This window comes from Candidatus Neomarinimicrobiota bacterium, assembly GCA_034716895.1.
Taxonomy (GTDB): domain Bacteria; phylum Fidelibacterota; class UBA8477; order UBA8477; family JABMPR01; genus JABMPR01.
The window spans coordinates 1-55,749 of the sequence record JAYEKW010000256.1; the positions used below are offsets into that span (position 1 = coordinate 1).

At 44.8% G+C, this 55,749-nt stretch carries 44 protein-coding genes and 2 tRNA genes; 11 read left to right on the top strand and 35 right to left on the bottom strand.

Translation table 11 applies throughout. The features are described 5' to 3' along the window. Nucleotides 1–244: 244 nt before the first annotated feature. Nucleotides 245–547, bottom strand: coding sequence for a ribosome assembly RNA-binding protein YhbY (yhbY, locus tag U9Q77_14015; GenBank protein ID MEA3288471.1), 303 nt, complete (start codon nt 545–547; stop codon nt 245–247). Between the two features lie 280 nt (nt 548–827). Continuing rightward, nucleotides 828–1,325, bottom strand: a complete 498-nt coding sequence (locus tag U9Q77_14020) for a hypothetical protein (GenBank protein MEA3288472.1) — start codon at nt 1,323–1,325, stop codon at nt 828–830. Between the two features lie 170 nt (nt 1,326–1,495). Here U9Q77_14020 and U9Q77_14025 point away from each other — a divergent pair, with 170 nt between their 5' ends. Then, the gene (locus U9Q77_14025; GenBank protein ID MEA3288473.1) at nt 1,496–2,215 is read left to right on the top strand and encodes a hypothetical protein; all 720 of its coding nucleotides are present in this window, start codon (nt 1,496–1,498) and stop codon (nt 2,213–2,215) included. 41 nt (nt 2,216–2,256) lie between these two features. Here U9Q77_14025 and U9Q77_14030 read toward each other — a convergent pair whose 3' ends face one another. Continuing rightward, the gene (locus U9Q77_14030) at nt 2,257–4,866 is read right to left on the bottom strand and encodes a PAS domain S-box protein (GenBank protein MEA3288474.1); all 2,610 of its coding nucleotides are present in this window, start codon (nt 4,864–4,866) and stop codon (nt 2,257–2,259) included. A gap of 173 nt (nt 4,867–5,039) precedes the next feature. Here U9Q77_14030 and U9Q77_14035 point away from each other — a divergent pair, with 173 nt between their 5' ends. Next, nucleotides 5,040–6,485, top strand: coding sequence for an NFACT RNA binding domain-containing protein (locus U9Q77_14035; GenBank protein MEA3288475.1), 1,446 nt, complete (start codon nt 5,040–5,042; stop codon nt 6,483–6,485). A 202-nt stretch (nt 6,486–6,687) separates the two neighbouring features. Here U9Q77_14035 and hemW read toward each other — a convergent pair whose 3' ends face one another. Beyond that, nucleotides 6,688–7,851, bottom strand: a complete 1,164-nt coding sequence (gene hemW, locus U9Q77_14040) for a radical SAM family heme chaperone HemW (GenBank protein ID MEA3288476.1) — start codon at nt 7,849–7,851, stop codon at nt 6,688–6,690. A 407-nt stretch (nt 7,852–8,258) separates the two neighbouring features. Here hemW and guaB point away from each other — a divergent pair, with 407 nt between their 5' ends. The 3 genes from guaB to U9Q77_14055 are packed head-to-tail and all read left to right on the top strand — an operon-like array spanning nt 8,259 to nt 12,367. After that, nucleotides 8,259–9,716 (top strand): IMP dehydrogenase, encoded by a 1,458-nt coding sequence (gene guaB / locus U9Q77_14045; protein ID MEA3288477.1) that lies wholly within the window; start codon nt 8,259–8,261, stop codon nt 9,714–9,716. 46 nt (nt 9,717–9,762) lie between these two features. After that, the gene (locus tag U9Q77_14050) at nt 9,763–11,040 is read left to right on the top strand and encodes an adenylosuccinate synthase (protein MEA3288478.1); all 1,278 of its coding nucleotides are present in this window, start codon (nt 9,763–9,765) and stop codon (nt 11,038–11,040) included. Next, nucleotides 11,030–12,367, top strand: a complete 1,338-nt coding sequence (locus U9Q77_14055; protein ID MEA3288479.1) for a lyase family protein — start codon at nt 11,030–11,032, stop codon at nt 12,365–12,367. Before U9Q77_14050 ends, U9Q77_14055 begins: the two co-directional genes overlap by 11 nt. Nucleotides 12,368–12,534: 167 nt before the next feature. Here U9Q77_14055 and U9Q77_14060 read toward each other — a convergent pair whose 3' ends face one another. The 18 genes from U9Q77_14060 to U9Q77_14145 form a co-directional block, all read right to left on the bottom strand. Beyond that, the gene (locus U9Q77_14060; protein MEA3288480.1) at nt 12,535–13,011 is read right to left on the bottom strand and encodes a DUF302 domain-containing protein; all 477 of its coding nucleotides are present in this window, start codon (nt 13,009–13,011) and stop codon (nt 12,535–12,537) included. A gap of 192 nt (nt 13,012–13,203) precedes the next feature. Continuing rightward, a complete protein-coding gene (gene purD / locus U9Q77_14065; GenBank protein ID MEA3288481.1) occupies nt 13,204–14,454 on the bottom strand; it encodes a phosphoribosylamine--glycine ligase in 1,251 nt (416 codons plus the stop codon). Nucleotides 14,455–14,829: 375 nt separating this feature from the next. Next, the gene (locus U9Q77_14070) at nt 14,830–15,240 is read right to left on the bottom strand and encodes a hypothetical protein (GenBank protein ID MEA3288482.1); all 411 of its coding nucleotides are present in this window, start codon (nt 15,238–15,240) and stop codon (nt 14,830–14,832) included. A 128-nt stretch (nt 15,241–15,368) separates the two neighbouring features. Further along, entirely contained in the window at nt 15,369–16,907 is a 1,539-nt protein-coding gene (purH, locus tag U9Q77_14075) for a bifunctional phosphoribosylaminoimidazolecarboxamide formyltransferase/IMP cyclohydrolase (protein MEA3288483.1), read from the bottom strand. A gap of 249 nt (nt 16,908–17,156) precedes the next feature. Then, nucleotides 17,157–17,792, bottom strand: coding sequence for a phosphoribosylglycinamide formyltransferase (purN, locus tag U9Q77_14080; protein MEA3288484.1), 636 nt, complete (start codon nt 17,790–17,792; stop codon nt 17,157–17,159). Continuing rightward, on the bottom strand, nt 17,780–18,802 hold the full coding sequence (gene purM / locus U9Q77_14085) for a phosphoribosylformylglycinamidine cyclo-ligase (GenBank protein MEA3288485.1): 1,023 nt from the start codon (nt 18,800–18,802) through the stop codon (nt 17,780–17,782). The genes purN and purM overlap by 13 nt, the downstream gene beginning before the upstream one ends. Continuing rightward, nucleotides 18,799–20,178, bottom strand: a complete 1,380-nt coding sequence (gene purF / locus U9Q77_14090; protein MEA3288486.1) for an amidophosphoribosyltransferase — start codon at nt 20,176–20,178, stop codon at nt 18,799–18,801. The genes purM and purF overlap by 4 nt, the downstream gene beginning before the upstream one ends. A 156-nt stretch (nt 20,179–20,334) precedes the next feature. After that, nucleotides 20,335–22,587, bottom strand: coding sequence for a phosphoribosylformylglycinamidine synthase subunit PurL (gene purL, locus U9Q77_14095; GenBank protein MEA3288487.1), 2,253 nt, complete (start codon nt 22,585–22,587; stop codon nt 20,335–20,337). Next, the gene (gene purQ / locus U9Q77_14100) at nt 22,571–23,281 is read right to left on the bottom strand and encodes a phosphoribosylformylglycinamidine synthase subunit PurQ (GenBank protein MEA3288488.1); all 711 of its coding nucleotides are present in this window, start codon (nt 23,279–23,281) and stop codon (nt 22,571–22,573) included. Before purQ ends, purL begins: the two co-directional genes overlap by 17 nt. After that, nucleotides 23,281–23,529, bottom strand: coding sequence for a phosphoribosylformylglycinamidine synthase subunit PurS (purS, locus tag U9Q77_14105; GenBank protein MEA3288489.1), 249 nt, complete (start codon nt 23,527–23,529; stop codon nt 23,281–23,283). The genes purQ and purS overlap by 1 nt, the downstream gene beginning before the upstream one ends. 223 nt (nt 23,530–23,752) lie before the next feature. Beyond that, nucleotides 23,753–25,054: a hypothetical protein gene (locus U9Q77_14110; GenBank protein MEA3288490.1), complete on the bottom strand. Its 1,302-nt coding sequence runs from the start codon at nt 25,052–25,054 to the stop codon at nt 23,753–23,755. A 44-nt stretch (nt 25,055–25,098) separates the two neighbouring features. After that, a complete protein-coding gene (purE, locus tag U9Q77_14115) occupies nt 25,099–25,590 on the bottom strand; it encodes a 5-(carboxyamino)imidazole ribonucleotide mutase (protein ID MEA3288491.1) in 492 nt (163 codons plus the stop codon). A 134-nt stretch (nt 25,591–25,724) separates the two neighbouring features. Beyond that, entirely contained in the window at nt 25,725–26,171 is a 447-nt protein-coding gene (pyrI, locus tag U9Q77_14120; protein ID MEA3288492.1) for an aspartate carbamoyltransferase regulatory subunit, read from the bottom strand. Then, nucleotides 26,171–27,076 carry an aspartate carbamoyltransferase gene (gene pyrB, locus U9Q77_14125; GenBank protein MEA3288493.1) on the bottom strand — a complete coding sequence of 302 codons (906 nt, stop codon included), beginning with the start codon at nt 27,074–27,076 and terminating at the stop codon, nt 26,171–26,173. Before pyrB ends, pyrI begins: the two co-directional genes overlap by 1 nt. A 149-nt stretch (nt 27,077–27,225) precedes the next feature. Continuing rightward, entirely contained in the window at nt 27,226–28,623 is a 1,398-nt protein-coding gene (pyrF, locus tag U9Q77_14130) for an orotidine-5'-phosphate decarboxylase (protein ID MEA3288494.1), read from the bottom strand. Between the two features lie 273 nt (nt 28,624–28,896). After that, nucleotides 28,897–29,691: a dihydroorotate dehydrogenase electron transfer subunit gene (locus tag U9Q77_14135; protein ID MEA3288495.1), complete on the bottom strand. Its 795-nt coding sequence runs from the start codon at nt 29,689–29,691 to the stop codon at nt 28,897–28,899. 136 nt (nt 29,692–29,827) lie between these two features. Beyond that, a complete protein-coding gene (locus tag U9Q77_14140) occupies nt 29,828–30,733 on the bottom strand; it encodes a dihydroorotate dehydrogenase (GenBank protein ID MEA3288496.1) in 906 nt (301 codons plus the stop codon). A gap of 396 nt (nt 30,734–31,129) precedes the next feature. After that, nucleotides 31,130–31,202 (bottom strand) — tRNA-Ala (locus tag U9Q77_14145). 269 nt (nt 31,203–31,471) lie between these two features. Here U9Q77_14145 and U9Q77_14150 point away from each other — a divergent pair. The 3 genes from U9Q77_14150 to trxB all read left to right on the top strand — a co-directional run bounded on the left by U9Q77_14150 (nt 31,472) and on the right by trxB (nt 35,200). Further along, nucleotides 31,472–32,782, top strand: coding sequence for an ATP-binding protein (locus U9Q77_14150; GenBank protein ID MEA3288497.1), 1,311 nt, complete (start codon nt 31,472–31,474; stop codon nt 32,780–32,782). A gap of 2 nt (nt 32,783–32,784) precedes the next feature. Beyond that, a complete protein-coding gene (locus tag U9Q77_14155) occupies nt 32,785–34,140 on the top strand; it encodes a sigma-54 dependent transcriptional regulator (GenBank protein MEA3288498.1) in 1,356 nt (451 codons plus the stop codon). 115 nt (nt 34,141–34,255) lie between these two features. Beyond that, nucleotides 34,256–35,200 carry a thioredoxin-disulfide reductase gene (trxB, locus tag U9Q77_14160; GenBank protein MEA3288499.1) on the top strand — a complete coding sequence of 315 codons (945 nt, stop codon included), beginning with the start codon at nt 34,256–34,258 and terminating at the stop codon, nt 35,198–35,200. An 86-nt stretch (nt 35,201–35,286) separates the two neighbouring features. Here trxB and U9Q77_14165 read toward each other — a convergent pair whose 3' ends face one another. The 13 genes from U9Q77_14165 to U9Q77_14225 all read right to left on the bottom strand — a co-directional run bounded on the left by U9Q77_14165 (nt 35,287) and on the right by U9Q77_14225 (nt 50,985). Beyond that, complete coding sequence (locus tag U9Q77_14165; GenBank protein MEA3288500.1) at nt 35,287–37,638, bottom strand: hypothetical protein; 2,352 nt, start codon at nt 37,636–37,638, stop codon at nt 35,287–35,289. 90 nt (nt 37,639–37,728) lie between these two features. Beyond that, a complete protein-coding gene (locus U9Q77_14170) occupies nt 37,729–40,017 on the bottom strand; it encodes a right-handed parallel beta-helix repeat-containing protein (protein ID MEA3288501.1) in 2,289 nt (762 codons plus the stop codon). A 52-nt stretch (nt 40,018–40,069) separates the two neighbouring features. Continuing rightward, nucleotides 40,070–40,161, bottom strand: a tRNA-Sec gene (locus U9Q77_14175). Nucleotides 40,162–40,265: 104 nt separating this feature from the next. Next, the gene (locus tag U9Q77_14180) at nt 40,266–41,135 is read right to left on the bottom strand and encodes an SPOR domain-containing protein (protein ID MEA3288502.1); all 870 of its coding nucleotides are present in this window, start codon (nt 41,133–41,135) and stop codon (nt 40,266–40,268) included. Continuing rightward, nucleotides 41,117–42,247, bottom strand: coding sequence for a tetratricopeptide repeat protein (locus tag U9Q77_14185; GenBank protein ID MEA3288503.1), 1,131 nt, complete (start codon nt 42,245–42,247; stop codon nt 41,117–41,119). The genes U9Q77_14180 and U9Q77_14185 overlap by 19 nt, the downstream gene beginning before the upstream one ends. 7 nt (nt 42,248–42,254) lie before the next feature. Beyond that, entirely contained in the window at nt 42,255–42,575 is a 321-nt protein-coding gene (locus tag U9Q77_14190) for a LapA family protein (protein ID MEA3288504.1), read from the bottom strand. Between the two features lie 8 nt (nt 42,576–42,583). After that, complete coding sequence (gene miaB, locus U9Q77_14195; protein ID MEA3288505.1) at nt 42,584–43,903, bottom strand: tRNA (N6-isopentenyl adenosine(37)-C2)-methylthiotransferase MiaB; 1,320 nt, start codon at nt 43,901–43,903, stop codon at nt 42,584–42,586. 102 nt (nt 43,904–44,005) lie between these two features. Further along, nucleotides 44,006–45,043: a CapA family protein gene (locus U9Q77_14200; protein MEA3288506.1), complete on the bottom strand. Its 1,038-nt coding sequence runs from the start codon at nt 45,041–45,043 to the stop codon at nt 44,006–44,008. A 440-nt stretch (nt 45,044–45,483) separates the two neighbouring features. Next, nucleotides 45,484–46,440, bottom strand: a complete 957-nt coding sequence (locus U9Q77_14205) for a M23 family metallopeptidase (protein MEA3288507.1) — start codon at nt 46,438–46,440, stop codon at nt 45,484–45,486. A gap of 131 nt (nt 46,441–46,571) precedes the next feature. Beyond that, the gene (locus U9Q77_14210; GenBank protein ID MEA3288508.1) at nt 46,572–46,979 is read right to left on the bottom strand and encodes a hypothetical protein; all 408 of its coding nucleotides are present in this window, start codon (nt 46,977–46,979) and stop codon (nt 46,572–46,574) included. A gap of 77 nt (nt 46,980–47,056) precedes the next feature. Next, on the bottom strand, nt 47,057–48,625 hold the full coding sequence (gene serA, locus U9Q77_14215; GenBank protein ID MEA3288509.1) for a phosphoglycerate dehydrogenase: 1,569 nt from the start codon (nt 48,623–48,625) through the stop codon (nt 47,057–47,059). Further along, complete coding sequence (locus U9Q77_14220; protein MEA3288510.1) at nt 48,622–49,698, bottom strand: alanine--glyoxylate aminotransferase family protein; 1,077 nt, start codon at nt 49,696–49,698, stop codon at nt 48,622–48,624. The genes serA and U9Q77_14220 overlap by 4 nt, the downstream gene beginning before the upstream one ends. Before the next feature lie 3 nt (nt 49,699–49,701). Then, nucleotides 49,702–50,985: a DUF1015 domain-containing protein gene (locus tag U9Q77_14225; protein MEA3288511.1), complete on the bottom strand. Its 1,284-nt coding sequence runs from the start codon at nt 50,983–50,985 to the stop codon at nt 49,702–49,704. A gap of 69 nt (nt 50,986–51,054) precedes the next feature. Here U9Q77_14225 and U9Q77_14230 point away from each other — a divergent pair, with 69 nt between their 5' ends. The 3 genes from U9Q77_14230 to U9Q77_14240 all read left to right on the top strand — a co-directional run bounded on the left by U9Q77_14230 (nt 51,055) and on the right by U9Q77_14240 (nt 55,612). Next, nucleotides 51,055–52,425 carry a DUF512 domain-containing protein gene (locus tag U9Q77_14230; protein MEA3288512.1) on the top strand — a complete coding sequence of 457 codons (1,371 nt, stop codon included), beginning with the start codon at nt 51,055–51,057 and terminating at the stop codon, nt 52,423–52,425. Between the two features lie 72 nt (nt 52,426–52,497). Further along, complete coding sequence (gene der, locus U9Q77_14235) at nt 52,498–53,847, top strand: ribosome biogenesis GTPase Der (GenBank protein ID MEA3288513.1); 1,350 nt, start codon at nt 52,498–52,500, stop codon at nt 53,845–53,847. 139 nt (nt 53,848–53,986) lie between these two features. After that, nucleotides 53,987–55,612 (top strand): T9SS type A sorting domain-containing protein, encoded by a 1,626-nt coding sequence (locus U9Q77_14240; protein MEA3288514.1) that lies wholly within the window; start codon nt 53,987–53,989, stop codon nt 55,610–55,612. The last annotated feature ends 137 nt before the right edge of the window (nt 55,613–55,749 follow it).

Sequence of the window (55,749 nt, forward strand, 5' to 3'; positions counted from 1 at the left end):
TCTGACTTCTGAATTCTGAATTCTGAATTCAGAAGTCAGAAGTCAGAAGTCAGAAGTCAGAAGTCAGAAGTCAGAAGTCAGAATTCAGAAGTCAGAAGTCAGAAGTCAGAATTCAGAAGTCAAAGGTCAAAGGTCAAAACCACATATTAAAACTATATCTACAGGCATAAATGTTTACGCTTTGCGATCTCTGCACTCTCGTGGTTAGCATTTTTTTTTGGATACACCAAGCTCCAACAAAAATCTACTCGGGTAGCTTGTAATTCCTTTTTTCCTGCTCCTCATGTTCACGGTACAGGGTGAGTACGTGTCCGATCAAGCTCACAAACTGCGCATTGGCACCCTCTATGATGGAATCCAAAAATTGCTCTTTTTCAGTTTTAAAGGCAATGAATTTTACTTTTATCAGCTCATGTTGACCCAAAGCTACATCAATGCTTTGAATGCTTTGCTGATTGACACCACCCTTGCCAATCTGAACCAACGGTTTCAGTGAATTCGCCTGTGATTTTAAGTATTTTTTTTGCTTTGATGAAAGGGGTTCCATTGTGTCTCCTTAGCCCCGATCCACAGTACGCAATCGAACGTCCAGGAAAATTGTCGGGTTGTTTGGTTCAGGCTCTCGCCGTAAGTAATCATTTATCAATAAGTGGTAGAAAATAATGCCCACTGCATATAAAACAGCTGTGATCAGAAATATCTTGAAGTATTCCAGTTCCATTTTCCTAAAAAGCTGAAATATTTTGGCGCCGATAAACCAGGAGGCACTCCAGATACTGGAGCTCAATGCCGAGAGCAATTTTGGATCGATCCAGGATATGGGTGAGCTATCTGGAATGTTTGGGGCGTATCCGAAGACCCTCAAAGTCACAACTTTTACATGTGTAGCGACGGATCTTCAGGAAAAAGACCTTGGATGTGATCCGTTGTAACAAACTTCGATGGACGTGCAGTAGGTCACCCCCACAGTCCGGGCATTCTGATAAGTCGCTATAACGTATAATGGCCTTTTGTCGGGCTCTGATTGATAAAAGAATAAAAGCAAAAAGAATGAAAAATCCACCCACAATATCTGAGCCCTCAATAGCATTTATAATCCCAATTATACTGTTGCTCATTCCACTGATGAGATTGCCAAAACCCTCACGCAAAGCCAGGATTCCCTGGAAAACTGAAGATTTTATTTCCATATCTTCGTATAATAGAAAAACACCAAACAGGAAAAATATTCCAATGATGATCTCAACACCAAAATCCTGGATAAGCGTATTTTGATGACGTTTACTTTTTCTTTTTCGGCGGTATTTTTTTTCTGGTTCACTCATGCATCAATCCTTTATCGCCCCTTATCATGACCGGTGAAGCTAAAATAAACTGAGTTCAATTCACTATATCTTTTATCACAGAAGTTTTCAGACCATACTTGCCTTAAATTACATTGAAATGGAGCACTTCTGTTGTATCTTGCTCTATGTTGGCTGAAAATCCTCACCAAATGGCTTTCAAATACACATTCAGATTGCCAGAGTCTAAAACGCATGAATTCGTTATTCTGCTGAATCGTGAGAGACTTACTTACCAGACCTTCACCAAAGCTGAACCAGCCAACTGGACCGCTTTATCCTATCATACCTGTGCAAATTGTCCCCTGGTAGAGCAGGGAGTTGAACACTGCCCGGTAGCCTTCAATCTGCAGGATATCGTCGGCGCTTTTACTCATGCCATATCCTATGATAAGGTGGATGTTTCTATTGAAACCGAGGAACGCACTTATCGTAAAAATGGGGTCACTATGCAAAGCGGCTTAAGTTCGATCCTGGGAATCATTATGGTTACCAGCGGCTGCCCATCACTTGACTATCTGCGCCCCATGGTGATGACACATCTCCCTTTTGCCACCATAAGTGAATCGATTTACCGATCCATCTCCATGTATCTCCTGGCCCAGTTTACCCGAGCAAAAAGTGGTTTAGAGCCTGACTGGACCTTAGAGGGCTTAACGCAGATCTATGCCCGAATTGACAAGATCAACATCAGCATGGTGAAACGTTTACAAGCGGCAACCAAACAGGATGCCAGCCTTAATGCTGTGGTGATTCTGGATTCATTCGCCAAGATGATACCCATGACCATTGATGGTTCCCTGAAAGAATTGGAACAATTATTCTGGCCTTACCTGGAATCCTCTTTTCACATCCCTGATCAAGATTCTTGAGCGAAAATAAGGATCTTCATTGATCAAACTGCGAGCGGTTTCTAATCCTCATTCTGCAGATTGAACCGCAATTTAAAACTGGTTCCATTGGTTCTATCAATTTCCATTTTGCCCTCGAGTTGTTCAGTAAGAATTCGAGTGATCCTTAGACCCATGGTTTGGGTTGTCTCAAAATCCAGAGATGGATTCAAACCAACTCCATTATCCCGAACAATAATCTCCGCGGCAGAATGACCAATAGCTTTTACTGACACCCATATATCACCTTCCCCATTATCCGGGAATGCGTATTTTAGCACATTTGTGATCAACTCATTCACGATCAACCCGCATGGGATGGCTTTATTAATATTCAGCTTTATCTGGTCGATATCCTGATGGAAACGGATACGTTGTTGATCAATGGTGTAGAAATTGATCAATTCATAGATCAGAGATTCGATATACTGATCAAAGTCAACTGCATCCATGCTTTTTGATTTAAAGAGTCTTTCATGGATCAGAGCCATGGTGCGTATCCGGTTTTGAGTTTCACCAAAGATCTCAAATAGATGCTCATCCTGCGTATATTCAGCCTGAAGGTTTAGCAGGCTATTGATCACCTGCATATTATTTTTGACCCGATGATGTACTTCTCGCAACAGTAGATCCTTTTCTTGGAGCGATTTTTCCAATTTAGTCAAAATCTCTTTCCGACCTGAGATATTACGGACATTTGCCAGCATTCTGTCCTTGCCATGAATAACCGCCGGCCGTAGCGTAACCTCCACCCAGAATTTCTTACCGGATTTATGTATAGCTTCCCATTCAAAGGTTTTATGTCCCTCAGAAATTGCCAACTTAAAGAGATCGCCAATTCCAGATGTCACAACAGAAGCAGCACTAAATTTCTGAACATCTGTACCGATGACCTCATCACGTTTATACCCATACATCCTTAGCATGGTTTCATTGACATCCAGTATCTCGGATGTATCAGGGTCATGAATGAAGACTGCTTCAGATATGGCATTAAACAATTCCTGGTAGGTCTGCTCAGTCAGCTTGATCCGCTCTTCGGCCTGGATGATGTGACTGATATCGTACACAACTCCTGAAATATTCTTGGGTTCACCATTTTCATCGCGGATGATCGTGGAATGATCGTTTACCCAAATATAATGCCCGTCTTTACAGCGAATCCGATAAGCTGCAGTTTCAAATGATTCCAGCCCCTGATCCAGTGCCTGTTGGGCAGTTTTTCTGCATCGCTCGGCATCCTCAGGATGCATAATATCAACGAAAAGGACTGCTCCGCTAAGCATCTCGTCAACTGTATAGCCAAGGATATTCTCAACATTATCACTTATGTGATGGAGTGCTTTATCTGCAATCATATCCCATTTAATGATCATGATCGGACCAGCCAGAAAGATATTGCGTTCCTCCAACTGGGTTCGCTCAAGCGCACGGGTTGCCAATTCAGCTTGATAGGTACCGGAGATATCCTCCATGTTGGCCTGGGCACCAATTATTTGTTGCTCAGCATTGTAGATCGGATGGATCACTACCTGAAAGTAGATCGTCTTTTCCCAGGCTGAAGTGTACTCACTGGTGAATTTTACAGCCTTATTCTCCCGGATACATTCCTGAAATTTTTGAGCTATACCAGCATCCTGTAAGGGTTTGAAGGTAAAAATATTAAAAGCCATGGTTGCCTCTCTAGAGGGTGACCCCAGAGAATTGACCATGACTGTGTTTACTTCAAGAATATTCCCTTCCACATCGATCCGTATAATCCCAGTGGGAGAATTTTCCACCAGGCCACGATAGCGTAATTCACTTTCGGCAATTTTTCGATGAGATTCCTGGAGTTCCGTGACATCATAGATATATCCCATGATCATCGTGGCTTTTCCAGATTCATCTTTTTGGATGTATCCATAGTCCTGAACCCATATATATCCACCGTTTTTATGCTTCAGACGATAAGGGGGCACAGATATCACATCTGAACCTTCGTTGACTTGAGTACGAATTTTCTCCTGTAGCTCGGCCAGATCTTCTCGGTGTGTTATACTGGGGTAAAGAATCCTGCCATCAGTAAAATCGCTTACTTCATACCCCAAGATATCCTTAACATTTTCAGAAATGTAGATCAATGGTTCCGATTCATCCATTGGCCAATGGATCTGAATAACAGGTCCACTGAAAAAGATCCGGCGTTCTTCTATTAATTCCAGTTGACGCTGTTTTAATCCGACTTCAGCAACATGCAGAGCCTCAAACTGTTGTTTTTGCATAGTGATATCATCGACTACACCATCTATGTAAATTGCCTGTCCTGTATCATCTTTCACCAGTACGGAGGAGACCCTCCCCGGAAATATCTTTCCATTGCTGCGTTTGAATAAAAACTCCCGCTCCCGGAAATGCCCTTTTGACTTCAATTCCTTGCGGATACTGTCTCGATCTCCTGGTTCAACATAGAGATCAACAACCGAAATTGCTGCTAATTGAGTTTTATCTTCATATCCAAATATCTTTAGAAAAGCCGGATTAACATCGATAAAACTTCCAGAGTTATCCGGACTTGTGCGAAATACAGCCGTATTCAGATTATCCAGAATAAATAAAGTATCGCTTGCTTGGAATGTGTGTTTCTTTTTCATAAACCTGCCCGTTAGTGAAAGTGGACCATTTTTGGCCATTCAAATTCTTTGGCTGACAATTTATGCAAAAAATCTGGGCAAGCGACCCCGATTTGCATACAATAATAGAGTTCTTTCTGCCAGAAATTCGAATTGGTGTGATATTTTCTAAGATATTGACTTATGTTGAGAGCATGAAGGCAGCAAATTTCATTAAATCCTGGCCTGCATTGTGGCTGTGGATGCACTACTGGGATGAGCATCTAAAAGGCGCCCAATTGGATATTGCATATACTTTTCGAAAAGCGCGCCTGGATATCCACTTTTCCAACGCTCCTCAGGTCACCAAACTGGGTTGGGAAAAACAGGGCAATCAAGCCATCATCTCCGCATCGAATCAAGTCACTCTACCAAAACGGCGGGTTGAGGTCTTGAAGCGAATTCCTCAGGGGTCGGAAGTGGCCGGCGTAAAGATCCACGCACAGGATCGCTTGTTACGGTTTGACCTCACTAATGATTTCCAGTTGATACTGGGATGTTTTCCGGCGGTTCTAAATGTTTATTTGTATCACAAACATTCCTGCGTGGACCGTTTTCTGAAACAAATAGAACCAGCGCACTTTTCCGATAACTGGTTAAGTGTCAATGACTCCTTACCAGCTTCAATACCTGGTGGACATCTTAGCAGGCATGACCTGGAGATTGCCAGGCACGGGATTACCCTGGATCAGACAACCGGCGAACTTGCCTTTGATTCGACTGCTGGCAGAAATGGTCTGCCAATAGACGAGTTGGTCCTGGCCGTATTTAGATCAGGTCAAAAACCAAAACAGGCACCTGTTGTCTCCATCAAGAAAACGGCTGGAACTGTTCTAAAACGCTGGCAGGTCAAGCTCACTAAAGTTCGAACAGAGCTACAGGAAGCTCTGTTGTGGCCGGATCTGGAAATTCGCTTACAGGCGTTTCAAATCGGTCTTGGGATGGGTAAGCTCACCTCATCAAACGAATTGCATTTACCTGCTGAGCTCTCCCCCACCGGTTCTGCTTTAACCCTTTACCTGGAGGATCACTCAAGCCTGCAGCAGGCCATCGAATCTACTGCGAAAAAGATTCGTAAGTTCAAGCTAAAGATCGGACAATTGGAAGCGATCATTCCTCAAATCCAGACTGATATACACGATCTGGAACAACTTCTGGAACAGGATGACAACACGGCTCTACGCACCTACTTGTTAACCAAGGGTGAAGCACTGGATCGATCGGGGCGACGGCAAACCGAACGTAAACCCTACAAAAAGTATCAATCCCCAGGGGGCTATGATATCCTGGTAGGTCGTGGTTCATCAGACAATGATGTCCTGACCTTCAAGGTAGCCGGCAAAAATGACTGGTGGTTCCATGCCAGACAGATCAGAGGATCACATGTTATCCTGAGAACGGGAAATCAGCAACCCCAACAACCAGATATTGTTTCAGCTGCGAAACATGCTGCCCGGAATTCCAAAGCAAAGCATTCCGGGATCGTAGTGGTTCAATACTGTCAACGCAAACATCTGAGCAAGCCCAAAGGCTCACCACCAGGAACCGTGCTGGTTCATCATGAGAAATCGATTACCATAGATCTGGATCAAGTGAAGTAATACCACGGACTTCACTCTGCACGTTCCAGATGCTTTTTAAATATCGTTATTGTCTGTCTTTGCGAACCCAGCAGGGGTGTGGCAATCCATCTGCGCATCTGCTACGATGGATAAATCTCCAAGTCTAGTGACAATTTTGAGATCGCCACGCTCTGCTCGCGAAGACGCAAGGCGTGTATTCTGAAGTTAATATGGTATACGATCACTTCGTACCATTTATAAACATAAGATCTGAACTGATCTCATCGATCATGGACCAACCGGAACGAGTGACACTCAGATGACCATGGTGCAGATCTATTTGTTCGTTCCATTTTGCCAGAATTTCACGTTTCTGATCGAGCAGGTCTGCTCCAAATCGCCGGGTATATTCTGAAAGATTCAAGCCCTGTGTCAACCTGAGACGAGTCAGGATCATTTCATTCCGGGCTGTATCATCATTGATGATCTCAGAAGCTTCTTCCGCAATTCCAGACTCAGCCACCATACTCAGGTATTGATCAAGGTTGCGCACATTCCAATGCCGACGATCTTTGAAAAATGAATGGGCGGCTGGCCCAAATCCTAGATATTCAACGCCAGTCCAATAATTCAGGTTATGCCGACATTCAAAACCAGGCCTGGCATGATTTGAGATCTCATAATTTGGATATCCCTGTGAATTGAGGTAATCCCGTCCCATGGCGTACATGCCAGTATCCAGGGTCTCTTCCAGCATGTGAACATGACCGGCAACCACCCAACGGTGCAACGCAGTGCCTTCCTCCACAGTAAGTGAATAGGTCGAGATATGTTCAGGTGCCAGTTCCACCAGACGACTCAGATCAGCTTCCCAAAGCTGGTTGGTCTGGCCGGGTATGGCAAAGATCAGATCGGCACTTACATTATTAAAGCCAGCTCGGCGGACATCTTCATAAGTGGAAATACTCTTCTGGGCTGAATGAATCCGGCTCATGAATTTTAACAATTGAGGCTGGAAACTTTGCATACCGATACTGATTCGATTGATACCCAGGCTGTTATAGGCCTGAAAGTCTTCAAGAGCAGCTTCTCCGGGATTGATCTCCATACCAACCTCCATATCTGGCCTGGGACTGGCTAATTCCAAAAGAGCATTTATGATCTGCTCCAGGTGCGGTGGTGCCAACAGATTTGGTGTCCCTCCTCCAAAAAAGATAGTATCGATAGAGTAGTTGGACAGATCCAGGGTGGCTTTCTTGTGTTCGATTTCACTCAGGATCACTTTTAAAAAGTCAGGAATAGCGTTTTCACGCCCCACCACAGAATAGAAGTCACAATAGGTGCACTTTGATTTGCAGAAGGGTACGTGGATGTACAGGGCCAGTGGTTTGAGAGCTGAACTCATGGCAGAATGTAGCTGTAAATCGGGTTAATCCAATTTTCCTGGCAAGATTTCGGTTGTGGCAACCGATTTTGGCGTATAGTACTATGTTTTACCTTGAAACCAGGCTGAAGATCAGCGTTTGGCCATAAACATATTTCAGCTCAAGATGCGCGACAAAACAGAATTTTCGCATTCATCCCTGGGTAAACTCAGGGGTTTCTCCAAAGGCAGATTAATCTTCATTCAACTGCTGAATCCTTTTGGATGAGGCACCCGCGGCATTACTTTGCGTGGCAAGATGAATGCTCACCATCCAACCTGCCAGATTCCAAAAAAACATTCTCGATCTTCATTTCTGGACCAAACGATGGTCACTATTTTTCGAAATATTCATTTTCTGATCCAAGCCAAGAAATAAGAGGTTCACCATGCAGAAATTCAAGACCTGGGAAGCGATCACTTTTGATGATGTGCTTCTGGTGCCGGCGCAGTCAGACGTACTGCCCCACGATGTTGATGTATCCACCCATTTAACCAAATCGATCAAACTGAATATACCCCTCATGTCCGCTTCAATGGATACCGTCACTGAATCCCGCATGGCCATCGCCATGGCAAGGGTAGGTGGTATTGGTATTATCCACAAAAATTTGACACCGGAACAACAAGCTATGGAAGTAGACAAGGTCAAGCGCTCCCAGCACGGTGTCATTACCGACCCTTTCTCACTCACTCCCAAGCATACTGTAGGTGATGCTGCTGAGCTCATGGCTCGCTACCGGATCTCAGGTGTACCTGTCGTTGTTGATGGAAAGCTCCTGGGTATTATCACCAATCGTGATATTCGATTTGAAGACCATTTTGAACGCCTCATTGAGGATGCAATGACCAAAGAGAACCTCATCACCGGCAACCAATCCACCACCCTGCAAGAAGCCACGGCTTTGATGAAGCAGTACAAGATAGAAAAGTTGCCCCTGATCGATAAACATAATAATCTCAAAGGATTAATTACAATTAAGGATATTGAAAAGGCCGTTGAATATCCCAATTCCGCAACAGATTCCAACGGACGTTTGCTCGTCGGAGCTGCTGTTGGAGCCCGGATGGAATCGCTGGATCGTGTGAAGCGCCTCATGGCCACCGGCGTGGATGTCATCGTAGTCGATACCGCTCATGGACATTCCCGGAACGTGATGAATATTGTCAGTACGATCAAATCAAAATATCCTGGAGTGCAGGTCATCGCTGGTAATGTTGCCACAGGTGCTGCCACAAAGGACCTGATCGCGGCTGGTGTAGATGCTGTTAAGGTGGGTATTGGTCCTGGATCGATCTGCACTACCCGCATTGTTGCAGGAGTAGGCATGCCCCAGATCAGTGCTATTTCAGATTGTGCAGAAGAAGCGGATAAACACGGTATCCCCATCATAGCAGATGGTGGTGTAAAATTCTCCGGAGATATCCCCAAAGCCATTGCTGCAGGGGCTTCAGTGATCATGGTTGGTGGACTGCTGGCCGGAACAGATGAAAGTCCAGGTGAAAAAGAATATTATCAGGGTCGGGCATACAAAGTTTACCGGGGGATGGGATCAATTTCTGCCATGAATGCCGGCAGCGCTGACCGATATTTTCAGGAATCCACTCAAAAGTTGGTTCCAGAGGGCATCGAAGGTCGCGTACCCTATCGAGGCGCCACCAAGGATGTGGTTTTTCAACTTATTGGCGGACTTCGTTCCGGGATGGGCTATTGTGGTACTCCTACAATAGATGATATGCGGGGCAAATCAGAATTTGTGAAAATCAGTGGAGCCGGCTTGAAAGAAAGCCACCCCCATGATGTGCAGGTAACCAAGGAAGCACCAAATTATAGTGCCGACTTTTAATACAAATTATTTTTAATCTCAACCGTTTGATTCTACAGGAGAAGTGATGAAAAACACCATCGTTGTGGGTGCTCAGTGGGGTGATGAAGGTAAAGGAAAACTGGTCGATGTTCTGGCAGAGAAAAGTGATCTCGTGGTACGTTTCAATGGTGGTGGCAATGCCGGCCATACGGTAATGCACGCTGGTGAGACCTATAAATTCCATTATATGCCTTCTGGTATGCTCCACAATAAGTTGTGTATTTTGGGTACAGGTGTGGTCATCAATCCCAAAGATCTTCTTGAAGAAATTGAGTCTTTTACGCAAAGTGGACACACTCCACGTCTTAAGATCAGCGCTCGAGCCCATGTGATCTTCCCGCATCACCAACTGATCGATGCCAAAGAAGGCGGCAAAATCGGAACAACGGGTCGCGGTATTGGTCCCGCCTATTCACAGAAAGCCTCCCGCATCAATCTCAGGATCCTTGATATCATTGCCGATGATGCTCAGGTGCGAATCAAAGATGCCCTGAAGGACGTAAAGGATGTTCTTATTTACGAGGATATCTTCAGCGAAAGGGAGTACCAGGAATACTGTAATTCTGTAGCGGTGGACTATGCTACCTACGGTACCAAATTTAAACCTTTTGTCACGGATACTGAAGCATTGGTACGCGTGGCTAATCAAGACGAACTCACCGTTCTTTTTGAGGGAGCTCAAGGCACTTTACTGGATCTGAATTACGGAACCTACCCCTTTGTAACCTCCAGTTCAACCCTGGCTGCAGCTGCTTTTATTGGTGGTGGAGCAATTCCTGGAGTACCCGTTCGGATATTGGGAATTACCAAAGCTTATACAACCCGGGTTGGTGAAGGTCCCTTCCCCACTGAGTTGGCGGGTGAAGCGGCTACAAACCTGAGAGAAGCCGGACACGAATACGGAGCCACAACAGGTCGTCCCCGGCGAGTTGGCCATTTAGATCTCTATGCCTTACGCTATGCTATTCGGATCTCCGGGATTCAGGAACTGGCCATGACCAAAATCGATACCTTAGCTCTGGTAAAGGGGATCAAAGTATGTACGGGCTATAAAATTGACGGCCAGGAAATCGATTACTTCCCTGCTGATGCCCCCACGCTGGAACAGGTCGAACCAATTTATGCAGATATCCTGCCTATTGCTGACCTGACCAAAGCAGAATGGGTCGAACTAAATCATGGATCGAAAGCGGATCTCCCTGAGAGTATCCGTAATTATATTCAATTTATCGAGGATTTTGTGGAAATCCCCATCACCATCCTCTCCCACGGTCCGGAAAGGAAAGAAACCATTGTCTTCTGATACCCTATTCAATTTGTCCCCTCTGGATGGTCGCTATGCCGGCGATCTACTCGATATGCAGGAGATGTTTTCTGAAAGTCGCCTGATCCGGGAACGTATTCATGTGGAAATGATCTACCTCAAGGCATTCCTGAAAGCGACTGATCGCAAGGACTGGTGGCAGGATGAATTCATGGCCATTTATTCTGATCTTAGCAAAAAGGATCTGGTTTATGTGAAGGAGATCGAGAGTCATACCAAACATGATGTGGCCGCCGTAATTGAATTCATCAAGGTTCAGTTACCGGAGAAGATTCGTCCCTGCGTGCATTTTGGATTGACTTCAGAAGATGTCAATAATCTGGCTCACGGTCTCATGATCAAAGGATCCAGGGATATCCTAATCGGTCGCTTAAAAATTCTGATCGATGAATTAACTGTCTTGGCGAAAGAAAATCGTGATCGCCGCATGATCGGCCGAACTCATGGCGAGGTAGCCACGCCTACCACCATGGGCAAAGAATTCGCTCTCTACGCCTTACGCTTCGCTAGAATGTATGCTGAGTTAAAAGCCATGAATATCCAGGGCAAGATATTGGGTGCTACTGGTAACCTGAATGCCTGGATGGGAATCTATCCTGATGTTGACTGGTTTCAGATCACTGGGGATGTTGTTGAAGAGCTGGGCTTGGAACACACCCTGTTCAGCTTACAGATCATGCCTGGGGACACCTATGCCATCATGCTGGATGCTGTGAAACGGCTCAGTGGTCTTCTCATCGATTATGATCAGAATATCTGGACCTATTTCATGTTGGGCTATTTGTATCAGAAAGCGGATGCTTCATCCATCGGGTCTTCCACCATGCCTCACAAGATCAATCCCATAAAATTTGAGAATTCTGAAGGGAATGCTCAGATCGCTGAGAGTTCATTGACCTTCTTCAGCCAGAAGTTCATGAAAACCCGACTCCAAAGAGACCTGACGGATTCCACTGTCAAGCGGAACATTGGGACAGCCTTTGGGCATATGATCCTTTCACTGATCTACGCTACCCGTGGAACCAGGGACATCCTGATCCATGATGCAAAAATGGATGAAGACATGGCCAATAACGGACAATTCTTCTCTGAGCTGGTTCAACTAGTGGAGCGGGACAGAGGTGCCTCTGATGGGTATGATCACTTGAAGAAGCAAACCAGGGGCAAACGTCTGTCTTATGCAGAAATGGTTGATATGATGACCGAAGCCGGGATCGAAGCAGCGACGATTGAAACGTACGTCAAAGGCCTGACAGGCGAGATTTGTGATAAAGCCGTGGAAGAAGTAGTGAAACTAACTTCCTAATCATGCCTGGACATTGCGTGCATCAAAATGTCCAGACCCAATCAATAATTCCGATCACGGTTTCGGTGAGTTCAATGTCCCTTTCTCCAAGAACGCTGAGTTTATCGAAGCCCCTGTCCCGCAATCAAGAACAGGTCATTTCGACAAACTCAATGTCCGGAGTATTACTACAAAATTGATTTTAGGATTTCTTCGCTGTCGGCTGAGGCATCAGCCATAACTTCTGGTACGATTCCGTCCATCATTTTACCCAATAAGCCTGAATTCATCCGGCTGGCATACACCGTACCATCGGAATGCTCATAAATGGCTACACGGCAAGGCATGAGTGAAGTAACAATTCGCTCATCATCTTTCGCTAATATTTTGCCTGCGTGTTCTGGATGACAAAGTTCAAATACTTTAACTGATTTAACATCCTTGTCAAATTTTTTCATGGTTTTCTGCAAATCGTGAACGGCGGGCATCTTCCAACCCTGATCTTTAACAGCCTGAGTAAACCGATCAACAGATTCTTCAAAACCATACCTGGTCTCATCTTCCATCATCATCATTCCAGGTGCTGCATTCCAGGCAAATACGCCTGTCAAAAGTATTCCCAGAATAAAGCCGACCAAACCACTACCAATTATTTTCGTGTCCATTTCTCTTCCTTTTTCAATAAATTTGTTTGATAACCCTAACTGTTTATTCTGAGCTATCCATCAATTCAATATAGTTGCAATTTGGCAATATACATCATTTAACGAGCTACTGCTTTTTGCATGTATTTGTAAATACTGAAATGGTGGAATGGCTTCTGTATTTAAGTGCCCTCTTGAACTAAAATTTATCAGTTAACTTCCAATATCAGTCCTAAGGGTTTTACCCTCAAACTCAATCTTACGGGCATTGTCGTAAGATAGTGTTAGTGCTTCAGCAACAGTTCGAGCTATTGAGGTTATGGTTAACACCCGACCTCCACTGGTGATGACTACATCGCCATCATTTTTGGTACCGGCATGAAAAGTCGTTGAGCCGGTTACCTGTTCCAATCCTGTGATTGTGAGCCCCTTGGGATATGATTCCGGATAACCTCCCGATGCCAGAACAACCGTGGCAGCAGTTTGATCATCCCAAATGACATCAACTTCATTTAGCCGATCATCAATGATGGCTTCAAAGATATGGACAAGATCCGTTTTAAGACGTGGTAGAATAACCTGGGTCTCTGGATCACCAAAACGGACATTATACTCCAACACCTTGGGTCCCGACTCTGTCAGCATGATGCCACAGTACAAAATCCCTTTAAAAGGACGACCTTCCGCTCGCATTCCAGCAAGACTGGGTTCAATAATATTGGTGAGACAATAGTCTTCCAACTCCTGGTCATACAGCGGATTTGGAGAGATCGCGCCCATCCCACCGGTATTCAAGCCAGTATCACCTTCACCAATTCTTTTATAATCTTTGGCAGAACCCATGGGAACCACTGTCTTGTTATCAACAAAACACAACATGGAGAGTTCCGGACCTGTGAGAAATTCCTCAATGATGATCTCATTTCCAGCATCCCCAAAAACCCGGTCTTCCATGATCTCTTCAATCCCTTTTTCAGCTTCTTCCAAGCTGTGGATAATGAGTACACCCTTACCAGCAGCTAATCCATCAGCCTTGATGACAATGGGGAAAACCGTATTGGATCTTAGAAATGCTTTTGCTGTGTCAGCTTCAGTAAACCGATGGAATTCAGCGGTGGGAATCTTGTATTTGACCAATAACTCCTTAGTGAAAACCTTACTGCCTTCCAGAATGGATGCTCTCGCATTTGGACCAAAAATTCGCAGGCCAACTCCTTCAAACACATCCACAATTCCATTGACCAGGGGAACCTCAGGTCCTACAACAGTCAATCCAACCGAATTGTCCAGGGCAAACTCCAGAAGTCCGGGAATATCATTGTCTGATAAGGGGATATTAGCAGCTATCTGAGCTGTCCCGGCGTTTCCGGGTGCGCAATAGATTTGATCAACTCCAGGGCTCTGTGACAATTTCCATACCAGCGCGTGTTCACGACCACCCCCACCTACGACCAAAACTTTCATATTTCCCCCTCCTGTATTATTTATCCAATTGTTTTATACCTGAATGTTCGGGTAAATCCGCTGTAATATATTCCATTCTGTTCCAGATGTGGATACACAAAATAGTTTAGCAGCCCACTCTGATGGCCGGCCCCCAGGTTAAGATCGCGACCCAAAGTATTAATCTTTTCATCATCTGTCTCCTTTAGGTAAACTATTACCCCAGCGGATGTTCGTCGCAATATTCTGTTTTTGAATATTTTCCTCCAGAGGCTTATGTCCCTCGACTTAGTTTATCCTGAGCATAGTCGAGGGACTCGGGATGACGGACGTTGGCTTCATACGACTATCTGCTTCCAGTTTAATATCTATAAGAATGCCTGATCGTTTTCATATTTAACTCTTACAAGCATCAGTACAGGGTCCCTCATGATCGCAAGTTGCTTTATCTGCACATACATCTGCAGTTTTACAGGCATCAGTATAAGATTCTGCATGATCACAAGCCGTATTATCTGTTGTTGCATTTTGCACTGTACCATGTGTTTTACATGCGTCAGTACATGGACCTTCATGATCACAGGTTGCCTTATCTACACTTACATCTGCAGTTTTACAGGCATCAGTACTAGATTCTGCATGATCACAGGTTGCCCCCAGAGCTTTTGAATCGTGTATCTTACCTACGTCAGGTGCCGCACCATCAACGGCGCAAGCTGTATGTTCCGCTTTAAATCCAGGTGCTTTGCAAGCACATCCCATTAATCCCAGACTGGCTACTATCACTACTACTAATGTTACTTTCAATTTGGTTTCTCCAATTTCTACAAGGTTATGTTTCAATATTTTGCTTCGTGACAATATTAGTCACCTTATAGTCGAGTCCAAAACAAAAGTTCCGGAGAAGTGTCGCCTGGCATACATTTCAGTTGAAATCAATGTTTGAAGTGGCGTACTCCCGTGAATACCATGGAAATCCCAAATTGATTACAGGCATCAATTGAATCCTGATCTCTTACCGACCCACCTGGTTGTATGATAGCCTTCACACCAGCGACATGAGCCTTTTCAACTGAATCAGAAAAGGGGAAAAAAGCATCCGAAGCCAGAACTGATCCTTCCGTAGATGTGGTGCTGCGGTCCAGTGCATTGTCCACAGCCCAGATCCGGCTGGTCTGCCCGGCTCCCACTCCCTGGGTGGCACCATCTTTTACAACCACAATGGCATTCGATTTGGCATGTTTTACAACAGTCCAGGCTAATTTTAGATCCGTCCATTCCTTTTCTGACGGTTGATTATCTGTTACCACTTTGAATTGCTCATCATCCAGACGATGCAGGTCAGCCTCCTGGATCAACAGTCCGCCATCCACTTTTTTGTGGAAGTAACGCTCAGTCGAGAGCGGCTGCATGATATCAGCCAGTTGCAGTAGGCGGAGATTCTTTTTCTTCTTGAGTATGGTCAGAGCCTCTTCACTATAGGATGGAGCAATAACGATCTCAAGGAAGATCTTGCGCATTTCTTCGGCTGTGACAAGATCCACTGGCCTGTTAAGAACCACAATACCACCGAAAATGGAGACGGGATCTGCTTTATAAGCTCGTTCATAGGCATTAAATATAGTGTCTGCAGTACCGACACCACACGGATTGGCATGCTTTAGCGCCACGACACTGGGGGCAGAAAATTCACGGATCATTTCGATGGCAGCTGAGGCATCACCGATATTGTTGTATGACAATTCCTTCCCATGCAATTGTTCAGCTCCGCTGAGATGACCATCCAGCACGGATATCTCGCGATAAAAGGCAGCCTTCTGGTGAGGATTTTCGCCATATCTCAGGCTCTGTTGCTTTTCATATGTGAATGATAACTGTTCTGGTAACTCAGTGTCACCCAACTCTTTAGCAAGATAAGTACTAATTAATGTATCATATTGGGCTGTATGCCGAAAGCCTTTGAGAGCCATTTTTTTTCTGAAACTATCATCAAGTTTACTTCCATTCAATAATTCAATGAATTCAACATAATCTTCTGGATCTGTTAGCAGCGTCACAGAATCGGAATTTTTACCTGCTGCCCGGATGAGGGTCACCCCACCAATATCAATATTTTCGATTGCATCCGACATGGTCACACCCGGTTTAAGAATAGTTGCTTTGAATGGATAGAGATTCACCACCACCAGATCGATCATAGGAATACCCAGTTCCGCAGCCTCCACCAAATGTCCTGGAATCTGTCTATTAGCTAAGATACCACCGTGGATCTTGGGTTGGAGGGTCTTGACCCGTCCCCCCAAACATTCGGGAAAACCGGTGATGTCGCTGATTCCAATAACTGGAACACCATTGTCAGCCAGCAGCTTGGCAGTGCCCCCTGTAGAAATGATCTCAACTCCCTTTTCGTGGAGGGTTCTAGCCAGATCAAGGACCCCACTTTTATCCGACACGCTGATCAATGCTCTTTTCATTCCCTGCTCCCTTAATTGTTAATTCAAATATTTTTCTTTTTGCCACCAAGACTCAAAGACTCTAAGCCCCACGAAGGATTTGTTTAGGAAACCCACGACTTATATTTCGATTTCACTCAATAACCGAGTTGTGGGCTATTGATACGTTTTTGAGACTGTCAACCACTTCAACGGTTTTATTGTTTGGGCACACACAATCTAGAGGTGCTTTGTGTCTTTGTGACTTTGTGGCGCTAGTTGTCAAGTTTGCTATCCCCTAGATCCAACTATACTCACGTGCCTATCAACAATATGCAGTCGCCCCTGAGCGAAGAGACGTATTGCTTCTGGATATATCTGCCACTCCGCCTCTTCCATGATCCGTTTTTGGAGAATTTCTGGAGTATCACCTGGTTTAACAGCAACTGCTTTTTGGATAATGAGGGGACCGGCATCCACCTCTGGTGTGACAAAGTGCACGGAGGCACCGGAAAGCTTGCAACCATAATCCAGCACAGCCTGATGAACCCGGAGACCATAGTAGCCGGAACCAGAAAAAGCCGGGATCAAGGCTGGATGGATATTCATTACCTTGTTTTCAAAATGAGTGAAGAATTTCGATCCCAAAATCGCCATAAACCCGGCCAGCAGCACCAGATCGATCTTGTGATCCAGTAATTCATTGGCAAGACCTTCATCAAACGCCTGGGCAGAGTCAAAGCCCTTCCGACTGATTATTGCAGTGGCGACCCCAGCTTTATTTGCACGTTCCAGTGCAAAAGCACCCTTTTTATTGGAGATCACAAGTTCCATTTTTGCATTGGGGATGAATCCACTTTTGATGGCATCCATAATGGCTTGAAGATTAGTGCCCCCACCTGAAACAAGAGCCCCTATTCGAAGCATAGACTATGGTCCCCGTCCTGATGTGCTTCGATTTGACCAATCTGATGAGCATCCTCGCCCAGCTCTTTTAATGCGGCCAATGCGCCATTCACCTGATCTGCGGCAACAATTAGCACCATTCCGATGCCCATATTAAAGGTATTGAACATGGCGTTATCATCAAGACCAGCCGTGGATTGGATCAGAGAGAAGATCTCCTGACCGGGCCAGCTGCCTTTTTTAATGACTGCTTTATAATTGTCTGGAAAAGCCCGAGGTATGTTTTCGATGAATCCACCACCAGTGATATGGGCAATCCCATTTATCTTATAATTCTTAAGGATGTCCAGAACAGGCTTTACATAAATTCTAGTCGGTGTCAGTAAAGTTTCTCCCAGGGTGGAAGTGCCAAATGAATCTCCCCATTGGTTCTCAGGAAAGAGCTTTCTGATCAGGGAAAATCCATTGGAATGGACACCACTGGACGCCAAGCCAATGATGGCATCCCCGACACCAACAGCCTTGCCATCAATCATTTCAGGACGATCGACCAAGCCCACTGTAAAACCGGCAATGTCGTATTCTCCCCTGGCGTAGAATCCAGGCATCTCAGCAGTTTCACCACCCACCAAGGCAGTACCACTCTGGCGACAGCCCTCTGCAATTCCGGCAACTACGCCTTCAACCTGTTGGGGCTCCAAAGCACCGGTCGCGATATAGTCCAGGAAAAATAAGGGACGGGCACCAACACAAATAACATCATTCACACACATCGCCACACAATCAATGCCGATGGAGTCGTGTTTGTTCAGGGCAAAAGCCAATTTCAGCTTGGTACCTACGCCATCAGTTCCGGAAACCAGAACCGGCTGGGTCATCCCGGAAAGATCAGGAACGAAAAGACCTCCAAATCCACCTATACCCCCTAAAACCTCCGATCCATGGGTGGATTCCACATCCTTTTTAATACGTTGGACGGTTTCATAGCCTTTTTCAATATTTACACCAGCATCTTTGTAATCAATGCTCATTTGCCCTCCTCAACCGGTACTGGATATTTTCCATCAAAACAGGCCATGCAGGTTCCCAGTCCAGCCTTTGAAAGACTGCTGCTCAATCCGGCGTGTGTGAGATAGGAAAGGCTATCAGCACCAATTTCAATGGCAATATCACCAACTGGCTTATTGGAGGCGATGAGTTGTTTGCTGTCAGGTGTGTCAATACCGTAATAACAGCTGTACTTAACCGGAGGACTGGTGATCATCACGTGAACTTCCCTGGCTCCGGCTCGTCTTAGCGACTTGACAATACGGGTAATAGTGGTTCCACGCACGATGGAGTCATCGATCATGATCACACTTTTACCTTCCACATTACGGCGAATGGGCGATAATTTGAAATTTACACCGATCTCACGCATATCCTGCTTGGGACTGATGAAGGTCCTGCCGATATAGGCATTGCGGTAAAAACCTTTACTGAAGGGCACACCGGAAGCCTGTGAATAACCCAGGGCTGCAGAAGTCCCGGAATCGGGAATATCGATGACAATATCCGCCAGGCGTCCTGTTTCCTTGAACAGGCGATGCCCCATATTTACCCGGGCTTCATAGACATTCAGGCCATCAATTACTGAGTCGGTACGGGCGAAATAGACATATTCAAAAGAGCAAATATGGGTCGAACCAATCTCCACCTGCTCAGAGTGAATGCCATTTTCATCAACTGAGATGATCTCACCGGGACGGACATCCCTGATGATATCTCCCTTAATGGAATCAATGGCACAACTCTCTGAAGCGAAAACGTAAGCGTCATCTCGCTTACCCATGATCAGCGGTCGCAAACCCATTGGATCACGAAATGCATATAGTTTATCAGGAGTCAGCAGAAGAATGGAGTAACCACCCCGAATGACGGACATGGTCTGCTTGATAGCGGCAGCAACATCACTTGTTTCGATTGTATTCTTGGCAATGAGCTTCAGAATTGTTTCTGAATCTGTACCGGATTGAAAAGTGGCTCCCTGACTCTCTAGACCGGTCATCAATTCTTTGGTGTTGACCAGGTTGCCATTATGAGCCAGAGCCATCTGTCCCTTGGAACTAACGATGACCACAGGCTGGGCATTCTCGTAGGTGGTGCCACCTGTAGTACTGTAACGAACATGGCCAATACCGTGGATACCGCTCAGGAAATTCAACAGTTTTGGATCGAAAACCTCCTGAACCAGACCTTCATCCTTGTAGTAGTTGACCTGATGGCCATCACTAACTGCGATTCCGGCACTTTCCTGTCCCCGGTGCTGGAGGGCAAAAAGTCCATAATAGATCAGTTGGGATGTTTCTTCTGTTTTGGTGTTAAAAATACCAAAAACACCACATTCTTCGTTGAGTTTATCAGACATAAAGAAGATTTACTTTCTTAAAGGCCCTCTCGCCCGCCTGCGTATAACTTCGTGCGGGCAGGCAGAGTTCGCTAAGACGCAGAGTTTTCTTATTCATGTGGCTCTTTTCCTCTCGCAAGATGCAGAGTTTTGAAAAACCGAGGCAATATTTTTGCATCATACATCAGTTTTCATCATTTTGTCAAAACCGGTTTTGAAGGCATGGGAGCAGTCGCTAACACTAACATCAACTAAATTTTTATCCATATTGTTGATGACCAACTGGTTACCGGAATTTACCCTGCCAATATTGGCTGCTTCAAGACCCTGATCAGCAGCCAGATCAATGATCTTCTCTGCTGCTTCAGCGCTGGCAGACAACATGAAGCGGGTTTGACTTTCTCCAAAAAGGAGGGAGTCCGAACGCAGGTCAAGATCAAAGGATACTTCGGCCCCCAGCTCACCCATGATACAAGACTCGGCCAGGGCAACAGCAAAACCGCCATCACCTAGATCATGGGCGCTTTGCACCAGACCCTGACGAATAATATCCAGGATAAAATTCTGAGTCCTGCGTTCCAACTCCAGATCCAGTTCAGGTACATCACCTGTGATCAATCCATGGATTTGATCCAGATACTCTGAGGCACCCAATTCTTCTCTGGTTTCACCGATGAGAAGAATAAAATCACCCTCATTCTTAAATTCCATGGTGGTAACATGACTCAAGGATTTCACCAGACCGACCATACCAATGATAGGTGTGGGATAAATTGCTCCGAATTCAGGCGTTTGATTATAGAGACTGGCATTGCCACCAATCACAGGGGTATCCAATGCCCGACATGCTTCACTGAGACCAATGATGGACTGTTCCAACTGATAATAGACTTCAGGGTGTTCCGGATTACCAAAGTTCAGACCATCTGTGATGGCAATCGGTTCAGCCCCTGAAGCAATCTGATTCCGAGCTGATTCTGCCACGATACTTTGTGCTCCTCTCCGAGGATTCAGATAGCAGTAGCGTCCATTCGAATCCATGGTCATTCCAACCGCTTTATCACGGCCTTTGATCCGGATAATGGCAGCATCTGACCCCGGTTTTATGACCGTATTCATCTGAACCCGATGATCATACTGGCGATAAACCCATTCTTTGGAGCAAATATCAGGAGCAGCCAAAAGAGTTGTCAAGGTCTCATTCAGATTTTGAGGAATGGCAACATCTTCATTTTTGAAACTTTTGGTCTGTTTCAGATGAGCTGGTTCTTGCCCCTCAAGAATATAGGTTGGCGCATCCATGAGTGACCAAACTGGAACCTCCCCCACTGTTTTGCCATCTTCCAGTACACGATACAAGCCGTCATCAGTAACATGACCAATAACAACTGCGTGCAGATCCCATTTATGGAAGATCTTGTTAACCTTGTCTTCCTTGCCTTTTTTCACGATAAGCAGCATGCGTTCCTGTGATTCAGAGATCATGACCTCTTCCGGGCGCATGGCTTCTTCGCGTTTGGGAACCAGGGCTACATCGATCTCTACTCCATTACCAGCCTTACTGGCAGTTTCAACCGATGAAGACAGGATGCCTGCAGCGCCCATATCCTGCACACCGACAACGTAATCTTCTTCAAAAACTTCCAGACAGGCCTCGATGAGCAATTTTTCCATAAAGGGGTCACCCACCTGAATGGCTCCGCGATCTTCTTCGTTCTCTTCGTCCAGATCCTTGGAGGCAAAGCTGGCACCGCCCATACCATCACGACCCGTCAGGTTACCGACAATCATCAGGCTGTTGCCCACACCGGTGGCAATGGCTTTTTTGATCTGAGATTTCTTCATGTAACCCACGCACATGGCATTGACCAGGGGATTACCCTTGTAAGCATTAGCAAAACGCAACTCCCCACCCACAGTGGGCACACCCAGACAATTGCCATATTCACCGATACCCCGGACGACTTCCGATATCAAGTAGCGAGTGTGACCGGCATCGCCGGGATGTCCAAAATGGAGCGAATTCAATGAGGCAATGGGATAGGCACCCATGGCTAAGATGTCGCGCACAATTCCGCCTACACCGGTAGCTGCCCCCTGGAAGGGTGCAATAGCTGAGGGATGATTGTGACTTTCCAGCTTAAAGGTAAGCACCTCGTCATCATCGATATCTACAATTCCAGCGTTCTCTCCCGGTCCCTGAACAATGCGGGGACCCGTGGTAAGGAAGTGTTTGAATAGAGGTCGTGTATGCGTGTAGCCACAGTGTTCTGACCACATCTGAGCATACAGGGCCAGCTCAACCGTATTGGGCTCACGCTTCATGTGGCTGGTTAACAATTCATATTCCGAGTCAGTCAACCCGGCTTTGATCCATAATTTTTCTGTCATGCCAGTCTTCTTCTCAGTCATCTTAATGATCCAATCCATGTTTTTCTTCCAGGTATTTCAACATGGAAATAAAGACACCCTTGCCATCGCTCAATCCTAATACAGCATCAGAACTACGTTCGGGATGAGGCATCATGCCAACCACATTGCCCGTGCGATTGATGATTCCTGCAATACTATTGATGGAACCATTGGGGTTGGTGGCATCGCTGACTTCACCTTCAGCATTGCAATAGCGGAACAGGATCTGACCATTCTTTTCCATTTCAGCAATGGTCTTGGGCTTGGCGTAGTAATTACCCTCATTATGGGCAATTGGGAAACCAACTACAGCCCCCGTTTCATATTCACTGGTAAAGGCTGTTTCAGCATTCTCTACTCTCAAAGTTTGGTCCTGGCAGAGAAATTTTATACCTTTATTCTGTAAAAGACTTCCTGGCAGCATCCGAGCTTCGGTCAGAATCTGAAATCCATTGCAGATACCAATAACCAGGCCACCCTTGTCAGCAAATTCTTTAACCGCAGTCATGGCGGGTGAAAGATGGGCAATAGCCCCTGGTCTCAAGTGGTCTCCATAGGAAAATCCACCAGGAATAATAATGGCATTTACATCACCCAGATCGGTGTCTTTGTGCCACAGATAAGTGACTGGTTTTCCCAAAACCTTATCGATGACATGAAAACAATCCTCGGCACAGTTAGAACCGGGGAATAGAAGTACACCCCAATTCATCAGGCCTCCACAATCTCAAAGCTATATGATTCCACCACAGGATTGGCTAACATTTTATCACACATTTTATGGACAGAAGCTTCAGCATTGGCTTGATCCTGGGTATCCAGAACGATCTCGATCTGTTTACCAACGCGAACACTTCCAATACCTTCAAATCCGATTGACTCCAAGCCATTCTGAACCGCTCTCCCCTGAGGATCAAAGATTCCTTTTTTCAACATGACGGTTACGATTGCTTTCAGCATATTATTTACCACCTTTTATTTATTTTCAAATTTACGACACATGTAATACCTGGAATAATCGAGTTGCATATTTCCTGATCTAGTTAGTGTTTGTCTTTAAAATACCTGTTTCACAAAAATGGTAGCCCACGACTTAAGTCGTGGGTTGCTCATTTTCATCGTTACGAAGAACCGTTTTAACGGTTTATTGTCAGACATTAGACAAAGACATTAGACACAGACATTATTTAACTGCATTTAACTTTTTGTACAATTCTCTATTTTTTGTTTTCAGGAAGTATTTTACCTCACGCCTGGCAATGTCAGTTACTTCCTTCTCATATCCCTCACCACTCCCTTTTTCCATGATGAATTTTTTGATCATGAGATATTTTTCTTCCTGAATCTGCATAAACTCAGGATCGACAACAGGAGTATCAGGATAATACCCCTGTTCCTGTCCCTTTTTAAGGATATCTGTAAATATCTCACCAGATACAGCTGCTTCCTTCTTGGTTTTATTGACTGCTGCATACCAGTCATCATGCACAATGATATAATAGTCTCTCATTGCCTGTTTATTGAAGTTCACGATATAATCATGACCCTCCACATTGCAGGTAAGCGTAGCTCTTACGGAATCTGTATCAAGTGTATCCACAAAGACAAGATCATTCCCGTCCTTTGCAAGCTCCCACTTCAAGTCCCAAAGATTCAGCCCCATTCTATTGAATATCCGATGAACCATAAATGCAGCCAGGATGGCACGTGTCAAAGACTCAGTGAACATTTTTCCACCGATACCTGACACCAGAAGAGCCTCCTGCTTAGGCATGGCTCTATCTTCTGGCTCGTACTTTGTAGTCAGGTCAGTAAGCGGGATCTCAAAGGTCTGCCAGGGAGCCAACTCATTGCGAAGACCTAACTCATTCAGATAAGCTTTTTTACCTGAGTCACCCATCGCATTGTACTTTCTAAGGATGGAAGAACCACTTGTAACACCAAAACGAACAATCATTTCCAAGGGGATAACAAATTTATCATTCCCATAGTACTTCTCATAGTCATAGAGATGTGCATTCATGAATGTGACAGGGTCTGGTTTGTGAATCGCATATTTTTTAATCAATGTCAAATTACTGAGTTCAGGTGGAAAGGAATCCGTATATAGCACATTGTCTTCTCGACCAACCATTCCTTGATGATGGGTCTTAAGACCGGTAACTTTTACTTCTTCGAGGATTTCCCGCATGATCGGCCAGCTATGAAAATAGTTCTCTCCCCAGCTCCTCTTGATGTATGATTCCATATCCTGCCACCCCTGAGCATCCATCAATGAGGTGTACACAAGATGCCGAAAACCTGCTCTGGCAGTATCGCTACCTTTAATATCAAAGATAGTTCCCACATCAAATACCGAACCGCCCAGGCTGGTTTCACTGACCAGTAAATTGGGATCATCCACTACAGAGTAAAGTGTCTGGACAGAGCCGTTGTAGTATGGATTTTTTTGATCATACTTTATTGAAATATTACCGTTAGACATGTTCTTTCCTTTTCCAGAATTCTACGATTCGTCTAATATTTAAATCACTTATTATACTTTTCCTGGATCTTCCGATCCTTCTCCAGAACAACATCTCGCATTTCTATCCGGTGATCGGCCAGCTTTTGGGCAATCTCAGGAAACTTCAGAGCCAAAATCTGCGCAGCTAGCAGCACTGCATTGTCACTGGCATTGATGCCTACTGTTGCCACCGGAATCCCACCTGGCATCTGGACGATAGAATACAAAGCATCGATTCCATCCAGACTGGCTCGAATAGGTAATCCAATTACCGGCTTGATTGTCTGAGCTGCAATAACACCTGGTAGATGAGCTGCTTTACCGGCACCGGCAATGATCACATCGATCCCTTTTATATCCAGACTCTCGATATATTCTGTGACCGCTTCATGGGTGCGGTGGGCTGAGAGGATTCTCAACTCAAATTCCAGACCCAACTGTTCAATGATCTTGAATCCTTTATCCAGAACAGGAAGGTCACTGTCGCTGCCTAGAATAATTGCAATTTTAGCCATTTATTTCTCCATATTTTTTTTCTCGCAAAAGCGGGTGTTCATCATTCACCATTCATCATTCACCATTCACCATTCATCATTCACCATTCACCATTCACCATTCACCATTCACCATTCATCATTCACAATTCGTTCTATATATGATCCATCTCATCCGCGGTATACACCCGCTCGCAGTATTGACATGACAATTGCGGACCTGCTGCATCCAATAGCCTGAAGCGAGTTACCATGGGTTCAGCATTGGTAATGCATTTAGGATTCGGACAGGCAACAAGCCCTTCGATTACTTCAGGCACTTCAACCTGAAACTTCCGGATCACATTGAAATCTCTGATAATACTCACTTTTGCAGCAGGAGCTATCAAGGCAATACTGTTCACCTCGTGCTGATTCAATTCCCGTCCCTCGATCTTGATGATGTCTTTTTTTTGCATAGCTTTACTGGAAAAGTTCATCCCCATCATAACCACATCGCTTCCCCGGGGCTTCAGAATACCAAGAACTCGTTGACCTCGCCCAGCCGGAATATGATCGATCACAGTACCATTTCGGATGGCATCTACCTTCATGACTTTCATCACTTCACCTCCCCTAGCAGAGTTGCCAGAATAGCCTGACGCATATAAACTCCGTTTTCAGCTTGATCGAAATAGTAAGCATATTTTGTTGAATCAACATCTGTGGTGATCTCATTGACTCGGGGTAAGGGATGCATGACCTTCAGATTATCCTTGGCGTTCTTCAAAAGATCCGCCGTAATGATATAGGCGTTCTTGACCTTCTCGTATTCTTCGCGATCTGGAAACCTTTCGCGTTGGATCCGGGTCACATACAAGATATCAATATTATCTACTATCTTATTGATCTTGGTTTTTTCTATAAATTTGACACCCATCCTGGTGAGGTCATTCAGAATATGATTCGGCATACCCAATGATTTTGGGGAAATGAAATAAAACTCCGGATTGAAGGGAGCCAAAGCGTAGGCCAATGAATGTACGGTGCGACCGTATTTCAGGTCACCTACGAGAGCCAGCTTTAAACCCTCAAGGGTTCCCTGGGCTTTCTTAATAGTATACAAATCCAGAAGTGATTGAGTTGGATGTTGGTTGGCGCCATCACCTGCATTGATCACAGGAATATCAACTTGTTCAGAGACATAGCGGGCAGCCCCTTCCATGGGATGCCTGATAACAATGATGTCAGCATAACGAGCGATAACTTTGGTTGTATCGGCCAGGGTCTCACCTTTTTCCACTGAAGTGCCGCTGGTTCCCACCATGGCTATTACTTCACCACCCAACCGTTTCATGGCAGATTCAAACGACATTCTGGTACGGGTTGATGCTTCATAGAACACTGCTGCCATAACCCGTCGCGATAGATCGAGCTGGCCGGGATCTTTTTCCAGACTTTCAGCCAAAGCCAGGAGCTGGAGAATCTTATCCGCGTTCAGGTCGCGCATGGAAATCAGATGTTTCATTCAGTCGTCCTTTTTACTTATTATGATGATGAATTCCTTAAAGAACTTTATTCAAACCGCAAAGAACGCGTTGTGCGCAAAGGTTTTGTTGAGCTTATGACTCCAACAGCTTTACCCTCTCTTTGCATGAAATTCTTCCTTCTTCCTTCTTACTTATTTCTTGCTTCAAAAGCTTTCCAGGCGGCAGAGCGGTAGCGTTTTGCCTCGGCACCGGGATCCTTGCTGGCAACGATCCCTCGACCCACAATGATGGCATCGGCACCACCCATAATTGCATCTTCAACCATAAGATACTGTTGCCCCAAGCCATCCCCCCTGCTGTCCAGGTTCACTCCGGGCATAAGGAACAACTGATCCTGGGGGATCTTATTACGAAAGCGCTTAATATCCTCTACATCAGCCCCGTGACCGATGTAACCACTCACACATTCTTTACGTCGTTTCCCAATATCCAGGACCTGACGGGTGTAGGTCTCTGAAATAAGATTTCCCTTGGCACTCATACGAGCCAATAAAAAGCTGGAACGAGGTGTTTCCAAATCTCCAAAGAGACCATCCAGAATGGCTTCGCCGGCGATCATGTGAACCGTGACATATTCTGCCCAGTCGGCGATCTTATACACACCTGAGCGAAACTGTTTGCGTACCGTACTGCCGATATCCGCAAATTTGCGATCTTCAAAGATGATGAAATCATGCTTTTCAGCCAAACCACGGAGGCGTGGAATAAAATCACCTCTGAAATCTTTGATAATGTCTATATGGGTCTTCACCATAAAAATCTCGGGACCTACCTGATCCAGGATCTGAAAAAAGCTGGCACTATCTTCCACATCCAGTGAAAGGATCAGGTTCGATTCCTTGCGCAGGATGGCCTCCATGAGCTTGCGGGTCATGGGAGTTGTGGTGGCAGCCAGACGGTCTGTAAATTTCAGCTGTGGTTTCTCCACTGGCTGGTTCACAAAATCACGGACTTTCTGCGCCAGTGTCTCATCCATCAGTTTTTCTGCTGTCAAAACGGCAAGCATATCCTCAACCGTGATAATGGATGATAACTTATAGCCCTTAGCGGCCAATATCTCGGTTCCATTGTAGCTGCGATCAATAAGACAGATAAAATCCTCCACCTTGAGTCCGGCATGCTCCATGCCTTCTGCAGCTTCGAATTTGCTTTCCCCTGTGGTGATCAGATCATCAATAATAAGACAGGTCTGCCCTTCTTCGAAGTGACCCTCGATCAATTTTCCCGTCCCATAGGCTTTGACTTCTTTCCGTTGATAGACCAGGGGGGTATCTAACTCAATTGATAATTGAGCTGCCAGTGGCAGAGCTGTATAGGGTATCCCGGTAATAACATCGAACTTTTTATCGGTCATGGCAGCTTTCAGCAACTGTACAATATTCTTGATGATCTCCGGATACGAGATGATGCTTCTCAGATCAATATAAAAGGGGGATATGGCGCCTGATTTGAGTTTGAATTCGCCAAATTTCAAGGCACCGATGCGGTGCAGGTCCAGGATCAGGGTTCGTTTACCATTTTCCACTATTTCTTATCTCCATTTTTTTTGGCCACCAAGACACCAGGAATCACAAAATAATATTTTTGTAACCTCCCATATTTTTTGTATTCCTGTTGCTCCATTTTCAAATAGATAATTCTCATTTATCAAAAGCTCACTGCGAATTGAGCGAAAAAGACGAACTGAACAACAGGTTGCTTCCCCATTTCATGAACCATACCATCGTCTCTGTGTCCTCTGTGCTCTCTGCCTGCGCGGCGTAGCTAATAAAGCGTAGCCGTGTGGTTAAACCTTTTCTCAAAGTGCTGTGATCCGGCCGGTTTTATCCCGATGTGAAACGCCAAATTCTTCCAGTTTATCCAAAGTTTTGTGATCCACAACTGGACCTTCCATACACAGGATGAAGCCGTGAGGATCCATGACACAGGAGCCACAAACACCAACACCGCATTTCATATAACGCTCCAGATTGACCTCAAAGGGAACACCAAACTGTCTGGCTACGGTTGTGGCAGCTTTCATCATCTTTTCCGGTCCGGAGATGTAAATCCGATCAAAGGATTCTTCGCCCAGGACATCCTGCATAACAGCGACACTGGTTCCTCTGTATCCCTGAGAACCATCATCGGTGGCAATCAAAGAACGATCACAATAATCCATGAAATCGGGGACATATAGCAAGTCTGTTTCGCTACGAGCTCCATTGACGTTCACCAGGTAGCGAACTCCAGCCTCCCTTAGTACCTTGGCTTGAAAGCGCAGAGGTGGTGTGGCATAGCCCCCTCCCACCATGAGGATCCGACCAGTTTCCTGTGAAAAAGGTTGACCATAAGGTCCCCTGATCGAGATGATATCTCCCACATCCATTTGGAATAAGCGCTCAGTGAATGGTCCAATATTCTTAATGGTCATGGAGAATGAAGATTCGGTCACGTCCAGAATTGAAAATGGTTTTTCGCCCTGGCTGAATACTGTTAACATGATGAACTGTCCGGGCAGAGCCTGCAGGGAGGTTTCAAAGGTAAAGGTACGTAAGGAGACGTTCTCTTCGCGGATGGCGACAATGGGGAGGGTTTGGCGATCACGTTTCAAAACTAAACATTCCTTAATACTTGCCTCTCGCAAAGACCGCAGAGCCGCTGAGAGCAGTTTGTTTCGTTGTACCTCGTTGTTTTTCCGGATTCAATAATCATCTGTGTAATCCGTGCAATCCGTGGTTCCAGCATGTCTAATTTTCCTCGAGTAACCCGATCAGGTCTGAATAGTCAGCATAGTCATGGGTTTCCATGAAGGCTTCCATCTCAAGCCTGGTTGATCTAAAGACATCCAGACCACGTTCATAGACAGCTGAGCCAATGGCTACTGCAGAAGCACCTGCCATCATCATTTCCACGGCATCCAAGCCATTGCTTACACCCCCGGTTCCCAGTATTGGAATGTCCACTTTTTGATACACATCATGGATGAGTTTCAGAGCCAATGGCTTGATGCAGGGGCCGGAGATACCTCCAAAATTATTGCGCAGGACAGGTCGTCGGGCAATGGCATCGATCACCATCCCATGTCCCAGGGTATTGATCATGGTGATACCATCAGCACCTGCTGCTTCAGCCAGCGTGGCCATTTCGGCTACATCGTAGGCATTGGGTGATAATTTTGCCAGAACTGGAATTTGGCTCACCGCCCCGACTGCAGATACGATCTCGGTGATCTTTTCCGGCATCAAGGCAAAGGGGCGTTTGAATTCATCTTCCACATTAGGGCAGGATAGATTTAGCTCCAACAGGTCTGCGCTTGAGCTATTCACCGCTTTCGCGAGACGAACAAATTCAGCTGCATTGCCTCCAAAGACACTAACAATGGAGACACCTTCAAATTCTTTATGGAATTTTTCTACTTCCAGCAGTCCATCCTGAATACCGGGGTTGGTCAAGCCCACCGAGTTGATCAAACCGCCATCAAATTCAGCGATAATGGGACCCTCGTGACCAATACGGGGCTCCAGACTAAGAGATTTTGTAGTGACCATACCAGCGCCATCACGAATGATGCGTTGGAGCGAAGAAAATGAGATGCCGAGTATGCCGGAGGCGAGGGTAAGGGGAGACGGAATTTCCTTACCCAGAAATTGCAAAAGTAGTTATCCAGTCGATGAATTGAGACGCAAAATCTTGCAGGGGTTTTTGGAGGGGTGGTGATTGGTTATTGGCCGTTATCACGATATTAAAATAAAAATAAATCGAGCGGGTCAAAGGTCGATTTTCAGCTAATTCAATTTCATTTTTCTTGTTTTTCCTTAAAGACTCGATCGTAGCTAATACTCACACTTCCTTCATACTCTTTGATGTATTCCAGTTTAGCATGCTGCATAGACATATTTTCTTAATTAAACAGAGTTGCGCATTGGCTGACATTACTATTTTTGGCAGTATACTATCTCTGGACAACCATCGTGAAAATCATCTTCCAATACTCAATCCTTTGAAATAGAAATAGCCCCAGCAAACGAAGTCTGCCAGGGCTTGGGGGGTGGAGCCTAACGGGATCGAACCGATGACCTCTTGACTGCCAGTCAAGCGCTCTCCCAACTGAGCTAAGGCCCCATTTGAGCAGCAATATAATCGGAGGGTAAGGTGTGTCAACTTATTTTGGCGCTTAAATAATTAATCTGACCTAAGCTATGAATCATTTGCCTGCACGAGCAGTAGCCTTGGGTGTGAACCCGGGGATTGTCGATTTGCCAAAGCCCACCAACTGAAGTTGGTGGTTAACGAGACATTCCTACAACTAGCACCTAACTTCTAACGCCTAACATCCAACCCCCAACACCATAAACCTAGTTTTCCCAATTTTGAGAATTACCTTCACCGCGATGCATAAATATTGGCATAAATTTATCGAGACTGCTCACACCTTTCACCTGGGCTGGCTACTATTGGCCAGCTTTAGTGTTATTCTATTTGTCCTGGGAATCTGGGAAATTCTTGAGATCCAGATCTTTCCCCAGAGTGGCAGCCCTTCAGACTTCACAAAACTGGTGGTCAAGGGTCTGATGGTCTTCGCCCTACTAGTAGGCTGGACCATCTGGATCATCTATCATTTTCGGGCTCAACTCATAGAGCAACTTTCAACAACCGAGAACCGCTACCGCAACATTGTTGAAAATTCAGCAGATGCTATCATTACTATTGGTCCTGACAATCGCATTCAAAGCTGGAACAAGGGTGCTGAACGCCTTTTTGGCTGGAATGCATCAGAAGCAATTGGACAAGCGGCCGGCATCATGATTCCGCATAAACTGCTTCAGGCTGGTGAATTGTTCTGCCTGGCTTATGGTCTTACAGAAGCCAATGAGGTTAAAAATTATCAAACTGAACGCCTGGACAAACAAGGACGGCACATTCCTGTTAATTTGACCGAGACAGCACTCCTGTCCAATGGCAAGGTTGTTGGACGCTCCCAGATCATCCGGGACATCTCAGAGCTCCAAACTATTGAACATCAAATGCGTCAATCTGATCGCCTGGCTACAGTGGGGCAGTTGGCTGCCGGTGTGGCTCATGAAATTGGGAATCCATTGACCTCAATCTCTTCCCTGGTTCAGCTGTTGGAACGTAGGATGAAGCATCCTGATCATATTTCAAAACTGGCTCGGATTCGTGCAAACATTGAACGTATCACAAAAATTGTCCACGAACTGGTCGATTTTACACGACCTCAGGCTACCGATCTTCAGTATGTGCAAATCAATGATGTGATCCAAAATGCAGTAGGTCTCATGACCTATGATAATCGTAGTCAGAAGATCAATATTGAACTTGATCTAGCACCACAACTTGCCAGAGTCAAAGCATCGCCGGATAGATTGCATCAAGTGGTGGTAAACCTGTTGGTTAATGCCTTTGATGCCATGAAGGAACGAGGGGATACGATCTGGATCACAACATTAGAGGGTCAAACATCTGTTTATATCCGGGTGGTGGATAATGGTGGTGGGATGGATCCCGAAGTCATGGATAAGATCTTCGAACCTTTTTTCACCACCAAAGATGTGGGAAAAGGAACCGGCCTGGGGTTGTCAGTCAGCCATGGAATCATTAATAGTATGCAGGGACAATTGCGGGTCGATAGCAAGCCTGGTGAAGGGGCAACCTTCTCCATTGAGATACCAAAGGAAAAATAAGCATGAACAATACATCAATATTAATTGTAGATGATGAACAGGAAATTCGAGATTCTCTCTCTGAAGTTTTAACAGAGGAAGGTTATCTGACCTACACTGCTGAAAATGGAAAAGTGGCTCTGGAAATGCTGGAAGATCTACACTATGACATCATTATCTCTGACATCAAAATGCCAGAGTTGGACGGTGTAACTTTACTGCAAAAGGTTAAAGAGCAAGCTCCTGATACATTTTTTATATTGATCACGTCCTATGGTTCAACGGAGACCGCTATTGATGCCATGCGTCACGGTGCCATCGATTACATTTTGAAACCCATCGATTTTGATGAACTGATTCTGCGCATCAAGAATGTTGATCTGCACAAGGAATTGCTCCGGGAAGTTCGTTTTTTGAGACAGGAGATCTCTGCTCAATACAACTATGAGCATATCATCGGAGAAAGCGTGGCCATGAAGAAGATGTACCGGCTAATCGATAAGGTGGCTCCCTCTACATCTACCGTATTGGTTGCTGGCAGAAGTGGTACAGGTAAAGAACTGGTGGCTCGCGCTATTCATGCTCGTTCTGAGCGCTCTCACCGCCCCTTTGTGGCCATCAACTGCGGTGCCATTCCGGAAACACTCTTTGAATCAGAACTATTCGGCTATAAGAAAGGAGCTTTTACCGGTGCTTCCAAAGACAAGGACGGGGTTTTTAAAGCCGCTGTCGGTGGCACTCTTTTTCTGGATGAGGTCGGTGAAATCCCACTCCAGGTTCAAGTCAAATTACTACGTGTCATCGAAATGCGTGAGATCAAGCCCCTGGGCAGCAACACCGTTATTCCGATCAATGTTCGCCTGATCGCTGCCACCAATCGTGATCTGGTCAAGGAGGTTGAGAGAGGTACTTTCAGAGAGGATCTATACTATCGTTTGAATATCATCGAGATCTATCTACCGGCTCTTTCCGATCGCAAGGATGATATTCCCCTGCTGGTTAAACACTTTGTTAACAAATACAATAATGAGCTAAAAAGACGCATCATCGGGGTAAATAATGTCGCCATGAAACATTTGATCGACTACCACTGGAAGGGTGAAGTGCGTGAGTTGGAAAATATTGTTGAACGAGCCGTTCTGCTAAGTGATGGGGATATGATCACAACTGAAGACCTCCCGGAAAGAGCTCGGGAATCTGTGGATTCGACCTTTCCGGATAACCTCAAAGAAGCATCTCGCGAATTTGAACAATCACATATTTTGAATATCCTGGAACGTCATGACCATGATAAAGCCAAAGTAGCAGAAGTTCTCGGAATTGGGTTGAGCAGTCTCTATCGTAAGATCGATGATCTGGGGATAGAATCGGAAAGTTAGCGATTTTGTAACATTGCTGACATCTCGTGCTCAAACAATCTGCTAGTTTGAAGTGCAATCATACTTCTGGGATCATGCTATCACCAGTCGTACAATAAATAATTTGGAGTTAAATATGTCTGAACAGATTCACAAAGAAGTCATTATCATCGGTTCCGGTCCTGCTGGATTGACCGCTGCCATCTATGCCGCACGCGCAAACCTGGCCCCTGTAATATTTGAAGGTGATCAGCCAGGTGGACAACTTACAACCACCAATGATGTGGAGAATTATCCTGGTTTTGTAGACGGAATAACCGGTCCGGACCTTATGGATGTTATGCGGAAACAGGCCGTACGTTTTGGGGCTGAATCAAAGTTCGAATATGTGACAAAAGTAGACTTCTCTGAGCAGCTACACCATGTCTGGGTTGGTGAAAAAGAATATACAGCTGACACCGTGATCATCGCCACCGGAGCTACAGCCAAATATTTAGGATTAGCTTCTGAAGAAAAGCTCAAAGGCTTTGGCGTGTCTGCCTGTGCCACGTGCGATGGATTTTTCTACCGTGATAAAGAGGTTTTTGTTGTTGGGGGTGGTGATTCAGCGTTGGAGGAAGCCGGTTTTCTAACCAAGTTTGCCTCTAAAGTATATCTGATCCATCGTCGCGATGAATTCCGAGGTTCCAAGATCATGCGCAAACGCGTACTCGATAATCCCAAAGTTGAAGTTCTCTGGAACACAACCATTGACGAAGTTTTAGGCGAACCAGACCAGGGAGGCGTGGTTGGTGCGATCTTGAAGGATACAGTGACTGGTGAAACCCGGGAACAGTCAATTGACGGTATATTTATGGCTATTGGACACAAGCCCAATACTGATCTTTTCAAAAACATCCTGAAAACTGATGACACGGGATATCTGATTACCAAATCAGACTCAACAGCAACTGATATCCCAGGCATTTTTGCTGCCGGAGATGTCCGGGATCATGTTTATCGTCAAGCGATCACAGCTGCCGGAAATGGATGCATGGCAGCTCTGGAAGCTGAGCGATATATCACTGAACGAGAAGGCTAAAGCCAACCATATAGTTCTTTCAGCAGAATTTCATAAAAAAAGCGAGGCTCGTTTGCGATACCGTGAGGAACAGGGTTGACTTGACACTAGCGCAAAACTGCCAGTTTCTGGCTGGATGCTGCTCCATCCTCATTAAAGAGATAAAGTAGATAAACACCACTGCCAACCAGGTCTCCTCCTGTATCACGACCATCCCAGTGAGCCTCGAACCCTTGAACCTCATAAGCTTGAGAGGTTAACTCCCTCACCATGGTTCCAGAGATCGTTAGAATTTTCACAGACGAATGGTCCATCAAACCTTGAATAATAACCTGCTCATGAATAGTGGGGTTAAAAGGTTGCGGATATATGTGAATGCTGGAGTAATTCTCTTTAGGATCAGCAAAAGGTGTATTAAGTATAGAGATACCCTTGGGAGTGGAAAAATAGGTTTGACCTGAAATTGGATCAAACGCGATGGAATAGATCTCATTATCCAACAGATCAGAATTACCAGTATTGTAACCATAGCCCCCATTGATCCAACGCCCGTTGTCTTGTAATACGTGGACTCCGGCGTTTGAAGACAGAAACCAGTGATTACCACGTTGATCAATTTCAATACCGGTCACATTATAATCAGTCAATTGCCAGTAATAGTAAAACTCGGGATCTTTGGTGGTCATGTGAATACTGGCCCAATTTTTAAGTTCTGTTGAATTCCTCCAGGTATCTGGCAGCAACATGCTCTGAACACCTGAGGGTGTCAGGATCCAAAGTGTGTTACGGGCATCGACTTCAAGCTGGAGGATCTCATTTGAGGCCAGGGGGGCGCTCTTCAGACTGGAGATGCTATATTCACCTGTAGATCCTACATTACCATGAAAATCAATAAAATGAATACCACCCGATGCCTGCAATTCTGTCCGAACTTGAGAGCCGATCCAGACCAGGTCATTGTTATCAATAGCAATAGATTTTACGGTGCGACTGTCAATACCAGTTTGACCCTGAGCGACATGATGAACGGCTCCATCTGACCCCAGGATTGTTAGAGCATTCCCGCCTTGTCGAATGAATTTTGTTGTAAGCCATACATTGTTGTGGCTATCAACTGCCATTTGCGTGGGTAGGATATATGCATCACTATCAAAAGTCGGCTCCAGAACAGCATTAGTCGCATCATAGAAAACTGAACCACTTCCCAGCTTTAGTACGCCGCGTCCTTGAAGAGCAAAATACAGGTTATCATCATGATCAATTATCAGATCTTCCACAACTGCATTACCCCTGTATTCCAAGGTATCTACGATCATCTCATCCCAATTATACAGACCTTCATCGAAACTACTATTGCTTCCACCTGGTCGGATAGTACGCCAACCCAAACTGGTCTGAATGCTGATCCCACCATGGGCTGCTCCAACGAGATCTCCGTTGGGAACTATCAGCATCCGATTGAAAAAATGATCTCTGGGACGATTTGCAGAATAAACCGCATAGGTCTGTGGTGTCCAAAGTGATAAAAAATCTACAGTACTGGCCAACCATACCTCGTTATTGTAAGCTCCTGCACTGAGAATACCAGCTTTGCTCTGTAACTGTTCATAATCGCCTGATACCAGATTGTATTCATAGATACCCCAGGCAGTTGCCATGGTGATCCAGCCATCTGAGGTCTGGTTCTCTGGTATATCAATAATTTTTGCTCCAGCCACAACCAACTCATTCAGTTCCTGAAAGTCATATTCATATAAGATGTTGTCACATCCCGCTAAAATGATATCACCGTAGGAGATCATGCTGGAAATCTTCAAATCGTTGCTGGGGATGGTCACAATGTTCCAGTTAATCGGATCTTTCAAATTGCTGCCATCCAATTCTACCCAAAGAATGTTTTTGGTGGTTCTAAATATAAGTTTACCGTCAAGGTATTGAATATCCCCAACTGAGGTAAGATCCAGAGAACCAAGATCCGGAAAATTGCTAAACTGATCCAGGTATTCTATTTTGCCATTTGTTTTTCGATAGAGAAGTATTCCACCTTCCAGATCATTTTGATAGGTTGCGTAGACAGAATCACCGATTTGTACAAAACTGTTGACCTGATCAAGATCTACAAATTCCACGGGGTAACGTAGATTGGTCACCAGATCAATAACTTCCACTATGGGTCCGGGACTCCTGGATCCAACCCATAATAAACTATCAGAATCTATAAATATTGAATTCACATCCAAGTTGTCGGTCTGTTCCCCATGGATCCCAAAAGTGAAGGTGCCCTGAGACTTGGTATAGACTAGAACTCCACCATTGCTGGCTAATATCACTTTATCTTCCAGCGGGAGCAGCGTGCGAATCTCAGTCAAGGTCGGCAAATTGTTCCAATTACCAACCTGAGCCTGAACGGTTAGTGAAACGATCAATAGATAACCAAATATCTTTTTTATGTTTACCATCTTAATTGTTTAACCCTTTAAATCATTTTCAATCAATTGATCTGATCATGGCTTATTGTACCTCAGTCTCCCGGTTGCGTTCCCTGATTTTTACGGTTTTAAGATCGGACGTTTTTCCGGTATGGTCCCCAGTGCACCGATCAGCAATCCATTTTTTCCATCCTGTAGACAGGGGGATCGAGGTGTCAGGTAATACTTATCATCAAATTGTGGATCAAGATAATGATTGGATTCTTCCAGTACAGCGGGGTGTTCCTGCTTACTTTGAGGATAGAAGCAATTTGATTTGATCTGGTTGAGATCCTTCATCATTTCTGGATCTAGCAGATAGGTTTGGAAAAATATATTGTGATCCAAACGATCTATGCTTCTCTTCTGTACCTGAAATCCGCTGCCATTGTGAGCAAAAGTGTTGCTGATCACATCAACAGTCCCAGAACTACTAAGAGACTTGATAATACCACCGGTTCGACTGATCACATTTTGTCTCAAGTACAAACGTTGCAGATGCGGACCAGTTATACGAATGGAATAGTCATCGATCTCATCAAAATGGTTCGAAAGGATCTCCGCTTCCACATAGTTGCCTAGAGTCAATCCTGCCCGAGCTCTATGGATCTCACAAAATGACATTGAGAGCGAAACGGAGGCTCGGGCATTAATAGCAAGTTCGTTTTGAACAAATTGGCTTTGTACTATTTGAGCACGACTGCCTTCGTTCAGGTCTATGCCAACTTTATTGGACTCAAAGCGCGAGTCATGCACAACCAGGGAGCCATTCATCACTTTCAAAGCATACCCACTACTTGAATCAAAAACACAACCCTCTAATTTGGCAGACACCTGATTCAACAAACCTGCATTACGGTTGCCCTTTATTACTGAATTTGACAGGATCAATTTTTCAGCAGCTAAAATTTCAAACGCGTGCTCATGGTTTGATATCCATTGATCATGATTGCTTACTATTGAGCCCATTTGTGAGAAATAACCTGATGTGCCATTGTTCTTCCATATGTTTTGGGTCATTGTCAAGCGAGCTACCGAACGAAAATCACCTCCCAGCTCATTCGACTCCACTCGGTTAGAGTCGAGTTGAACATTCAGGATATCTTCCCCGAAATAACCCAGCTGATTCTCTTTCAGTAGATTCATTGTCAGTACCAGCATTGTTCCATGCTTGAAGGATGCGGCGCTGGCTTTATTTGACACCAGAAGATTGTTGTTTAACTCGACATCTGCGAAGTGGTTCACACGTAGTCCGGTTCCATTATTCATTATACTGGTGTGTTTGATCTGCACTGATGCCAAAGAGTCCACTCCCAGAGCTAAAGTCGGATTGGCCTGAAATGAAGAATGATGAATGAGCAATTCCTGCCCACCGGTGATCTGAAACCCGCTACTACCGTTGTGCTCAACCCTCACTCCAGCCATTCTATTTCTGTCTGCAGAATGGATCAAGGCTCCATTTTCACCATTACCGACAAATTCAGAATTGACAACTCTCAGGGTGTCAACATTTTCGATCACCATTCCGTGGACTAAATTGCCAATGGCGGAGTAATTCAAGAGACCACTAATAGTGGCATTTCGGAGTCGCAGCCCATGTCGACCATTTCCCCGTGATTCGACTTGACTGATCAGTACGAAATCACAATTCTGCAGACTGATTCCATCTTGAAAAGAATCTATGACCTTAACAGAATCCAGCCACACTTCTGATACACTATTTAATTCAAATGCTGTCCCCATGGTGTTGGTCAGGATCACTTCATGTGCTTCCAGAAGACTGCCACTGGCAGCATAAATAGCGGTTTCGCCTGCCTGATCAAATTCACTATTATAGATCTTGACCTGCCCCCCATCGAGTTTGATAGCCCCTGATCCATTATCTGTAAAACGGACATTCCTCAATTCGAGATCACCGGCTAAACCAACCTGTATGGACCAGGCATCACCACCGCTCACATCACAATTCTCCAGGATAACGCGACCTGAGTCAATTCTGATCAAGACTGTATCGCCAGAGCTTCCTTTGAAATTAAAATCCTGGATATGGACATTTGCACCATTCCCCACCGCAAAGCAGCCCTGGAGTTCACTTTGCCAGACCGGACGAGCAACTTGCCGTCCCTGAATACGCAGATCTGTTTCTATTCGTCGAAAGGTAGTTTCTTCATTACCCAAATATTTAACAACATCCGGAGGGATCTTAAGTGTATCAAGAGCACTTAATGAGAATAGTGTTACCGGATAATTAACCAAATTCTTAAGACGTAGTCCCTGGCTGCATGAGATCACCAGCAAACTAAAAGTAGCAAGAACAATGAATCTGAACCTACTTATCCACTGATCGGTTAATTTGATATTTTTGTTCATACTGTCATGCAATTCCAGGAAACATCATGTGTCGATATCTTGAATTGGTTAGCGGGAATGTATAGGAGTCGAACCTATCCGCCGGCTCTCCACCGGCATAACAGCTTTGAAGGCTGCAGTGGCCACCGGACCACATACATTCCCATGTTATACAAATTTCATCCCAAAATACATGATGAATTTTTCATTTTTCCATTTTTACTACACCTGGAAGCGTTACCACAGCGCATTCAGAAGTGCAATTGGTATTAATTGATCGCAACCGGGAAAGAAGGAATACCCAGCGCAGCTTCCAGCATATCTGAAACACTCATGGCCGCAGTCCTGTCCGAAAAGTCACCAACCATGATCAGATAGAGGGTCTTGCCATTGCTTATTCGTTCTTTTATGGTTGTCGTATAACCGATGGACTCGATTTGGTCAGCCAGACGTCTTGCATTATTGTAATCGCCAAATGCTCCAGCCTGCAAGGTGTATTCCCCTTTCGGTTGGTTTGTACTTGTAACTACCCCTTCCCCCAATCCTCGCAGTGGAGCGGTGATCAGTGGTTGTGTTCGATCCGACTCAACCGGGAGTTTTGCTCGAGCAGGAATCCTGGTAATATCCAATTCCTCGGGTATATCGAATGATGTGTTGGGAAACCGCTCGGTAATGTCTGCCAGATCTATATATACGCTATCCATTTGCCGGGAAGCGATCCCGGCTCTTAGACTAAGATTAACCGCATTGACAATATCACTGTAATCAGGGTGAAAGCGAATAAGTCGCAGAAAGAATTGACGACTCTGCACATACAAACCCTGAGCATAATAGTATTCGCCCAGATGCATGAGAGCTCCGGCCATATATTGGCTCCGGGAATGGTTGCGAACAATATCCTTGTAAAGACCAGCCGCCAGTAGCGCATCAGTTTGCATCAAAGCACGGGCATAGCGCAGGCCAGGGTGTCCAGGGTGCTTAAAGCTTAATTCTGATAATACTGTTTCAGCACTATCCAGCTTTCCCTGATGAACAAGCGTTAAGAGACCGTCCACATCCTGACAAAGGCTGCTGACAGGAATCCCGATGATGAGAGCCATCAGGAGGATCATAGTATTGATCAGGCGCGTTTTACCCATCCGCATTTATCACAAATATAGCTGGGTTCAGCATTAATATGATCACAGTTGGGACAACTAAGGATTCGATTCTGACGGTCAGCAGCGATAAAATCATCAATTGCTGATTTGAGTGTATCCTTATGCCCCAGTTTATCCAGCATATGCAAGTGTCCCAGGATCACACTCAGATTGTTATAATCCGGATTTTTAACCTCTTCCAAGAGATTCAGAGCATCCCGGTATTCACCTTTGCGCTCAAAATAGTTGGCCAGGCCAATAACCACTTCCAGATTTTCAGGCTGTCTTTTATGCAATCTCTGGTAGAACTGTTCGACTTGTTCAAATTGTCCGAGTTCAAAATACATCTTTTCGATATCAGAAAATATGATACTTCCAGCAGTTGGGTCAAGTTCAGCGAAGGTGGAATAGAAATCAATGGCATGCTTATAATTTCCCTCTTCCTGTCGAATCCGACCGAGGTGATAGTAAGGAGTTGCGCATTGGCTATTCAATTTGATCGCCTGCTTGAGCAATGAGATCGCCTCAGACTGTTTTCCTGCAGTCTTGGCCTGCAGAGCTTCCTGAGTTTTGTAAATAGCGGGAAGCAGCTGATTTGATACCCCTCCGGCAACATTCTCTTTTTGGAAAGCCTTTATGGCGGTTTTCCACTTGCCTTGTTTGACAGCATACCGATGTAGAGCGCTAAGCGCCCACAAATTCTTTTTACTCAGCTTTAAAATGGATTCAGCATGCTGGGCAGCGTGACCGTATTGGTTCAAAGCTTCGTAGTCCAAAGCAAGTCGTTCATGAGCCATAAGCTCGATATCCAGACTGATGCCGTGACGTTCCAAAACATCCAGATGGACTTTCAGAGCTGTCTCAGGATTTCCCAATTGCCGATACAGATCACCAACTTGAAGGAAAACTCCCAGATTGGATGTATTTTTCCTCCCGATCTCTTTCAACAGTTTCAGGGCTGTTTCTTTTTCGCCAGCCAGGATATAATTCAATGCTTTGATCTCAGCGTCATGGGCATTGATCTTCTGCGGACCGCTAAAGACAAGGAAACGTATCGTGAGCCCAACGACTACGATAACCAGTAGTATTATAATTAATGTTATAAGGTCCATGATCTTTCTAGATCCCTAATGTATTATTGGATTCCAACTCATCTTCTTCAAGGACAGCCTGGCGCCGTTTATCAACTTCGCCCTGCAATTTTTCTCGTTCTCTGTCGATCAACTTCAAGCCCTTGCGAAGTTTAATATTTTGTCCGATTGTGATGGAAAAGCCGAAGAGGATTCCCAGAATCACACTCCCCAGAATCACAATGTATAGCGGTATACCAGAATATACAGCACCCATGAGTTTTAATTCGACCGGAGTCGCGTTTTGGGTAAACACCCAGACAATGGTCAGGATTATGGCCATTGTCAAAAAGACTTTTAATTCTTTCATCTACTCCCTCAATCCACTATTCGGCCAAACAAGGTGATCCCCTGAGCATCAGTTATCTCTACTCTGACCAGTTCACCCGGTTGTTCGCCGGTTTTATTGAATATAACAATTTTATTGGAACGTGTTCTACCTTGATGTTGTTTTTTAGATTTTTTTGAATCCTTTTCCACCAGGACCTCTTCAGTTGTACCGATCAACATTTTATTGCGTAGCAGGGTGTGTTCTTTTTGCAAAATGATCATACGCTCCAGGCGATCCTGCTTATCAGTTTCCGAAACAGTATCCTCATATTCAGCCGCCTTGGTACCAGGTCTGGGCGAATACTTAAAAGTGAATGCTGTATCAAATTTAATCTGATTCATCACGTCAATAGTCTCCTGGAAATCGTCCTCGGTCTCACCGGGAAAACCAACGATCATGTCAGTACTTATTGATAGTCCCAGAATCTGTTCCCGCATTTTTCGGGCAAGATCCAGAAAGTGCTGTTTTGTGTACGTGCGATTCATTCGCTCCAGAATGGGATCGCTGCCTGCCTGAAGTGGGAGGTGTATGTGGTTGCAAACCTTGGGGTTCTCAGTATGTACCTTGAGCAGGTCATCATCAAAGTCCTGAGGATGCGGCGAAGTGTAGCGAATACGTTCAATGCCCTTGATCAGAGCAACTTCATTGAGCAGCTTGGGAAATCGATGACCTTCGTGGAGGTAAGAATTTACATTTTGTCCCAGCAGAGTTACTTCCTTAAACCCAGCATCGCGTATCTGTATAACCTCTTCGATAATGCTTTCAATTGAACGGCTGCGTTCCCTTCCCCGGGTAAACGGAACAATGCAAAAAGTGCAGAATTTATTGCAGCCACGCATAATGGAGATCCAGGCGTTGATACCTTCCCGTCGAGCTGGAAAAAGATCATCATAAACCTCCATACGGCTTAGCTTTGTATCTACGACATGATCTATCATTTCAATTGGTTCTGACAGGAGAGCAGGAAGTTTCCGGTATGAATCCGGCCCCAGAATCAGATCAACGTAAGGTTTGCTCTTTAAAAGATCTTCTTTGAGGTTCTGAGCCATACAACCGAGAACCCCGATCTTTACTTCTGGGTTACGGTCTTTCATAACCTTCAGATTACTTAGACGGGCGTGTACTTTTACTTCGGCATTCTCCCGAACTGAACACGTATTAACCAAAATCAATTGGGCTTCATCGGCCGATTCTGTTCGCAAATAATTTTGTTTCTCAAGTAACCCGGCTACCAATTCTGAATCATACTCATTCATCTGGCAGCCATAGGTTTCGATGTAATATTTTTTCTGTTTACTAATGATCAAATCTCTCTTTCAACAACAATAAACCCCCAGCATCACAACGGCGAATATATTTTTTGTGCCCACGTCCTACAAGGCTATAACGAAGGCGATCAATTCCTCTCACTATTCAAGCATCAAGTAGCCCTGAGAGTTGATCCGCACGCCTGTCTCCGGTAAATCAATACGCGAAAGTGAATCAACAAGGTGAGCAAAGCGATGTTCCCGATCCCAAAGCGGTACTCCCCAATATTTTTGTTCGATCGAGATGATCCGACCTGATATTAATACTCCTGTCTTACTAAGCTCTACTTCCAATATCCCGCCAAATCGTCGTTCTTCTTGCAGGTTGAAGCGTCCATAAGTAGCAAAATTAGCTAGTGAATAGGCAATCAATTTACCATGATAGACCTCCATGGCCCTCGCCACATGGGGTCCGTGACCGAAAACAAGGTCAGCTCCAGCATCCACCATTTGGTGGGTGAACTCCTTTAAATGTCCACGCTCCTCACCCATATATAATTCCATACTATCTGGTAGCGACATGGCGACCAATCCTTCAGCTCCACCGTGGATCGAAACAATAACCAGCTCATGTTCGCTTTTTAATTGAGCGATCATTTCAACAGCCGCAGGAATATCCAGGGAACTATTGCAATATCCCCCACTATGGAACGCAATAAATGCCACATTAAAACCGTTCACAATCTTGGTAGCAGAACTCCCAGGGCGACCTGACCATCCGATACTGAGTGAATCCAGTATTCTTTCAGTTCTGGTAACACAATCATAACCGAAGTCACCCACGTGATTGTTCGCCAGTGATAGAAAATCAAAACCGGCTGTTTTAAGATCTCCCCCATACATCTCAGGCATCCGAAACACGTAACAATCCAATGAATCCGGCTCACATTTATAGGTCGTCCCACTATCACAAAGCGTGCCTTCCAGGTTGCCTACCGTAAGATCTGCATCGCAAAGTACCGGGTTGATATATTTCAGGATATTACCTTTTGCTTCAGGTCTCAGGAATCCGGCTGGAGTAGCTGTCCCCAGCATGATATCCCCAACGGCCCGGATGCGAATTCCAGGTTCAGGATCAGCACCCGAGACAGCAGCCAAAGATACAAGTAGTAAGAGACATCGCAGGAATATTTTATTCATCAGATCCTATGTAATACCAAATTCAGCTCCAAATGGCCTGTAATTTCTTCATCTTTTACCGTTATACTTCACTTAATATTTTATCCATAGCTATGGCTATGCAAAAAACATGAAGATCGTATAACACTAAAATATTTTGAAATTAATAGACCCTTTAGAACTGAAATTGGTATAATTCCTTATTCTTGAGATTTGCTCAGCTTTGCCCCTGGATCTTCAGTGCTGCGGGACTTTGCCCTCACGCGTCGCTCTGGGGAGCTTTGCCGTGGTTAATCTAATAAATGCTTGCTTGCAGTTGCTCACCGGAATTCAACCTGTTTACCCGGCGTCGCTCTGGGGAGCTTTGCCGTGGTTAATCTAATAAATGCTTGCTTGCATTTATTAGATTAAAAAAAAACGTCCGGTATAACCGGACGTTGAATTGCATAATATTTTTGATCTTATAATTCGATCTTATCGAGCAAGAAATAGTGACGGGGATTCACTGGAACATTATTGACCCTTACCTCATAGTGAAGATGTGGACCGGTGCTCCGACCTGTATTCCCGGAGTATGCGATTAACTCTCCACGCTTCACGGTATCCCCAGGATTTACTGCATAGCGACTCAGATGGGCATATACCGTTTTTATTCCATATCCATGATTTAAAACAACAGTATTGCCATAGCCAGTGTTGCCTTTCCTGGATTTCACAATACCGTCAGCTGTTGCATAGACGGGTGTACCAGTTAAAACACCAAAATCCTGTCCATGATGCATCCGCCGTTTGCGGGTAAATGGATCTGTGCGAACCCCAAAACTGGATGTGAGATAGCCCCGATTAACTGGAGGAATAGAAGGCGTCTGCCGCAGGCGATCTATATCCTGGCTCAGCTTGGAATAGATTTGTTCATAACTATTGAGTTGTAGAGTGATCTCACGACCAAGACTGGCCATGTTACTTTCCAGCGAATTAACATCAAGATCAGTAACAGGTATAAGCTTGTCATAGCTCTGAATATAGTCATTTACTGCTCCACCAGTACCGCCAGCCCGAACATCGGCATCCACAGAGGGCAGGTTAGCATAAACTCTTAGTGCCTCATCCTGTACAACCAATTCAGTTAGCTGGATTTCAGCATCGTCAAGGCGAATCTTCAAGTCTTCCATGACCCGAACCAACTCTTTATTCTGACTTTTCAGACCCTGAACTTTTAAATTGTACTGTGCACTTGAAAGGCTTGAGAAGAAAAAAGCTCCCAGACCCATGATGGTGAATAAACCCACGAAACTCAAACCCAATACCCAAGTTTTCGGAAAGAAAAACTCGTTTACCAGATTCTTCTTGTCATTAATCAAGAAAAAGCGAAAGCCATCATCCCGTTTTGTGCTGATATTTCTCTTGTTTTGAGTCATTATTCCCAAGTTTATTCCTACATCCAGTTTTGACTGCGAAGTATACTCAGCAGCCTAATTGATAACAAGACTTTTTGAGCTGAAAATATGGCATCTCAATCTTAGTCAATGATCTACCCACAATCGGAAGCCTATTCTTTGATCTCAGCCTTTCCCTCTTCGTTTGCCACTTCATCGGCTTGAGCCACTTTTTCCTGCATCTCAGCATCTAATTCCTTGATAGATTTTACCAGGACCAGAAAATTTTCATGCTTTGCCAATTTGGCCAGACTGCTTTCTTCACTTAGATTAAATACCAACTCGCCAAGTTCTGAAAACACTTTGGTCCGACTTTTGTTCAATTGATGAATATCCAGTTTTATCTTGCCCAGTTTGGTTAATTCTTCAGCTTTTTCAGTGGCAATCTTACCATATTCTTCGGCTTTCTCCATTGCGGTAGACCCGAATTCACGCAGACCTTTGATCATGTCATCCATCAATTTTGACACCCGCTCCGATTTTACTTCTTCTTGTTCCGCTTGTTTTTTTTCTTCTGTCATTTTATCACCTCACGTTTTGATCATCGACTAAAGAATCCTACTCTGCAACCTGATTGATAATGATTTCCGCTAAATGGTCACGCGAGAAAATAACACTCTCTCACCGAATTAATACTTTTTAATTTTTCTATTAGCGTTGGATCCGGTACAGAATCACATTTGATCAACGATAGCGCATCCCCTGTCTGGCGACTGAGTGAATACTCAGCGATATTGATGTTTAAGCTTCCCAATAGAGTTCCAACTTCACCCACCACGCCTGGAACATCAGCATTAATAACCAGGATAAGAGGTCCATCCAACAGTACATCAACATGAAATTTGTTCACTTTAGTTAAACGCTGGCCGCCTTGAATGTCTGTATAGCCGGTCAATTCCCAGGCTTCTCCAGTAGCTGATTCAACCCGCACAGAGACTAGGTTTTTGACGTGACTCAGATCAGGATCATGTACAGTACTGAGTGAAATCCCCTTAGAATGGGCAATAGCCTGAGCATTGATCAGGTTAACAATGCCATCATAGCGATGCTCCATGATTCCCTCAAACGCTGAATAGACCAGGGGTTGGATATGCTCCGGGGACCCATTGTAACTAAGTCTCAAGGATCTGATAGCAGATGCATGCAGTGGATGTTGAAAACAACCGATGGCTCGGGCAAGCCCCAGAGTATCACCAATTGTTTTAAGAATACTCATATCTTTGATCGGCAAATTTATCGTATTGCTCAACTGCTCATGAAGTAAATAGTCCTTCATCTGAGTTGCTATCTGCTCAGCGACATTTTCACCAGCTTCATGTGTACTTGCACCAAGGTGAGGAGTCAGCACTATATTTTTGGCCTGGAGTAAAGGATTATCGATCGGGGGTTCCTCAGTATACACATCAATGGCTGCTCCAGCAATGCTCCCCTCGGCCAATGCTTCAGCTAAGTCAGATTCATTGACCAGACCTCCGCGAGCGCAGTTGACCAACATTGAGGAGGATTTCATTTTAGCCAGTTCCGCAGAGCTGATCAGATCAAGCGTATGCTTATTCCGTGGTAGATGCAGAGTTAGGATATCAGCTTGCTCAATAACTTCGTCGAGCTTTGCCACTGAAATATCCTTGACCATAAGTTGATCTTCCGACACGTAGGGATCATAGCCAATGACCTTCATTTGTAGCCCCAGAGCCCGTCTGGCAACTTCCTGTCCAATGCGTCCCAACCCCAGTACGCCAAGAGTCTTGCCGTTAAGTTCGGTGCCAACCAGAATTTTTCGATCCCAATGACCTGCTTTCAGAGAACTGTCACCGGCTGGAATGTTCCGCGCCAGGGACATCATCAAGGCTATGGTATGCTCAGCGGCGGAAATCGTATTACCACCTGGAGTATTCATCACCAGCACGCCGTGCGATGTGGCAGCCTCTATATCAATATTATCAATGCCGACACCAGCCCGTCCAATTGCTTTTAACTTGGTGGCCTGTTGGATCTTTTCAGCAGTAATAGTGGTTCCACTTCTAATGATCCAACCTTCAATATTCGGCAAAATAGCATTTAGCTTCTCGGCATCACCATCCAGGATCTCAATTACCTCCAACCCGGCATCGCTGAGGACAGCCTTACCTTTTGGAGACAAAGCATCAGTGATCAGAATCTTTTTCATCGTTTTTTGATAACCTCATCCAAGACACTGAGGACATCCTCAATATCTGTTATTTGCAGATCACCCATGTGGGCTAATCTGAATGTTTTTCCCTTCAGATCACCATAACCACCTGAGATCAGATAATTTCTTGCTCTCATCTCCTGTGCCAATGTGATCAGATCCAGATCGGATCTATTGCTGAAACATGTTAACGTTTGAGATTCGAATCCAGGTTGAGCAAAAAGACCAAATTGTTCCCGTCCCCATTCGCGCACTCTGGATGCCATTTTTCTATGGCGTTCAAATCGATTTTCCAATCCTTCGGCCTGGATACGGTCCAATTGAACCGCAAGTGCGAATAAATGCGGAATACTGGGAGTGATGGTGGTTTGCGATTTTTCACCTGCTTTATGCATCCGCGCAAAATCAAAATAATACCCCTTTTGGGAATCCGGAATGCTACGACACCGCTCCAATGCGCGATCAGATAATGACATAAGAGAAAAACCCGGTGGCAAACCCCAGGCTTTTTGAACACTGGCCAATGCCATATCAATGCCCCACTCATCAACTTTGATAGGTGCTCCCATCATGCCACTCACGGCATCTACCATGAGCAGAACCTTAGGGAATTTTTTAACAACCTCGCCGATCTCCGCCAAGGGATTCATGACACCAGTGGACGTTTCATTAAACACAACTGTTGCCAAGTCATAATCACCATTGGATAAGACTGATTCGACCTGTTGCGCAGTAGTGGCTTGCCCCCATTCAACTTTGAAAACATCCTGATTCAAACCACAAATTCGAGTGATGTCAGCTTGCCGTTGAGAAAACGCGCCACAAACAAAATTGGCTACCCGTTGACTGCTGAGATTGCGAACCCCCGCCTCCATCAAACCCGTGGCTGAGCTGGTTGATATCAACACTGTTTGTTTGGTGTAAAGGAAATCCTTAACACCATTGATAACCTTTGCCTGCAATTCCCGGTAATCAGCAGTGCGGTGCCCGATGGGGTATTGTGCCATTGCATCCAGAATCTCCTGGTCCACATGAGTGGGTCCGGGTATAAAAAGCTTTGGCTTATTCACTGTTTAGTCCTCCAATTCTCTAAAAACCAGACCCGTGGGTAATTTCGGAAAAAAATAGGTGCTTTTTTGAGGTAAGCGCAATCCCCGACCACCTATCTCAAACAAAATGTTGTTATCAGGATAATTCATGATCCAGCCAACCTGACAACCCGTTCGCAAAGATGTCCAAAAATCATCAATATCCCGATGGTATTCAATATAGCGATGTTGTCGAATATCCTCATCTGTGAGCTTTAGAATGGCTTTTAATATGATCTCCTCCAGAATAACAGTATCCATTTCAGCCAGAATTGGATCTTCCAGACGATGACGCAGGTCATTGAAAGCCGAGTCCTTCAAGTGCAGCGCAATTGGCTCACCGGCTTCATTGGCCATAATCAGGATTCGATGGTCATGATCTAGCTTTACATCTTCCGGATCCATTTGAAGAATATCAAAGTACTTGACTAATTCGTCCATCAGGATTTGATATGAGAAATTCGGCAGGTTCCGCAGACAACGATGCGTTGGATAGACTTTTAACCCGGTATCCTGAGCTGAGGCAAAATAGCCCATGACGTAATTGGCTTCGATCTCCGAAAAACCAGTTTCATTTAAACGTTGTCCCTGGTAAAGACTCAATGTCTCATAGCGATGGTGACCATCCGCAATAAACACAGGCTTCTCCTCCATCAGTTCCTCGACCTCTGCAATAACCTCTTCATTCTCAATGAGGTAACAGATATTCTCAACTCCGGTATCCTCATTTTTTCCAGTGAGCCTCAGGACAGCTTTGGAAACCGCTTCATCCAGCAATTTGATAATAGTATTCTCAGCATCTTGATAGGTGAAAAATATTTGAGAGAAGTTGGTTTTTGTTGTCGCAGTCAGACGGAGTCTATCCTTAATCGGTCCTTTGTGGGTCTTTTCATGCGCCCGAACTGTATCAGGACCGCAAGGTGCCAATGGCATCAACGCGATGAATCCCTTTCTTATATGCTGCTCCCCATCTGGACCGATGAAGAATTGATGGAGAAAGAATATCCCGGGTTGCTCTCTTTTTGTCAAGACACCCTCTTCGCGCCACTTTTTAAAAAGATCTCTGCTACCTCCATAGAAATCATCCTCATAATAATCTCCCTGCTTCTCCTCACCCAAGATAAGACGGGCGCTGTTATAGCGGGATCTGGAGAGAAAAAATCTTCTTTCTTCAGGTGAGATCACATCATACGGGGGCGAGATTAGATCAGATAGATTCGGGAAATTTTCGGGGTTATAAATAGTTCCGCAGAAGGAAAGGATGGACATAAGGTCACCTCTATTAAATTTTTACCCATAACATGGCTGAAAATTTAGACCTGCAAAACAGGAAGACAATTGGATAAATCATTAATTTGTGTCCGTTATTACCTTCATAAACATCAAATCGTTTCATCAGCGCAGCCTCCTGAATATATTCGCGCCATGAATATTGTGGCTATAACTCCCAGAACCCCGGCAGCAGCCATGGGTATTCAAGTCGGTGATGAACTTCTATCGATCAATGGTAGAAATATTGCAGATGTGATCGATTATGAGTTTTATGCAGCTGATGAAGAATTAGTGATTCTGATCAGAAGAGCCGGTATTGATCGTGAGATATCCATATCAAAGAGCCTGGATGAGGAACTTGGGATCATCATTGAACCCATGAAGATCCGCTCTTGTGCTAACAACTGTGTCTTCTGTTTTGCGCATCAGAATCCTCCTGGTGTCAGGGAATCCCTGAATTTCAAAGATGGTGATTTTCGCTTTAGTTTTCTCCATGGTCACTATATCACCATGACCAATATGGGTTCCAAACAATTGGAGCGAGTGGTCAAACAGCACTTGAGTCCCTTGTATATCAGTGTTCATGTCACCGATTCGGTATTACGTCAAAAGATGCTGTTATATGGCAAAGATGATACGCTTATGGATAAGCTGAAGTATCTTACCGATCACAACATTATGCTGCACACGCAAATCGTACTCTGTCCGGGTTGGAATGATGGTGAGGTTCTGCTTCGGACCATTGCGGATCTCAAGCAATTTACTCCTCAGATCCAATCCATATCCATTGTACCAGTTGGCATAACCAAATACCGTGATAACCTGCCTCATCTGGACTCCTACGACCAACCCAGTGCCAATGCGTTCATCAGTTGGTTTAAAACTCACGAAACTGAATTTAACGTAGTGGGAATTGAACGCTTTGTTTATCTCAGTGATGAATTCTTCATTCTGGCCGAAGTGCCCATCCCGGCTGACGATTATTATGGTGAGTTCTCCATGATTGAAAATGGTGTGGGACAATGCCGCGATTTCGCGAATCGTTTTGAAGCCAGCCGGTCTATGTTACCTCCGAAGTTAAAGCGACCAACGCACCTGGTTTTCCCCACTGGTACTCTCGGATATCCATTTCTAAAAAAGACCATCAGCAGTACTCTCGATAGAATTGGAAATCTGGAATTCGAGATCATTCCTATTCGAAATGAGTGGCTGGGTGCAGACCTGGTGACCGTGACCGGATTGTTGCCAGCTCGTGATATTGTTACTCAACTTCGATCAGTAGTCAAAGCAGACGCGATCTATCTTTCCTATCGCATGTTCAGCGAAGATGGTGTTACACTGGATGATCACACTCGCGAAGAGATGGAGCAAAAGCTGGGCATCCCCGTGTATATTCACCATGAAGATATGTTGGAGATCCTGAAACCATGGATGTAGGCATAAATTGCGGATTGTGTGCACATTTTTTTTCAAGTTGTCCTGTAAATATTTATAAGTAAACGGATCATTATGACCAATTCTACACTTCCTCAAACAACTACCAAAATGAGATTGCCAGTTGTTGCTATCGTGGGACGACCCAATGTTGGAAAATCCACTCTTTTCAATCGAATTGTTGGTAAACGACTATCCATCGTTCATGAACGTGAAGGTGTCACCCGTGACCGCATGGCCATTGAAACTGACTGGGCCGGGTATTCATTTTTTCTGGTTGATACGGGTGGCTATATTCCCAAGAGTGAGGACATCATTGATAGGGAGGTTCGGAAGCAGGCTATTATCGCAATCGATGAAGCTGACGTAATCATGTTAATGGTTGATTCCATGGTCGGCATTACCTGGGAAGATGAAGAAATTGTCAAACGCGCCAGACGCTCGAAAAAACCTCTGGTGCTCCTGGCTAACAAAGCCGACAATAACGAACTTGAGAACCAAACTCATGTATTCTATCAATTGGGTTTGGGAGAAGTTTTTCCTGTCAGTGCTCTAAATGGTCGTAGCATTGGGGATGCTCTGGATAAGGTTGTCTCCACTTTCGAGGAAATTCAGATCGAAGAGAAAGTGGATGAGAATGTGATCCGCTTTGCAATTGTCGGCATGCCCAATGCTGGTAAATCCAGTCTTACCAATGCGCTCCTGGGTGAAGAGCGCCAAATTGTTACTGATATTCCAGGGACAACCAGGGATTCCATCAATACAAGTTTCAAATATTATGATCAAACTTATGAAATGATCGACACAGCTGGTTTGCGACGCAAGGCCAAAGTGAGTGACTCCCTTGAGTACTATAGCTCAATTCGTACTCAGCAAGCTATTAAGAGTGCTGATGTGGTCATCGTATTGATTGATGCCGAAAAGGGTTTTGTTTCCCATGATGCCAGAGTGATGGAAGAGGTGATCAGTGCGGGAAAAGGCTTGATCGTTGGTGTAAATAAGTGGGATTTGATCAAAAAATCGACCAACACCATGCGGGATATGAAACAGGCCATGGTCGATGACATGTATGCGTTAAGACATTATCCCATTCAATTCATTTCCATTCTGGAGCGACGCAGGATGTTCAAATTGGTGGATCTTGTTAAACAGATCCATGAAGAACAACAGAAACGCATCCAGACCCGCCAGCTCAATCTCTTTCTGGAGGATGTGGTTGCCCGGTTGCAGCCGGCGGCACCCCGCGGTAAAGAAATAAAGTTGAACTATTGCTCCCAGGTAGCCGTTGAACCACCTGTGATCGTTATTTTTACAAATCATCCTGACCTGATCAAAACTGCCTATAAACGCTATATTGAGAACCGTTTCAGGGAGTTGTTTGGCTTTGAAGGGGTTCCTGTCCGAATTGCTTTCAGGAAAAAATAGCCGATCATCAAACTGGTCCTGTAAAGGTTTTATCTAACCACAGAGAGCACAGAGGGCACAGAGAATTATATTGGAAACACAGCTAATAAAAACCATACCCTGTTCTTTGCCACTGCAAAGTTGTACTCTTTTCAGGTTCTTGAAAAAAAGATGGACCTCTGATGAACCCACTGGCAATTATTCTCAGGGAATAGTAAGTTTTCAACCGATGAAAGCATTTTGTATTTTGCTTATTCTGATCATTCTTGTTCCAAACCTGTGGAGTCAGGAAATCCGGGCTCATAAATGTGGGTTTGGTGATCCAGAACTGAGGCTGAGTAAGCGAGCTTCACCTCAGTTAAGAAACCTGGACTTTCTAGATGAGTCTATTCTCAGTCCCAGTGGTGAATTCAGAATTCATTTCACTCGAACTGGTAGTCATGCTGTTCTCGGAGGAGAAAGCAGTGGGACACCTGAATTTGTCACTGAAGCGGCCATAGCAGCCGACTCGGCTTATTCAATACTGGTAGGTGAATTGGGGTTTCTGCCCCCGCTACCGGACGGAAACATAGATGGATCCGAACTGGATATCTATATTAAAAACTGGGGTGGTTCCTATTATGGAATGACCTATTTCGGTAATTCAGCACCTTCGCCAGCTTACCTGGTGATAGATAACGACTACACCGAAGCCTCCTATACTACTTCCGGTCTTCAGGCACTGCGTGTAACTATTGCTCATGAATTTTTTCATATGGTACAGGTGCGCTATGCTTATCCAGGTGAATTGAACTGGGATAATGTCTACTGGTATGAGATATCCAGCGTCTGGTTTGAGGAATACTGTTACCCCGAAGTGAACGATTATCTGGCTTATGTTGAGACCAATTTTAACGCTTCCCAGTTCCCGGCTTTGGATAGTTACAATTATATGTACGGTCATGGCATTTATGGACAAGTTCTGGACAAAGAGTACGGAACCCGGGAGAATAAGCATATCATGCTTGACCTCTGGGAAAACTTATCCAATAAAAATGCCATGGACAACCTGGAACAGATCTTAAGCTCCTCTCCTTGGAATTCGAGTCTTACAGATGCTTTAAGCAAATATGCCTTGTACAATGTTTTTACAGGTTCTCGGACAATAGCCGGACTCTATTATGATGATGCGATCGAACTTATTGAAGTGCATACTCAGCAGTATGATATTCCTCTGGATTACACTGCATCCTTCGACTTTGCCCTGGGTGAATTGGAGATATCTTATCGAACGTTCACTATCCCCGGTTCCAACGATTTTTACACCAGGGGGATCGATCTGGATCCTGATCAACGCGCATTTCTAACCTATCATGATCCAACAGCTGGATCATCTCTAAAAGGTGCCCTGGAAGCGTTTTGGGTTCCCTGTTCAAATGTGAGTGACCAGGACTACCTTCTCTTTCCTTTGATCAATGGGAACAGGGAAGATGGTGCTGAGTTCACTCTGTCATTTGAAGCAAATACGCTGGGCTTGGAGGATACTATCCAGACTTTATGGCCTAATCCGAGTATGTTGAAAAATGGTCCGATCCACTTGAACGTTATCCTCTCATCATCGGGTACTTTAAAATTCAATGTCTATAATATCCTGGGGCAACCTGTATATCAGGAGGAATTCGATAGACCAAAAGGGATCCATATTCTGGACCTGAAGCTTCCAGCAGATACGCCATCTGGGATCTATTTTCTCAAGTTGATTTCCGATAAACAGGTAATGAGTCGAAAATTTACGGTGCTCAAATGAGTGATACTTCCTGGTTTCAACCAACTGAGATTTGTGAACACCAAACCAGGATCAAGGCTTCCCGCTTTATCGCAGAACTTTTCCCTGTCAAGAATGAGGATGAAATTCAGAATCATCTGAATGAAGTAAAAAAGCGA

Excerpts from the sequence above, each read along its gene's own strand:
- yhbY (MEA3288471.1), bottom strand. The coding sequence starts at position 547 with ATGGAACCCCTTTCATCAAAGCAAAAAAAATACTTAAAATCACAGGCG.
- U9Q77_14020 (MEA3288472.1), bottom strand. The coding sequence starts at position 1,325 with ATGAGTGAACCAGAAAAAAAATACCGCCGAAAAAGAAAAAGTAAACGT.
- U9Q77_14025 (MEA3288473.1), top strand. The coding sequence starts at position 1,496 with ATGGCTTTCAAATACACATTCAGATTGCCAGAGTCTAAAACGCATGAA.
- U9Q77_14030 (MEA3288474.1), bottom strand. The coding sequence starts at position 4,866 with ATGAAAAAGAAACACACATTCCAAGCAAGCGATACTTTATTTATTCTG.
- U9Q77_14035 (MEA3288475.1), top strand. The coding sequence starts at position 5,040 with ATGAAGGCAGCAAATTTCATTAAATCCTGGCCTGCATTGTGGCTGTGG.
- hemW (MEA3288476.1), bottom strand. The coding sequence starts at position 7,851 with ATGAGTTCAGCTCTCAAACCACTGGCCCTGTACATCCACGTACCCTTC.
- guaB (MEA3288477.1), top strand. The coding sequence starts at position 8,259 with ATGCAGAAATTCAAGACCTGGGAAGCGATCACTTTTGATGATGTGCTT.
- U9Q77_14050 (MEA3288478.1), top strand. The coding sequence starts at position 9,763 with ATGAAAAACACCATCGTTGTGGGTGCTCAGTGGGGTGATGAAGGTAAA.
- U9Q77_14060 (MEA3288480.1), bottom strand. The coding sequence starts at position 13,011 with ATGGACACGAAAATAATTGGTAGTGGTTTGGTCGGCTTTATTCTGGGA.
- purD (MEA3288481.1), bottom strand. The coding sequence starts at position 14,454 with ATGAAAGTTTTGGTCGTAGGTGGGGGTGGTCGTGAACACGCGCTGGTA.
- purH (MEA3288483.1), bottom strand. The coding sequence starts at position 16,907 with ATGAAAAGAGCATTGATCAGCGTGTCGGATAAAAGTGGGGTCCTTGAT.
- purN (MEA3288484.1), bottom strand. The coding sequence starts at position 17,792 with ATGCTTCGAATAGGGGCTCTTGTTTCAGGTGGGGGCACTAATCTTCAA.
- purM (MEA3288485.1), bottom strand. The coding sequence starts at position 18,802 with ATGAGCATTGATTACAAAGATGCTGGTGTAAATATTGAAAAAGGCTAT.
- purF (MEA3288486.1), bottom strand. The coding sequence starts at position 20,178 with ATGTCTGATAAACTCAACGAAGAATGTGGTGTTTTTGGTATTTTTAAC.
- purL (MEA3288487.1), bottom strand. The coding sequence starts at position 22,587 with ATGGATTGGATCATTAAGATGACTGAGAAGAAGACTGGCATGACAGAA.
- purQ (MEA3288488.1), bottom strand. The coding sequence starts at position 23,281 with ATGAATTGGGGTGTACTTCTATTCCCCGGTTCTAACTGTGCCGAGGAT.
- purS (MEA3288489.1), bottom strand. The coding sequence starts at position 23,529 with ATGCTGAAAGCAATCGTAACCGTCATGTTGAAAAAAGGAATCTTTGAT.
- U9Q77_14110 (MEA3288490.1), bottom strand. The coding sequence starts at position 25,054 with ATGTCTAACGGTAATATTTCAATAAAGTATGATCAAAAAAATCCATAC.
- purE (MEA3288491.1), bottom strand. The coding sequence starts at position 25,590 with ATGGCTAAAATTGCAATTATTCTAGGCAGCGACAGTGACCTTCCTGTT.
- pyrI (MEA3288492.1), bottom strand. The coding sequence starts at position 26,171 with ATGAAAGTCATGAAGGTAGATGCCATCCGAAATGGTACTGTGATCGAT.
- pyrB (MEA3288493.1), bottom strand. The coding sequence starts at position 27,076 with ATGAAACATCTGATTTCCATGCGCGACCTGAACGCGGATAAGATTCTC.
- U9Q77_14150 (MEA3288497.1), top strand. The coding sequence starts at position 31,472 with ATGCATAAATATTGGCATAAATTTATCGAGACTGCTCACACCTTTCAC.
- U9Q77_14155 (MEA3288498.1), top strand. The coding sequence starts at position 32,785 with ATGAACAATACATCAATATTAATTGTAGATGATGAACAGGAAATTCGA.
- trxB (MEA3288499.1), top strand. The coding sequence starts at position 34,256 with ATGTCTGAACAGATTCACAAAGAAGTCATTATCATCGGTTCCGGTCCT.
- U9Q77_14165 (MEA3288500.1), bottom strand. The coding sequence starts at position 37,638 with ATGGTAAACATAAAAAAGATATTTGGTTATCTATTGATCGTTTCACTA.
- U9Q77_14170 (MEA3288501.1), bottom strand. The coding sequence starts at position 40,017 with ATGAACAAAAATATCAAATTAACCGATCAGTGGATAAGTAGGTTCAGA.
- U9Q77_14180 (MEA3288502.1), bottom strand. The coding sequence starts at position 41,135 with ATGGGTAAAACGCGCCTGATCAATACTATGATCCTCCTGATGGCTCTC.
- U9Q77_14185 (MEA3288503.1), bottom strand. The coding sequence starts at position 42,247 with ATGGACCTTATAACATTAATTATAATACTACTGGTTATCGTAGTCGTT.
- U9Q77_14190 (MEA3288504.1), bottom strand. The coding sequence starts at position 42,575 with ATGAAAGAATTAAAAGTCTTTTTGACAATGGCCATAATCCTGACCATT.
- U9Q77_14200 (MEA3288506.1), bottom strand. The coding sequence starts at position 45,043 with ATGAATAAAATATTCCTGCGATGTCTCTTACTACTTGTATCTTTGGCT.
- U9Q77_14205 (MEA3288507.1), bottom strand. The coding sequence starts at position 46,440 with ATGACTCAAAACAAGAGAAATATCAGCACAAAACGGGATGATGGCTTT.
- U9Q77_14210 (MEA3288508.1), bottom strand. The coding sequence starts at position 46,979 with ATGACAGAAGAAAAAAAACAAGCGGAACAAGAAGAAGTAAAATCGGAG.
- serA (MEA3288509.1), bottom strand. The coding sequence starts at position 48,625 with ATGAAAAAGATTCTGATCACTGATGCTTTGTCTCCAAAAGGTAAGGCT.
- U9Q77_14225 (MEA3288511.1), bottom strand. The coding sequence starts at position 50,985 with ATGTCCATCCTTTCCTTCTGCGGAACTATTTATAACCCCGAAAATTTC.
- der (MEA3288513.1), top strand. The coding sequence starts at position 52,498 with ATGACCAATTCTACACTTCCTCAAACAACTACCAAAATGAGATTGCCA.